This window comes from Streptomyces sp. TSRI0281 (genome assembly GCF_001905125.1).
GTDB lineage: Bacteria > Actinomycetota > Actinomycetes > Streptomycetales > Streptomycetaceae > Streptomyces.
On the sequence record NZ_LWLE01000004.1, the window covers coordinates 1 to 57671 of the forward strand.

The following is a 57671-nucleotide window of genomic DNA, read 5'->3' on the forward strand; positions in this document are numbered from 1 at the left end:
CCAGCAGGAAACCACCAAGGCGACCACTTGCCCAGAGACGTAACAAAGCCCTACTAGTCCTTCGAGATCGTCGTCGGCTGCGAGGCGAAGAACCGGACGATGCTCGTCGGGAATGATCCGCTGATGCGCAGCGGCCGGTGGTGTAGGTGGTCGGATGCTCCAGCAGAGGCACGAGCACCTAGCTCTCAAAGCACACCTGATCCCCGTGTGCCGTGGGGAAGGGAGTGCTTCGTTCAGAATCGCACTCAAGGCGTGCCTTCGCGCCGGCCCAGATGTCCCCCGTGTAGCGGCGCGGGCGAGACGAGCGGCTGCACGACCGCATAACTCCCGTGCCACCTCGGATATCTGGCCCGTCAGTCGTACCGTTCGACACAGATGGGTTCCAGCGTCCGGGAATCTGCTCGCGGAAGGTCTGGCGCGGGCACCCCACAACCGGGCACACCAGCCGCCATACGCACAGCCGGACAAGGACCCGGCGACCATCCACCGGCAGGTCCGCCACCGTCCGACGGTGATACGCATGCACCTTCGCCGTCGGTGTCCCACACAGCGGGCAGGACACCGGAGCGCCCCGGGTCCGCGCCGCGACCAGCACCGCATCAACGTCATCGGACACCTCCTCGATAACCACCGCAGCAAGCCCCGAAAACACCGTCGATACCAGCAAGTTGACATTTCGCATACAACGAAAGCGATCACGACTGCATACCGTCACCAGCCTGGCAGGAGCTGACAGATCACCGCGGCGGAACGCTGCAGCGATCAACGCCTACGAGGTTCTTGGAAGAGCCAAAACCGAGACACTCCCCCTTCGCCCGGCTCCTGCCCGGCATCAGGAGTTGCTCACCCGGTCTCGTTGAGAGCCTCCTCAAGTAGGTGAAACCGAACGCGTTCTTGTTCGAGGCGCACATTCGAGCCGAACTCGCCGTCAATCAGGCTGTCGTAGGCATCGGCTTCGTCAGCGGAGAGCGTGCCGAGGGTCTGGCGGGTGGGGGCGTCTTCCTTCACCCATTGGCCTCGGTGCTGAAGGAGAACGGTCCGATTCATCAGGACGGACCGTGTGTGGGGGAAGACCCGGCGCAGCCGGTCGAGGATGGTGAAGCCGTGGGTGTCGAGGTCGCCCCAGTAGACGAGACGTGTGTCGTGCAGCCAGTTCAGAGCGGAGAGTTGGGTGACGGCGTAGCCTGCGCCGTGGGTCACGATGCTGTGGGGTTGGTCAGGGAAGGCCAGGTAGGTGGTCTCGTTCTCGACGACGTAGACGGTCGTGATGCCGGGCGGGGGCGCGGTGAACTCATCCGCCCGGACGGCCAGTTCGCGGAAGCCGGCCAGCGCTTCGCCGTCGAGGAGCCGGAAGCGTAGGTAGGCGGGCTTTCGTAGAAAGCGGAAGCGGGCGGCGAAGTCGGTGCGTGCGGCTTCGGTGTTGATGCGGTCTTCGGGGAGACACTGCTCGAGCAGGGTGGTCAGGATGGCTCGGTGGCGTTCGATGAATTTGGTGTCCACGCCGGGTACGTCGAGCTGGCGCAGGTAGACGGTGGGACCGTGGTAGTCGAGGATCCATCGGATGGTGCTCTGCAAGCGGGCCCAGTCGCCTTCGCGCTGGAGCACCTGCATGGGATGGCCGGTCATCCACTCGACGAGGTCGGGCAGCACGTCTCGGGCAGAGGTCAGCAGACTCTGGTAGCGGGCGACCGTGGGACTGACGCCGAGCAGACGCCAGAGGTGGTCACGGTCGTCGATGCGGACGCGGGCGGGGACGTTGTTCACGCCGGCCAGGCGCCCGCCGAGGCGCCGGTACTCGATGTGCAGGTGTGGGTGTGCAGTGGGCGCCCAGGATTCGGTCCAGGCGAGGACGTGGTCATAGTGTCGGGTGATGTCCCCGGCTTTCGGACCACGCAGAGGAATCTCGACGGGTTCCCATGTTGATCCGTCCGCGAGCTGGGTGAGGTAGGTGCCCATGTTCCAGCGTTTGCGGAGGCGTTCGATGACGGCCTGCGGGGTGGTCCAGCCAACGTCGTGTTGTGTTGTCATCTCATGCTCCCTGTGCGGCAGTGGGCTGCACGCCGGCCAGGGTGTGGGCTAGCCGTTCTTGGCGGTACTGGGCGATGGTCAGGGTGCGCAGGCGGGAATGGTGTCCGGTGGGGTTGTCGACGAAGCCGACGGCGGACACATAGGGCTCGATGACGTGGATCTTCTGCAGCGGGGTGACGATCAGGAGCTGCAGGCCCAGGCGTTTGAAGAGGTCCAGGGCGAAGCGCGCGGATTCCTCCGAGCCGCGTCCGAAGGCTTCATCGATGACCACGAAGCGGAAGGTGCGGCTCCTTGTGCTGTTGGTGTCGAGCTTGAACTGGTAGGCGAGGGAGGCGGCCAGGATAGTGTAGGCGAGTTTCTCCTTCTGGCCGCCGGACTTGCCGCCGGAGTCGGAGTACGCCTCATACTCGGAATCGTCCTCGCGGCGTCGTTCACTGGCGCTGAAGACAAACCAGTAGCGGACGTCGGTGACGCGCTTGGTCCAGGTCCGGTCGCTGTCGGTGTGGTGTTCGCGGCCCTTGAAGCGTTCGATCAGGCGCTGCACCTGGTGGAACTTCTCCTCGGAGTACAGGTCGGAGTCGTCGCCGGACAGGACGTCGTCGGTGCAGGCACGCAGTTCGGCGGTGAATTCGCGGATCTCGGTGTTGGGTGTCTGCTCGGGCTTGAGCATGATGTAACGGCCCGGGTTGTAGTCGATGTCGACCAGGGACTCGTTGATGGTGTTGATGCGGTCGCCGATCTCGTCCGCCCAGATGTTGAGCTGCGCGTGGAATCCGGCGATCTCACGGATTACGTTGGTCTTCAGATAGGTGCGGAATTGGCTCTCGAATCGCGGCAGGTCGTCCGCGACGAGCTGCTGGTGCAAGGCTCGGTAGCCGGGCGCGGAGGCGACGGAGGCGTCGAGTTCGTTGGTCTCGACCTGGTAGGCAGCTCGGAAAGAACTCATCCGGGCGGCGATCGTCTGGCCGAGGCGCGTCTGCTCCTTGGCCCAGCGGTGTCTGTCGGCCGCCATCTCCTCGCGCAGCCGGGACTCGCTCTGGGCGCACTCCTGTGTCGTCCGGCATGTCAGGTGGGCAGTGGTCAGGCGCTGCTCGAGGGCCGGGAAGTGTGGCCGTGCGTCCCTGGCGTCCGGTTCTTCGAGTACGGAGCGGGCCTCGTCGCGGGCGCGTTCAGCGGTGTCGCGGTCGCCGCCGACTCGGCCCCAGCTCTGCTGTGCCCGCTCGTATGCACGTTCCTGTGTGGTGATGTCACCGGCGATTTCAGTGAGGCGGCGGGTGAGTTCGCCAAGGTCCTGGGAGTCGGCCTGCAGACTTTGCCTCTCGGCCGTGAGCTGGGTGATGTGCCGTACTGCGGACGGCCAGTCGATCTCGTTGTAGTCCGCCATGGCCGCCAGCCGGTCGAGGACCTTGTCATGGCTGAGGGCGTCCTTGTAGGTGCCGTCCAGCTCGCGCTTCTTCTTCTCCGTCTCACGCTGGGCGTCCTGGACCCGATGGGCCTGGTCCAGGAGAGCGTCGATCTTGGCCTGGTTCGTCCAGCCGAGCACATAGGTGCTGCGGTCGTCGATGCGGGTGGTGTCGTTCTTCTCGTGGCGGCCCCGCGCCCCCTTGATCAGCCCCTGGGCGGTGATGGCGAGTTCGGTGTGCCGGAAGTCCTCCATCGTCGGCACGCAGGCGTGGGAGGCGCGGCGTTCGAGCTCGCCGGCCAGCCACGGGGCGAGCGGCGAGTCGTCACGCACCTCGAGCTTGGTGAACAGCGCCGTGGACGTGGCGGTGGACAGGCGCCGCGGGAGCTTGTCCGGAACGCGGAAGTAGACCAGCTTCGCCCCCAGGTGGTGGTCATTGATCCAGTCTGAGACGCGGGCGTACTGGTCGCCGGAAACCAGGAGGGACACTGCGAAGCCGCGCAGCAGACGCTCGGCGGCCCCGGCCCACTCCTGTTCCTCGTCACGGACCTGGATGAGTTCGCCGGCGAACGGCAGGGCACTCTCCTCGATGCCGAGTTCGCGGCTCAGGCGAGCGCGTACCTCCAGCTGCTTGCGAGGGATGTTGCTGCGGCGCGAGCGCAAGCTGAGCAGGTCCGCGTTGATGTCCTCAGCCTGCCGCTTCATCTGTGCGGCCTCGACCGCGAGGGTCTCCAGGGCCGTGCGCGTGTCACGGGCGGTCGCGGCGACGCTGTGCTGGGCGCGGGCGATGTCGTCGAGCCGGTCGGTGAACTGGGCCCGGTCGGTCACAGGGGCCAGCTTTGCCTGCTCCAACAGGGCGGCGTGCTCGCGGGCCCGCCCCTCCTGCGCGGTGCGCTGCTGCTCCGTCTCCTTGATCTGGCGCTCGAGCTCACCCAACCGGCCGCCGCCCAGGCCCTCGCGCTGCAGGTCCCACCGGCGCTGCTGGCCACGCAGCCGTTCCAGCTCGTCCTTCGCGGCATCCTTTTCGCCCTGCAGGCGTGCGAGTGTCCGTTCCGCCTCGGCGCGCTGGGCTTCGTGCAGCACTGACGTGCGCTCGGCGATGAAATACCGCAGGGCGGCCTGCTGCGTGTCGGCTTCGTCGATGCGTGCGGTCAGCCTCTCGTAGGCGTCGCATTCCGCGAGCAGCGGGGTGAGGGCCTCGGTCTGGGCGCGTGCTCGCTGAACGGAGTTGTAGGTGGTGGTGAGCGCGTTGAAGTGGCTGATGATGTTGTCAGTCATGGCCGCCGCATCGAACGGCTCGAGCATGTGACTGCGCACGAAGTCGTCCAGGGTGCCCACCGACTTCATCGACACCGTCTGGTGGAAGAGCTCCAGTGCCTGCTCGGACTCGATGCCCATGCGGCGCCGGAAGTCCTTGCTGTAGGGCGGGAACGTCTTGTGGACGCGAACGTCGCTCGCTTCGAGACGCTTCTTCAAGGAGCGCACCTCGGTGCCGAAGTCGGCGAAGTCGCCTGCGACGGACAGCGCCTGGTCGGCGACGAGGAATAGCCGATCGGGGTTGGTGGCGTTCGCGTCAGCGAGCCAGAACACCTGCCCCAGCGTGACGGTCGCCGATAGCGCCGGGTTGGTGAAGACCCCCAGGATGACGGAGTAGCTGCCCGGCTTGCGCAGCGCCACCGGCTTGGTCGCTCCGGTCGTCTCGTTGCGTTCGGACTTGTAGTGGCCCAGCACATAGGAGCGCAGGCTGCGCTCGCCGCTCTCCGCGCCGGCCGCCTTGTTGTAGGCGATCTTGCGTGCAGGCATGAACAGGGTGGTGATGGCATCGACCAGGGTGGACTTCCCGGAACCGATGTCCCCGGTCAGCAGGGCATTGGCGCCGCCGATGCCGAACGTCCACACGTGCTTGTCGAACGTGCCCCAGTTGTATACCTCCAGGCGCTCCAGCCGGAAGCCGGCCGCAACCAGGTCGGTGGAGGCGACACTCGTGCCGGCGGGGCCGGACTGGGCGGGGATCACTGCTGCTTCTCCTGGTGGGTGTGGGTGACCGCGTACTGGGCCAGGTTCGTTTCGAAGTCGGCGAGCCACTGCCCGTCGACGAAGGCTTTGATGATCCGCTGCACCTCGAAGAGCTGGTCCTGCCTGCGGGCACGGCGCAGGAACTGCAGGTCGACCACCTTGTTGATGTGGCCGTCGATCTGGTCGACCAGGCGGGCTTCATTGGTGCCGGCGGGGAGGAACAGTCGGATCATCTCCACGATCTCGTCCCGGGTGATCATCAGGCGGGTGCCGTCGGCGCCTGCGTCGAACTCTGCGAGCCGCTTGCGCAGCAGCACGACCAGCAGGCTGACGGGGTAGGACAGTGAGCGGCGGGGCATCAGCCGCGGCGGCGCCATGCGGGCATCGCGGACGTCGTCCTCGTCGTCGGGTTTCGACTGGAGGAAGGCGTAGCCTTCCATCTCGTCGATCACCACACGCAGCCCCATGACGTCGACGTAGTCCTTCACGCCGGCACTGTGGTTCAGCAGGGCGTCCCATGCCCGTTCGTGCTGGTCACGGAAGACGGGACCCTTGAGCAGTTGGTTGACCGGTAGGGAGAGAACGGACGGCTGGCTGAGGGTGGCAGGCGTGGTCATCGCCCCTCCTTCGAGCTGGAAGCCCAGGCGATGCCGGGGCTGGTGCGGGCAAAGGTGACCACGGGCACGGTGGCGACCTGCTGGACAGCCTCCTCACTGGTCCAAGCGATCTCCTCCTGACGCTGGTCGTCGAACACCGTGGTGAACCCGTCGTCCGGCAACGCGAGGTAGGCGACCAGCTCGGCAAGCCCCTGCTCCAGAGGATGCTCGCGCAGTGTCTCGGCCAACGACACCTGCGTGCGCGAGCCCAGCGACTGGTGCACCGCCGCCGTGAGCCGCGCCGAATCCACATACACCGCCTCGAACAGTGCCTCAGCCGCGAACTCCTCGTCCCCCGCCTCAATGCCAGTACTTTCGATCGGCACCTTGACCAACGGGGTGTACAGGGGCCGCTCCATCGGCAGAACAATGGTCGGCGCGGCCGCATCGATACCGGCAACCAGATCCACGCCCGGCACATCACGCAGCGCCAGAGCCTGAGCCTCAATCTCGCGCACGAGCTGCAGGACGCGGCGATCCTCCGAGCGCACCTGGTCGTCCAGGAACCGGCGCAGCTGCCCCGAAAGCTGCCTCACCGTGGTCTGAGTTCGCTCGGCTGCCTCCAGCCAGTCCCGGGCCATGCGCCGCATCCTGGGGTCGGGCTCGTCGATGGCCTCCATGGCTTCGACCTCGGTCAGTAGCGTCCTGAGCTCCTCCTGACGGCTCGGGGCAAGCAGGAAGTCATAGAACGCCTGGAAGGTACGCCCCTGGTCCGATTCCGCGATGCTCTCGCGGCTGCTCAGCACCTCGTCCAGCAGCTCACCCTTGGCCCCGTCCCACGCCGCGATCTTGCTCCGCAGGTCCCGGTCCAAGTCCCTGAAGTTCGCCTCGACCTCTCGGAAGTCGGCCAGCAGCCCATGCGCCGTATCGGTTACCTGCTGATAGCGGTCCCGCAGCGCCGCGCTGTCCAGAACATCCACCTCACCGGCCTCGACACGCGCGATCTCCAGATCGATTTCATGCCGACGTCGGTTGAGCTCCACCAGTCGCGCCTCGGGATCGGTTTCGGTCCCGAACGTCATCTGCCGCAGCAGGTCGAAAATCGTGCTCAGCCGCGACTCCGTGCCCACGAACGAACGCTCTTCCAACGACCGGACCCACGCGACGGCCTTCTCCACGGCGGCCGTGGCGTCATAGTGCGGCTCGTCCGAATCCGGCGGGTAGTACTTGCGCAGCCAGCCATTCTCCGGCGCCGACCAGCCGTCCAGATACGCCCTCGCAGTCTTGGAGAACGTCCCCTGGCCCAGCCGATCGTTCAGGGCGAACAACTCATCGTCCAACCGTTCGACAAGCTCCGCACCCGCGATCGAGCGCACTCCCTGCTCGACGAACACCTTGTTGAAGAAGCTCAGCATCAGCGCAACATGGTCGGCCTTCAGCAGCCGCCAAGCAGCGCTCTGCTTTCGCAGAGCGACCAAACGGTCGTAATCCAACTCCATACACCCTCCCGTTCTCACTACCCCCAGCAGATTCGTCCGCGCCCCCGAAGAGATGGAACGCACACGCCCCATCCGGCTGGCATCGATGCACGCACAGCCACGCCGGAGCATTCCGCGCGAACAGAAAGAACCGTAGAGGCCACCACTGACAACCGGACTCGACACAGCGGACGACCAGACGGGCCCCGACGACCGCAGAGAAGAGAAACAGCAGGCAAGAGCCCAGAGAAATCCAGATTCGGAATCGTTTCCGATCCTCGCCTCCCACAGTCATTTACGAACATTATTTCGAGCGCGAGTCAAAGGCTTTGCTATTCCACCCACTTCGACGCCCAGCGTCGCGGCTTGCGGATGAGCCGGCATCGGTCGCTCCTTCGAGCGAATGCAGCCCGAACAGCCCATCCCTTTCCGCTACCGCTGACAGCATCCGCCCCGTCAATGAAAGCCAGGATCAAAGGTGGTCCCCTTGAAACTTCCGGTCAATGAGCGGCAGCTCTCGGTGCTGCAGTGAGTGGGAGCGGGATGTCCTGAGGACGTGTGGGAGACAAGCTCCTACAAGACCACCTGCCAGGCATTACAGAACCGGGGCCTGGTCACGGTCTCCCGGAAAGGCGGGCAGTGGAACGTCGTCCTGACGAGTGCAGGCCAGCACTACCTCTCCCACGACACGTACCCTCCCCCGGGGTCGCGCCCGCGCATGACCAAGGCCACCGCTCCACAACGCTCGTCACCCCGGACACAGGACGCTCCGGCCGTCGAGCGAAAGCCAAGTCCTCCCCAGCAGAATCGCGTGACGTTCACGGAACAGCTGCTGCAGGAGCCCGCGGACGCCGGTGGCCGGATCGTCAAGACCACCACCGGCCGGGACTCTGTGAACTGGCCGTCCCGGATCGCGGCCGCTCGCAGATCGACAAGGCTCCCGAAGGCAAAGGAGCTGCACGGAGGCTGGTGCCGTGACGGATACGAGATCAAGCTCGTCGACACCCCCGCCTGGCGCTTTGCCGTCCTCGCCCCTGTCCCTGTCCCCTCCCGGCTCACTCGGCCGCACAGGGTGGTCCGGGCCATGCAAAACGAACCCCGATCGCTGGGCCTGACCAAGCCCGTCCAAGCACGTGCCCTACGGCTCATCCAGGCACTGATCACCGCCACCGAGTCCGAAGGACACGCCTGCTCGGTGTGACGGCCGGGCTCTGCACCCCCGTCTCACCGCCGCCGCAGTGCGTCTCCCCACTTCACCATCACCGCGCAAGGGCTCACGGTGGGGTTCGTCGTTCTCCAGGAGCAGGACCGGACCGAGCGTGTCGCGACCGAGAAGGAACTCGCCGAAGCCCGGAAGCACTCCTGGATCAGAATCCCCCGCTTCGACTACACCCCGTCCGAACGCCTCCGCTTGGTCCTGAGCGGCGGCCAGCCGCACCGGGCGAGCGAATGGGCCGATACCCCCGGCCGGCCCCTCGAAGAGCAGCTTGCCGAGATCGCCCAAGAAGTCACACTCCGCGGCGAAGCCGCCGAACGCCAACACCAGGAGGAACTCGAGGCAGCACGCCAGAAGCGCCTCCGCTGGCAAGCCGCCATGGAGAAGGCCCGCGTCCAGTACGCCGAGACGTACCGCGTCAGGCACTTCGAGGCGCAGGAAGCGGCATGGCGCCACGCGACCCGACTGGCCGAGTACGTGACCGCTGCCCGCACACGAGTCGAGACCATGCCCTCAGGCCAAACCAGAACCGAAGCCGAGGCATGGATCATCTGGGCAGAAGCCACCGCAGAGCGCCTCGACCCGCTGAACACGCAGCTTCGGATGCCCCTCATCCCCGAACCACCAGCCAACGACCTGAAGCCGTTCCTCGGGCACTGGAACCCCTACGGCCCCTGACACGAACCCTCCTGGTGCCAGCCCCGCCGTGCCTCCCCGCGGCCCCGTCGTCTCACGCTTACGACGTTGCCTGTAGCCGCGATCGCAAATCCGCCGCTCCCGCGAGCATCACACGGCCACGAACTGCGTGAAAAGCCGAACGCGTCAGGCGTTCAAGCACAGTCGAACTCACGGCGAAGCCCAACCAGAGCGCTCCAGTGGGGCCTCGCCTCTTGGCTTCAGGAGAGGCCCCGCCTGGCCCATCGGCAAGTCCCTCGCCCTATCACCGATGCCTTCGCACACGTCCTGTCACGCGCCTGTCACCAACACCGTCGACGCACCTGCACCACCAATTCCAAACCCGCGTGAACAGAATCGAATTGGACCAGGTGGACGTCAGAAGACGGTTCTGCCTACGTGTCGAGCTCGAGGACGCACTTCAACTCGGAGTGCCACACGCCGTTCGCCACAAAACCCCCGGCTCGTTGCAAGTTGGGCCTTCACGGTAGAACGCACCACTGACAATTTCCCCCGACCAGCGCAAACGCCTTGCGGTACTCGCCGATGCTCTCCCGGCGGGAGCGGACATCGCGGCGAGACGGGCCGACATCACGCATGCAGAACGGGAGGGATGGCTCGCAGCCCAGGAAGAGTGCAGGCGACTGGCCGCTGCTCTGGCCACCCACCCATGGCTGCGCTCAACCCACGACCCGTTCAGTGCCCGCAGGGCTGTTTTTTGCCGCCGCGCGCAAGGCTCAGGCCGTGGACCGCACCTCATGTATCACGGTCGCCCCAAATGACGCAGAGCCCCCGCCGGAGTCGACCAGCAAGGGCTCTTCGTCTCACAGACGCCCCTATGGCGAGGGGCAACGCCAACCCGACGAAACTCTGTGCGGTGTAGTCAGACTTCCCCGCCCTCGTCCCACCCACATTCAGTGCAACGGACTCCCGCGTACATGTCGTCTCGGGCGTGATCAACGGCGCTCCAGCCCTCCAACTTCGAACTTGGAGCTCCGCACCGGGGACAGCCAACGATGACGCCGAACCCGTGGAAGTACGTGTATTCGAGTCCGGACTCCTCAACCGTCCGCTGCATCGTCTTCAGGAGTTCTGCTTGGGAGTCCACACCTACGAGTTCCCGGGCAGCTCGATCGATATCACCGTCAACCAAGGAAACCCACATGATCGGCTCAAGAAGCGGCGGAAGCGGGGTGTCGTCGAGGACAACCGGGATGACGCGGACAGAGTCATCCCGCAGCCGCCGTGTGAGGGCGGCCTCCCACTCTGTGTTCACCCAGGGGGAATTCGAAGAGTTGGCGGACCAGAAGACCATGACGGTGTCTACGAGCCCCAGTGCCTCGTTGACCTTGCCGGGGATCCGGTCCCCAGGCCGGATCTTCCATGAATCGAGCCAGACGTCCACGCCGAGCAACCGCAAGCGGGCGGCAAGTGGGGTTACTTGGGGCTTGTCCCGGTGGTTGTGAGAGATGAAGGCGTGCATGAACACAGCCTCCCACCTGGGGCTCCCCCAGGTAGGGGAAATCGTCGAACTGACGAGATCGCTCAAGTGGCGCCACCCAGTGGTCAGGCGTTGGCTGGGTCGGTCTCAGTCTTCATGTGGTTGGAGTCCGTACCTTCACGTCCGAGGCGCCAGTGATCTCGGCGAACTCGCCCGCAGTGCGCGGATAGTCGGAAGCTCCATCGAGTTGGAGCTTGATGCCCCGCGCGACATGCTCCTGGCTACAAATGACTTCCATCTCATTGGCCGCGTCCCATCCGGCGAGGATGTCGGGCCTTCACCCTTGATCGTGAACACCGGTTGTTATGCGGCGGTGACCAGCGTAGTTAATCTCTGTTCGTAGTTGATCGGGCTCTGCTGGCCGAGGGCTGAGTGCCGCCGCCAGGTGTTGTAGCGGGTGACCCAGCGGAAGACGTGAAAAGGGAGACCCTCAAGGGCGCGAAACGCTGGCCCGGAGCCCGCCCCGCCCGCCTCGCGGACCGACGCCCTCAAGGCCGCCGCCGGCGCGCGGGGCGGGAACCTGCGCGAAGCGGTCTTCGCCATAGTGGCAGTGCGGGTCGGGCGGAAGCCCAGGTCGGGTTGGGGCGGCCGGAAAATACCTCCACCTCTACACCGTCGGTCCCGCACACCAACCTTTTCGCCGCCCCGGCGTCGGCCGGACCTTCGGCGGGCGCCCGGGGCCAGCCGTTTCGTTCCGGGAATCTCAGCACCGCCAGCACCCGCCGGAGGTCGCCGCCCGCCCGGGCAGGTCCAAATGGGCGTTACTGGGCCGCCGCGGGCGTTGTCAGTGGTCGCGAGCACACTGACGGCATGAGAGATCACTTGCGCCCCGCCGTTGCGGCCAGCCTCTGCGGAACGTCTGTGCAGCGAGGCGTCGTTCGCGACGCTGAGCGCGGTCAGCCCGCCCGAGTGCGACCTTCGACTCCGTGACACAGCTGGGAACTGATCCCCGGGCTACGGAGTCCGTCATAGTGTGAGCGGCCGGGATGCCAGTGAAGTGGTGGGGAAGTTGTGACGAACAGCAGCGGTAGCAATCCGTCGGCAGCGGGTCCGGGCACGTCTGCGCCGGGGCAGCCGCGCTGGGCCTGGTGGGTCGTAGGCATCGTCGTGCCCGTCGTTGGCATCGCAGCCACGGTGTTCGCCAACAACCGGCATAGCTCTGCTGACGACTCGAAGCCACCCGCCGTCGCGGGGGCACCGTCTGCCACGCATGATCAAGCCAAGCCAGCCGCATCAGCGGATCCGGCCAGCCCGGAGAACACGGTGTCCCGCGCCATGTTCGGTCCACACGACATTCAGTTCCGGACCAGCGCCTACGGGGTTGACATCGACTTCGACACGCACAAGCCGCTTGTTGCGGATGACCTCAAGGGCGCCGACTTGTCGGCCGTCACTGATGGAAGCGGGACGGCTGGCTCCACCAACTTCCATGGCGGCCCCCGGCTCGCGGCGATCATCGCGCCGATCTCGGGAAGTGATGCTGATCCAACCAAGGCGCAGTGCGCGGAGGCGTTGCGGAACAACGGCGACCCCATGCTGCAGGACCCGCCTCAGGATGCGCAGTTCTGTGTTCAGACCACCGAGGGGCGTATCGCGTTCGTGCGTGTCGTGTCGGCCGCACCGAGTGGGCACACCATGAGGCTCACAGCGACGGTTTGGGACCTCACCACCTAGCCGCGCCCTGAGACAGGCGAGCAACTAGCCCTCAAAAGCCGACAGGCGACGAGAACACCTGTGCTACGAGCTCTTGGTAGAACTAGCGTGATCAGGCTTGGCGACGGCTGCTTTGGCAGCTCGCTCGATCTTCGCTCGGTGGGCATCCCAGAAGGCGTCGTCGTGCTGCTGAGTCGCGTATTCGGCTGCTTTCCCTGTCGAGTTGTCGAGCTGTTCGCGCAGGATGTCGGCATGACCGGCGTGCCGGCTGGTCTCGGTGAGCATGCGGACCAGGATGTTGAAAAGCTTCACGTTGGGGCGTGGCCACCAAGGCACGTGGCCGAGGGAGTCGATGGCGAAAGCGGTGATCGTCGCGTCTGAGTGCTCCCACACGCGACGGTAATGGTCGATGATCTCCTCACTCGTCTCCTGCTCGGTCGCCCACATGTCGGCGCCACGTTCTCCGGTGCTGTCCCACCGGGGCAGACGTTCGGGGAACGGTCGGTCGAAGACTTCGCCGAAGTACCTGGATCCCAGATCGACAAGTGCTTGACCAGGCCGAGAAGGTTGGTTCCAGTCGAGGTCAGGGGGCGTCGGATGTCGTACTCAACGAGCCCATCGAGCTTCCAGAGAACCGCCTCGCGCATCTCCTCTCGCAGATCGTTGTGCAGATACTCTTTCGCGAAATTATCGATCATGCGAGACGACTCTGCCATGACGGGCGACGGACCAGTGCCGGAACCTCTTACCCGCCCAACCGGGCCATCAGAACAAGATCTTTTTATGGAGGCCAGCCCCCTGGGCCAGCACGCACCCCGGCGGACACTCATAGGCAGAATCCGCAAGTTGGTTGACAAAACCGTTCTTCTCCACGGCCGCGTGGACACCGCTTCTACGCTGGCCGTCATGCGCGAATTCGAATACCGAAGCAGCAACATTCCGTTGGAGGAGTATGAACTCACCCGCGGGGACCACCGCCGTCAGAAGCAGAGCGAGGAGATCAGCGAGTCGGTTCGGCGTCAGGTCGAGGAGGACAACGCCAAATGCCGGGCAGACCCGGCGAAGGCGAAGCGTCGCCGCCAGGCGTTCGAGAACGTCGCGAAGCTGATGCAGTCCTTCAAGAAGGCAGACCACGAGATCATGCGGTGGCGTGTCCGGCTGTACTGCGGCCACATCATCGAGACCGAGGCGCACTTCACGTACACCGACCCCCTCTCCGCCGGGGCATACGGCAGGCGATGCTCTGAGTCCGGGGAGGACCGGCATACAATCGTGGCCTTCGAACCCATCGGGCTGCGTGGCGAACCACCGGAACCAACAGAATCCACACCTCCGCCGCCCCCGAAGAAGCCGACACGAGCCGACCTCGAACGACGCGTTAAGACCCTCGAGAGGGAGAACGAACGCTTGCGCACGAAGCTCAGTGGCTGAAGGCCCCGACCGAAGCCACCGGGCTGACTCGCCAGCAGCGCACGGAGACCGAGCTGACGGCAACGGCGAAGATCGCCGCCGCACGGGCACCCAGTCCGCCCGCACAATGGCAGCTCATCGCTCCCTTCGGCGAAGACCCGGCCGCGCACCGGTGGGCGATACGCGCCATCGCCGCGTAGACATGGTCCACGTCAGCCTTCGCTCGTTCGAGCGAATTGTTTCGAACCATCCGCCGCTGACAAGCGGAACTGACACCATGCCGCCGTCGTACGTCAACCTCGAGTCGAAGGCGGGCCATTGGAACGGCAGGTCAATGAGCGGCAACTCTCGGTGCTGAAGTGGGTGGAAGACGGGTGCCCTGCCGGCGTTTGGGAGACCAGCTCCTACAAGACCACCTGTCAGGCACTGCAGAACCGCGGCATGGTCCTGGTCTCCCGGAAGGGTGGGCAGTGGAACGTCGCCTTGACAAGCGCCGGCCGGCACTACCTGGCGCACGGCACATACCCTCCCCGTGGATCGCGCCCGCGGAAGACCCAGGTCACCGCTCCGCAACCCCCGTCCCCCCGAGCACAGGAAACTCCGGCCTCCGCGCGAAAGCCAAGCCCTCCTTCACAGCGTCGCGTGACATTCACGGAGCAACTGCTGCACGAGCTCGCGGAGGCAGGCGGCCAGATCGTCAAGCCTGGCAGCGGTCCAGACTCCGAGAAGTGGCCGTCCCGGATCGCCGCCGCGCGCAGATCCGGAAGGATTCCGGAGACGAAGGAGCTGTACGGGGGTTGGTGCCGTGGCGGGTACGAGATCAAGCTCGTCGACATCCCCGCCTGGCGCCTTGCCGTCCTCCAACCCGTCCCCGTGCCCACCCGGCTCACCCGCCCGCACACCGTGGTCCGGGCCATGCAGAAGGAACAACAGCCGCTGGGCCTGACCAAGGCCGTCCAAGGACGTGCTCTCCGGCTCATCCAGGCGCTGATCATCGCTGCCGAGGCCGAAGGACACTCCTGTTCGGCGGGAGCGACCGGCTTCGCGCCCCCGTCTCATCGCCGCCGCAGAGCGTCTCCCCACTTCGCCATCACCGCACAGGGCCAGACCGTGGGGTTCCTCGTCCTCCAGGAACAGGACCGGACCGAGCACGTCGCCACCGAGAAGGAACTCGCCGACGCCAAGAAGCACTCCTGGATCAGGATCCCCCGCTTCGACTACACCCCGTCCGAACGCCTGCGCTTCGTCCTCAGCGGCGGCCAACCGCACCGGGCAAGCGAATGGTCCGACGCCCCCGGCCACTCCCTCGAAGACCAGCTCGCCGAGATCGCACAGGAGGTCGCCCTCCGCGGCGAAGCCGCCGAACGCAGACGTCTCGACGAGATCGAAGCCGCACGCCAGAAGCGCATCCGCTGGGAAGCCGCCATGGAAGACGCCCGCATCCAGTACGCCGAGGCGTACCGCTTCAGACACTTTGAAGCGCAGGAAGCGGCGCGGCGCCACGCCACCAGACTGACGGAGTACTTGAGCGCCGTACGCACGCGAGTCGAGGCCATGACCCCGGGGCAGACCAGAACCGAAGCCGAAGCATGGATCAGCTGGGCAGCATCCACCGTCGAGCGCCTCGACCCATTGCACACACCACCCCGACTGCCCGACATCCCCGAACCACGAGCCGACGACCTCAGGCCCTTCCTTGGGCACTGGAGCCCCTACGGCCCCTGACACGACACCCACCTGCCACCCACCCCGCGTCACGAAACGTGACTACCAAGAAGCGAATGGCAGGGGCAACCAACAACTCGGCGGCCGGCCCCCACTCCATCGCCGGGGCCACCTCCATACGGGTGAGCGCTCTACTCAGCGGCAAACCAGGCATGACGGGCCGTCAGAGACTACGCCGTTCATGCGTCGAAAACGCGTCAAGATATCGCACCTAACGCACGTAGCGCCCATAACGCACACTCGGAGAAACAGCAGGTCAGCGACCCCTCTCGGCGGGCTCAAGGATCGCTACGCACTCTACGTGCTGGGTCATCGGGAACACATCAAATTGGAGGACAGAGGTTTCGGACTTTCGGCATCGGTGACGGCACCGTCCACGGTCAGGATTCGTCCTCGGCTCGATGGGTGTGCTCGGGTCCAGGGTGGGCAACACCGGGGACAAGCGGCTCGTCGTAATCGAGTTCGACCTTGCCGAAGGCGGTACTGGGGATGGGCGCCGAGTCGTTGTCGGCGATGATCAGCTGTATCTGCGAACTGTGGGACTCGGCAAGTGTTTGAAAGCGCCGGTAGGTCCGGTGGCCACGCGCTTGGTCGTCGAGGTTGCTCCCAGATGCCTTTCGTGGGGAGTCGATGATCAGCAATGACGGCACGCGAACGTCAGGGTGCGTGATGCCGAACTCCAGCAGGGTGAGGCTGTACGCGACGTTGATGCAGGTCACGATGCCACCGCTCCCCCACCGTGATCAGCAACGTGACGGCCGTGTCCGGACCGATCCCCACCACATCGAGCAGCTGCGGGGCGTACCGGTTCACGAGTCGGGTCAGACGGGCGTCCCCGCTGCCTGGTCGAGCAAGCCATGGCGGTCCTGAAGAGCTGGCGGCTCCTTCGGAAGCTCCGCTGCAGTACCAACTGCATCACCGCGATCGTCCAGGCCGTACTCATCCTCCATGACGCGTCAGCGTGAGGGGACAAGGCTCAGTGTCAGAGACAGGTCGTAGCCTGCGAGGAACAAGAAGGGTACGACGTTGAATTCCAGCTACTACCGGAACCAGTTGGGCAGGAAGTACAAGGCGCGCGCCGACGCGGAGAAGAAGGTTGGCGAGTTCCGCATGAAGGAGGCTGACAGGCGCGGCAAAGTCGCAAAGGAGCGGACGGCCGCAGCGAAGGCGAGCAGCGCCGCCACCCGGGCAAGCAAGCTGCGCAGCGCACAGCGGCACGAGGACGATGCGAACAAGGCTGGCCGCGATGCAGGCACCTGGAGCGCAAAGGTGGCCAAGCTCAGCCAGGAGGTGGCGGACCTGGAGACTCGGCTCGCTAAGGCAGAGCAGGCCGAGCGGGACGCCGTCGAGAAGACCCGTCAGCGCGAACAACAGCAGGCTGAGCGCCGGACCGCTGCCGGTCAGGCTCGTATCGAGGGCCGTCTGTCGACGGCGGAAAGACAGGTGCGTACGGTGCTGAGGGAAATGCGGGCCCCAAAGCCGGAAAGGCTTCGGGTGTTGCTGTTGGGCGCCGCCTCCGACGGCGACCTTCGTGTCGGGCGGGAGCAGCAGAGGATTCGCGCGGCTGTGCAGAGCGCCACACATCGGGACCTGATCGAGCTCGACGCCCATCCGGCCGCGACCGCCGACGTATTCCTGGACGCGATGCCCCGTTTCCGTCCGCACGTCGTGCACTTCTCCGGCCACAGCGCGCAGGACCTGATCTTCTTCGAGAAGGACGAGGACCACTTCCACGAGGAAGTCAAGGTCAGTGCCGGAGCCTTTGCCCGGGCGATCGCGGCCGTGGACGACAAGCCTTTGCTCGTCTTGCTCAACTCCTGCCACTCTGCCGCCCAGACCGCCACCCTCATCGACACCGTTCCGTTCGCCATCGGCATGTCCGACTCCATCGACGACGTCGACGCCATCACCTACGCCGCCCGGTTCTACGCGGCCATTGCCGAGGGGCAGTCCATCCAAGGAGCGCATCGGCTCAGCCAGGCCGCCGTCGAAATGAACGGGCTGCTCCACCACGACCTGCCGACCCTTACCTGCGCCCCCGGCGTGGACCCTGGCGCTACGAAGCTGGTGACTCCGCCACCGGAGTGAACACACCTCGCGCCCATACGTCCAGCCCGCACGGTCATGTGAGCGAGCCCCGGACAGTGGTCAGTCCCCGGGGCTCGCAGGCTGTCCGGGAACGCCGGCCGCTACAGCTCGAACTCCAGGTTCAGAACATCGTTGATCTCAACTTCTCACAGGGAGCCGGCACGGCGGCCACCATCCTGGAAGTAACCCTCCTTGAGCGCTTCGGCTGTGAGCTCGCGCAGCCAATCCTCGCCTGCGCCCTGAGCCTGGGCGTTCAAGAGGCGGACTGCGGCGGGAGGGCCCCGATGAAGTGCCAGGCGCGGTCCTTGTCCGTCACGTCCATCGGCGCCCCGGCGTACCCGAGGCGGGGTCCTAGAATGATGCTGCCGTTCTGAAGTTGAGTGTGGGGGGACGTATGGACGAATTGGTCGAGTTCAAGACCGACAGTGGCGCTTCCGTCGTGGTTGCCGTCGACGACGAGCGCCGCGGTGCCCGATCCGTATCCCGTGGTGACGGGGTGCTGCGACAGGCGGGGCAGACGTTCAACGGCGCGCTCGAGAGTATCCACACCGCGGCCGAGTCTGCGCTGCGCGTGTTCCGTGACGGGCAGCTCAAGCCTGACACGGTCGAGATCGAGTTTGGCGTAAAGCTCACCGCCGAGGCAGGCGCCGTCATTGCCAAGACCTCCATGGAGGGGCACCTCGTTGTGAAGCTCAGCTGGACGCCGGGCACCGACGAGGGAGCCCCAGCCGGTTGATGGGTTCACGGTCCTGGCAGGCACGGGTCTGCGCGGGAAGAAACATCGGCTCCGGATTCCTGGTATCAGATCGTCATGTGATGACCTGTGCGCACGTCGTGGCCGGGGTGGAACGCGCCCAGGTCACCTTCGCCCAGTACCCCGATCTGGGCACGCTCGAAGCCTCCGTAATCGTAGGAGCTGGCTGGCAGGAGTCGGAGCAGGATCGGGGTGACGTCGCCGTGCTGGAACTCGACCGGCCGGTCGTCGTGCGACCGGCTAGGTTCGGCGCCGTCCATGCGGCGTACGCGCATCCGGCGGCCAGGCTGACCGCGTACGGCTTTCCCCGCAGCTACGACGAGGGGATTCTCGGCGAGTTCCGGAGCACCAGCGACCAATTGATCGCGGGTGAGTGGCTTCAGTTGGAGGCTTGGACGGGCTACAGCCGGCCGCTGGAGGAAGGGTTCAGCGGCGCAGCGGTCGTGCGGGAGGAAACCGGCGAGGTGGTGGGCATGGTCACTGCCCGGCACTTGGAAGGAGGGGGTGGGAGGATGCTCCCCTCCCAGGCCCTCGTTCGGTACTGGCCAGGCGCGGCGAATCTCGTGTCCCTCCCCGGACACAATCGCCAGACATTGGCCCGCCTTCGTGACCTGCTGCAGCAGTGCGTGGCCGACTGTGCCCCGGAAGCCGGGTACCAGAGCGTCATGGGACCGTTGGCACCGCCCCCGCCCGTCGGAGGCTTCCTGTCTCTGTGGGACGTGGCTTGGTTCCTGCTGACCGAGGTCACACCCTCTCCGGGCACCGCGCCATGGTCAGCCTTCGCCGCCTACGTCGCGGACCGAGCTCAAGACCCGGCCGTCCGACGCGCGCTGCACGCCTGGGCGAGGGATGGGCTGCCCGCGACGGCGCCGGCTGCGCTGACCGCGCAGCCGGTGCCGGGCGGCGGACCGACTTGGTCTCCCATCCTCGTAGAAGTCGAACGCAGTGGCGCCGACCGTGATGCGTATGTCGTCTCGATCTACGTGATCCGTGGCGGGCGCGCGCAGCTCGTGGTTAGCAACACCCTCGCAGGGCGGGATATACAGGAGTACGTGAGGGAACGCCTCGACGACGCCTTCCTGCAGATCGACCGCGACGGGGACGAGCTGATCGCCTTCGCGCTGCCCAGGGACTTGCTCGGCGAGCCCGTCGACCAGTGGCCGACGAGCGCGGACGATCCGACCCCCCTGGGCTGTTCATCGCCGGTCGTGGTGATGGATCTCAGCCGACGGCGGCAGCCCAGACTCCAGTTCAAGATCGAGAAGGTTTGGCAGGCCCTTGATCTCCGACCAGGCACTACCTGGCACCGGGTCGAGTGCGGCAGCAGTCAGGACCCCGCCAAGCTGACTGTCCAGCTCGGTGGCCGGGAGAGCGCTGTGGGATACGGGGCACCACCCACCACCGATCAGACGCGCGGGTTGCTGCACGCGGGACTTAATGCGGCCGTGCCCGTCATCGCGTGGCCTCGGTCCGGGTGTTCCTGCGGGCAGAACCGTGATGCCTCGGCTGCGCACTCCTGCGCTGGTACGCGCTTCCTCGACTCCCTGGAGGAGCAGCTGGCGTCCCTGCCGCCCTCGGACCTCCCTCACCACATCCGCCTTCTACGGGGCGAGGCGTTCATGGCTGAGGAATCCGAACCGCACTGGGCCACCGACCTGACCATTGTCTGGGAAGATCCACGGTGGTTCCCCGAGGCGCACATCTACCCTCAGTCCCCTATCAGTTGAGTGATAGCCGAGCGATCTGGAGAACCCCCATGTCCCCGTGGCCCATGTACACCGGTACGGAAGAGCCACATGACGGCATGTCGCAACTGCCTGGCCCCCCACCCTGGCGGGCCTTCGACGGCGGACCCGCACTGCCCCCTCCGTCGCAGCAGGACGACTCCGCGTCCTCCGACCGAGAACACCGGGCGAACACTTACCAGGCGACACGGGAGAGCGTCGAACTGGTCAACGCCGCACTGGTTCTACGCAGGCCGCTGTTGATTACCGGCCCACCCGGCAGCGGCAAGTCGTCTCTACCCTATGCCGTGGCCAGGGAACTGAAGCTGGGCCCCGTGCTGCGCTGGAACATCAGCAGCCGCACCACCCTTCAGGACGGTCTGTACCAGTACGATCCGATGACTCGCCTGTACGCCGCCAGCAAGGAAGCGGGGCGCAAGCGGCCGGAAGAGGCCAGCGAGGGGAGTTCTGCAGCCGACACCATCGAGGACCATCTGCGGCTCGGGCCCCTGGGAACGGCCCTGCTCCCCTACGAGAAGCCCCGCGTGCTCCTCATCGACGAGATCGATAAGAGCGACCTCGATCTGCCGAACGACTTGCTCAACGTACTAGAGGAAGGCCAGTACGAGATCCCGGAACTGGTGCGTGCCGCCCGGCACACACCCAAAGCGCAACTGATGGTCTCGGACAGCGAGGACCGCGCGGACGTCGACCGGGGGCGCGTCCGCTGCCGCGCCTTCCCGTTCATCGTGCTGACCAGCAACGGCGAGCGGGAGTTTCCTCCCGCGTTCCTACGCCGGTGCGTGCCTCTACACCTCCGTCGGCCTGAGCCGGACCACCTGGAAGCGATCGTGCGGGCTCATCTCGGAGAACTCGACGAGGAGACAAAGCGGATGGTCGCAACGTTCCTGGAGCGCAGCAGTACGGGTGAACTGGCCACCGACCAGCTACTCAACGCCATCTACCTCTCCAGGGTTCCAGGTCTGGAGGCGGATTCCCGCGAGGCTCTGGCCGCCAGCCTCATGACCCATCTCGGCCCGGCAGTGCAGTTCCATGACTACTGATCCGGCTCACCCGTCGTCCCCGTCCGAACTGAAGCGTCTCCTCGACGTCCTCGACCGGGCGGGCGAACACGGCTCGACCGCGACCGAGCTCGCCGAGCTGATCTGGCTGGCAAGTCACAGCGGCGTGCCCGCACCCTCCGCGGACGTCGGCTCCGGAGAGCAGGCGCGGGACACATCAGACACTTTGCCTGCTGACACCGCGGCGCCCGCCGATGTCCCGAAGCCTATGCCGCCGGCCCGCCCTAGCCTCCCAGTGTCGGTCCGGTCTGAGACCGAGCAGTCGGACGGAGACTCGTACGCGTCGCTGCTGACCCCGCTGCCACCCATGCTGCCGCACCCGCTTTCCCTCCAGCGGGCCCTGCGCCCGCTGGGGCGTCGGGTGCCTTCCCGCCGAGACATGGAGCTGGACGAGCGGGGCACGGCGCACCGGATCGCCTGCCAGGGCGCATTGCCCGGTACCTGGCTGCCCGTACTCCGAGCGAAGCCCGAGCGCTGGCTCACCCTCCACCTCGTGTACGACGCGGGGCCGACGATGCCCATCTGGCGTCCGCTCCTCCGGGAGCTGCATCACGTCATCGGCCAGACCGGCGCGTTCCGGCGAATCCAGCTCCTGGAACTGACTCATGACGGGCAGCTGCGCCAGTCGCCCGGTGGGCGGCCAGCCACGCTGCCCCCGCGCGACGGCCGTGCCGTGGCGCTCATCCTCAGCGACTGTAGCGGCCCTCAGTGGTACGCCGGTTCCAAGGGAGCTTCGGACTGGTACCGGACGCTGGGCCGCTGGGCGCGCATGATGCCGGTAGCCATCGTCCAGCCCCTCCCGGAGCGGCTCTGGCGGCGCAGCGCGCTGCCAGGCACCGCGGGTCTGCTGACGGCACGCGGGCCGCTCGCTCCCAGTTCGACCCTGCGGTTCGCGCCATTCGACCCAGCCGGCGAGGAGATTGCCGGGCTGTCGTTGCCCGTTCTGGAGCCCTCCGCCCGCTGGTTCGCGCACTGGTCTGAACTTGTGGCGGGACGCCCCGGCACCGAGGTTCCTGGGGTGGTCACCACGCTGCCCACCGACCCATCGGTCGCACCTCAGGAAGCTGGACGGTCCGTGCCCCGTGCCCTCTCCCCGGAGGACACGGTCCTCAATTTCCGCGCCTACGCCTCCCCTCAGGCCCTCCGACTCGCCGCCCACATAGCGGTGGGCGAACCGAGCATTGCCTTGATGCGGCTCGTACAGGCGGCCACGGAGCCGCAGCACTTGGCCGAAGTCGTCCTGAGCGGTCTACTCACAACGCCTCCCGGAAAGCCGCCTCACGTGGGCCACTACACGTTCCGCCCCGGCGTACGTGACGTACTGCTACGCACCTTGCCCCGCTCGGCGGCCGTGCGCATCGGCGCCGTCATCGAGCGTTACGCCGGCTCCCGGCTCGGGGAGTTCCCCGTCGACGTGCTGACGGGAGGCACCGGAGGTACCGAGGGGGTGCAAGGGCGCCGACATAGGGAGCCACTTGCGACAGTGCCCGAGGAAGTCCTACAGAGACTGGGCCACGGCCCCACCGAACCTCCCGACTCGGGCTCGCTCGTTGCCGGACGCTACCGGCTGAAGCAGCAACGGCACGTCCAGGCGACGGCCGCCCTCTGGCGAGGGACGGACGAACGGCTGGGTCGAGAGGTGACCCTCAAGCTCTTCCAGGTACCGAGGAGAAGCAAGGAAGCAAGGAGCAGATTCCTAGCCGACGCAGAACGGCTGGCCGCACTCAACATTCAGGGACTGGTGCGAATCGGCGACTTCGGATTCCACAACGATCGACCGTACCTGGTGACGAATGCCGTCGAAGGGGAGGACTTCGGACGACTACTGATGAACCCCGCCCCGGGGAATCCGCCCATGGAGGTAATCAGAACGGTCGGCGCACAACTAGCCCGGACCATCGCCGAGTTCCACCTGAACGAGCTACTCCACCTCGACCTCAGCCCCTCGGCCCTCGTCATGCGCCCCGACGGGCGGGTACTCGTCATTGATCCCGGGCTCGGGGTGCACGGCCTGGCGGGCATCGGCAGCCAGGCCCACCGACAAAACGCTCTCGAGCCGTCCGGTGCCTTGCCGCCGTACCGCCCGCCCGAGGCACTCTTGGAGGTCATGGGTCTGGCCGACCACCGAAGCGACCTGTACTCACTCGGCTGCCTGCTCTACGCGATGGCCACCGGTGCCCCACCCGCCCCGGACGGCCGCGCCGTGCGCAACGCGTGGATGCACGGAGCCCCGCTCCCCCACCTGGAACTCCCCTCCGCACTCCCTCCCGAATTCGCCGCGCTCCTCAGGGACCTCCTGGCCACCGATCCCAAAGACCGGCCAGCCCAGGCAAACGAAGTGCTCGACAGACTCATGGGCACCTGGGTTGACGAGGAAATCACCGCGGTCTACCGAGCAGTACTCACCACTGACCCGGGCGGCAACCGCATGAGACGTGTGCTGCGGGACGTCATCGACGCGGTGCTCGACGGCTCGCAGACCGGCCGCTACAACCTCAAGGAGCTGTTCAAGACGGAGAAGACGCGACTGGGCGCCCTTGTGGAGATCGCGATCCAGCGTGAGTTCCACTTCGCGGACGGTCACGAGATGGACTTCAGCATCGCGGACGTAGAGGTCGACTGCCTCTTCAGCCTCACACTCGGTCACTGGATGTTCCCTCCCGCAACGTTGGGCCACCTCTGTCTGCTGGTCTGGGCAGACGACAACCAAAACAAGTGGAGCGTCGGCCTGCTGCGAACGAACCCAGAGTGGCTCCACCCAGCCAAGAGCCGAGATCTGAAGCGCACCCTTAAGGCCGAACACCGCAACAAGATCATGTGGCTCTGGCACAGCACGGACCTCCCAGAGAACATCCTGCTGCACATGCCCGAGGCCGACCGCGAGGCGGTACTCGGAAAAAGATCGGGCCAGTCCCGGATTAACGAACTCTTCCGGCGCGTACAGCACCGCCGGATCGGGCGCAACGTAATGCGCAGTGTGGCTCAACAGGAGGACTACATGAAGCGCATCCGCGGAAACGTTGGGGCCCGCTCCGCCCTTCGGCACGAGGGGATCATCGTCATGGGCGACTACCGGTCTCATCAGGACATCGCCGTTCAGCTCGGCCTGCCTGTGCCTGAGGTAGGAGAGTTCGTCAGCGCTCGGGTCGTACCGTCCGTGCCCGGGAATGGCAGGCCCATCGCAGAGATCGGCGGCGAATCATGGTCTTTGGCCCTGCCGGGAGACCCACAGGTCACCGCACCAGAACTCCCTACCACATCCGCCGTCGATGGCCAGCAATAAGCTCACCGCCGAGATGAGTTCGCGGCAGAGGCGGAAAAACCAGGAGCCTGCTGTCGCAGATGCGTCATGAGGATGACGCCCGTAGGATCAGAGCGGTCGAGGCGCCTGCCACCTCACTGGCAGCCCACGCGGCTGCGTCCTCAACGAACTCTCGCGGCAGATCCCTCGCAAAGTAACCCGCGACGAACACCACGATCCCTGCGATCGCGATGCACGCGGCCTTCCTTACTTCCTGTCGCGGCCCTAAGGCTTCACCGTGGGGTGAGCGGGGAGCCATGTCACTCCAGGCCGCCGGTCGCCTCCTGGTGCACGGTGAACACCGAGATGAGCTCGTCCTGCATCGAGGCATTGGGAGCCAGGTTCCATGCCCCGATGTACCCACGCCAGGGTCTGTGGCAAGGAGCCACAGCCAAGTGTCGGGCTCCAGAAGGCATCTTCTGACCCGCTGGCTGGCCGGCAACCGGTCCTGGAGATCGAGCCGATGCATCCGCACAGGTGCCGATAGGCCGATGCGTCGCGACGCACAAGCATGGCGTGTTACGGGTTCTGGTTGACTCCGTGGTGGAGGTACCAGTTGCTGTCGGCAAGGCCGTAACGCAGCGCTGTGTCCCAGGTGTTGAGTCCATGGGTGCTGGCGTGCTGCTCAGCGTCCTCTTGCAGGTGTGCAGTCAGGGCCGAGAGGCCGCTCTCGCGTCGAATCTTTTGGTGGAGCCACTGGTTGGCGGTCAGCACGGATATGCAGAACTCGGCATAGCGCTGTGCCAGGTTGAACGTGACGAAATGGTGCCCGACACGAGCACGCAGCTCAGCGTCCCATACAGGCAGGGCCTGAATGCGGAACTGCACGGGCCAGCTTGTGATGTCGGCGAAGAGGTAGCGTCCGGCCTGGCCGGGGCGGTCGTAGTAGGGATGGAGAGTGCGCTGGCTGGCTGTGGCGCCGATCCGGTCGCCTTTGGCCTGGTTGCACTTGCTGCATGCCGGCACCAGGTTGACCGGGCAAATCGTGAAGAGAGGCAGCGTGTCCTTGGGCAGGTGATGGTCGAGCGAGCCGATCTCACTGTTGCCGCACAGCAGGCAACGCCCGAACGGCGCGCGGGCCTTCAGTTCGTCGTACTTCTCTCTCCCGTGCTTCCGCCCGACCAGCCCCGCACTGTAGAGATTCCTGAGGTGCTCCCCGTCGCGGTCGGGAATCTGCTCCTCAGCATCCCGCGCAGTCACGGCTAGCGCGTAGAGGGCGTTGTGCTCGGCAGCGTCGGTATAGGTCTTCTCGGCAGCAGACAGGTCCTTCTCACGGGCCAGGAGCCGTAACCTCAAGACGGAGTTCTGCATCCGCCCGCAGGCAGCGGTCAGTGTGTCTTTGACCTTCATCGCGGGGGGATCGAGCGGAATCATGAGGCGTTCCCGTCCCGGCTGAGAGTGAGGACGCGCAGCAGGCCGCGGGCTTCGCTGCCCAGGGATTCGAAGTCCGCCAGGATCTCTTGATAGCTGCGCCCCTCGGCGACCTCCTTGGCCAGGGCCGCATAGAAGCCGGTGGCGGTGGACTCCAAGCCGAAAGCCTCGTGGGTGAGTGCGCTGACGTTCTCACCGTAGGTTTCCATCAGCGGCCGCTCGGCTGTCACGACGTCGCCATAGCGGCGCAACTTGTAGACGCACGCCTTCGGTACTTCCTGCAGGACCACCGGTGAGTGCGTGGCCACGACCGCCATCCCGTTGACATCGGAAAGGAAGTCAGACAGCGCACGGATGAACGCTGACAACAGGGGGGGCTGTAGATGCGCTTCGGGCTCGTCCATGAAGACGACCGTGCGCTCGGTCACCTCCTGGACCAGTCGTGTCAAGGTCAGCAAGGCGATCTTGTGGCCAGAGCTCAGCGGTGCAAAGAGCCGCCCCGCAGCGGCCTTGAACCGGCGGTCAGAGCCCTCGGACAACAGATCTTCGAGTTCGCCTGCGTAGTCATCCAAGAATCCGGACTCCGGATAACTGAGCGTGCTCAGAATCTGCTCCCACCGGCTACGCCGGGCGCCGATTCGAGCCGTAGCGAGACTGTCGGCGAATTCCGCGGACAGGTCTTCGCTCGTCTTCAAACGCTGCGGCTCCTCACCGTCACGCAGCCCGATGTAGGCGAACCCCGCAGGAGCGTCCGGGTGATGAAGGAGTTCGTCAAAGGCACTGAAGGACACCAGTACCACGTTCGGTGTGCTCCTGGCTGTGCGTTCAGCGAGCTGGGTGACCTCGATACTCCCCGACGCCACGCCCTTAGCCATGGCGCGCATCATGCTGGTCTTGCCCACTCCATTGCGGCCGATCAGAGCATGCACGTTGCTCGGCGGCAGCGAGGCAGGACTGGCACGGAAGCCCAGTGTGGGTGGTTCATACGCTGAGCCATGAGCCTTGCGAGGCACGTAGTCCCACTGGAAATCAACAACGCGATCGCGGCCGCGGGCAATGAGGTGGAGACGCTCCAGCTCCGCGCGCGGATGGCGGACATCGCGCATCAGAGATTCTTTGAAGACTCCCAGGCCCCACACACGTTCCACAACATCCCTGCTGTAGTCATAAGCCACATCCCGCAACGCAGCCAGAACGTCGACTCTGGCGCGAGCACCCAGCCCGCTTAGCGACTCGTAGTATGTGTCCTGGACTCCCAGGCTGAAGAAACCTTCAGCGAGAGTCTCGAAGCGGCGTGGCAGGCGTTGCTCTGTCCGAAAGAACTCGTCATGGCGACTTGACCCCATCTCAAGATGCCCGATCCGAACGCCGCCAATGGACTTCGGTCGTCGCCCACGGCGCTTGATGCCTAGCTCGTACATCGTCACGTAGCCGTAGTCATTCCAGTTATCCGGAATGAGGTAAGCGCCCCTGTAGTCCTCAGGCAGATCCTGTGTCCCCTCCACCACGACGAACTGCATGATGTCGCCTCACCCCTCCCCGGGAAGCCGGGAGCCATACCAGCACGAGATCACACTGTAGTTCCAGTGCCGCGATCTGCGACGGGAACCATGGAACGCGAGAATCGCAGTTGTGCGCGGGCTAGCGCGACAGTGCCCCGTAAGATCCGGTCCCTCCGGAGCGCACCGCCAGGAGGGCCGTCCCGCTGACCGTCGTCAAGAACACCGTAGCCATCCATGCAGGCCGAGGATGCGAAGGTCACCGGCACGACGCTGGCAGAGCGACTCGGCCGCTCCGTACGGTCCGGGTATCGGTTCCTCGGCGGAGTCCAGGCTGCCAGTCCGCTGAACGCGCGAGCCCCGTCGCCGACAGACGGCAACGGGGCTCGCAGGATTGCGGCGGCGCACGTGTGACTCGTGAGGGAATCGTCAGCGCCCCCTCTTTAGCATCCGAAGGATGCGTTCAGCGAGAAGGCGGGCGTCGCGGCGTCGGGCGGGCCTCTTAGACCAGACGGCTGGCATGAAAATGCCGACGAACACAAGCAGAGGCATGCCGACTGCGGCGACGGCGATCCAGGGGCTGACTGCGACCGAGGCTGAGGTGGCGGCAAGCACACTCAGGGCGATCGGCAGTCGGCAGCTCACGGGTCAAGGTTGCTGGCCATCGCAAAATCCTTCCGATTGGAACCGGGTTTGGCGGGAACCCCGGCTCGGGTGGGTAGTGCCTCGCTCCCGTTTGGCGCCGGGGGTGAGGGACAGGCCAGGGACCAATAGTCAGAGACAGCGCAGCGCCGAGGGTGGAGGACTGGCCTGCCCTCCGGGCCCGCAGCGATGCGTCCGACACTCGCAATTGCGGCCGCTCTGCGTGGGGGTGAAGACGTTGGATAACGCGCGCGGGCCTCTGCCGCTAGGTGTAAGCACTTCGCTGCACATTCTGGGACGCCCGGAAGGTCCACGGAGGGTGCAACCGCCCGCTGTGACAATGGTGTTGCTGACACGAGGTACGCGGTGATCGACCTCGGAATCGTGGCAAAGTCCGAGCGGCTAACGTGGCGGTGTGGCTTCCGGTACGCCGGGGTCCCCACACCCCCTGTGTCCACCCGTGTCCGGGATGTCAGGAGTCAGACCCCAGATCAGGGACAGCACCCACCCACCCTCCCGCCCCCACAACACCCGAACGCGCCGTGCTCAAACTCGACCGCCGACCGCACCTATGCGGCAACGGATATTCGTTGATGGCGGCGAACGTGCGAGAGATAGCGCCGTGACGAGCGCGATGCGGCAACCCAGTGTTCCTCCGCGGAGCGGCCTCCTGATCTGCGTAGCGATCCACCGTCTTGGGCGGATGATGCACGTGAAGCCATCTCCCACCCAACAACGGTCAACAGACAGTCAGTGGCGCGTGGTACCCCTGAAGGCATGGCACCTTACGGATCATTTCCGGAATATTTTGAGGGATAAAATCGTGTATCCTCAGCGGAGTTGAGACTTGTCAGGGTTGGAGGTGGACCGTGAGTGATCAAAAGGAGTTGCTCGCAGATCCCGCCATGCTCGTCCTGGCGCGCGACTCTCGGGGGTGGACCCAGTCCGAGCTTGCGGAGCAGATGTCGCACGTGGAGGGCAACCGCATCTCGCAGGGGTACGTAAGCCGGGCCGAAGCCGGACGCATCCCGGTCCGGGCTGAGCGGGTACTCCTGTTCGCCGCCGCGCTTCGCTTCACCCCCGAGATGCTGTGCCAGGCCGCCGACACGGCCGGGGTAGGCATCGGGCTGATCCACCACCGTAAGCGAGCCTCACTGGGGGCCCCCGCACTGCGCCGGATCCACGCGACGCTGACGCTCACCCGCCTCCAGGCCGAAGCGGTATCTCAGGCGGCAGACCTCCGTCATCCCCACCGGTTTAGACCCATTGAGGTCAACGACTTCGACACCCCCGCAGACGCCGCGGAGACGGTACGCGAAGAGTGGAACGTTCCCGCCGGCCCCATAGACGACCTGGTCGCGGTGCTCGAAGACGCCAGCACCCTGGTCGTAGTCCGCGATCTGGGCACCACCGAACTCGACGCCGTAAGCCAGTGGCCGCACGGCCGGGCGCCGCTGGTTCTCCTCAACTCCACTGCCCCTGGAGATCGTTCACGCTTCAGCCTCGCTCACGAGCTGGGCCATCTGCTCATGCACCACGAGCCGGGCGAGGGACGTACTCAGGAGGCCCAAGCCGACCAGTTCGCCGCCGAGTTCCTCATGCCGCACGAGGAGATCCTGAGCGAGCTGAAGCCCGGCATCGACGTCGCCCGCCTCATGGATCTCAAAGCCCGCTGGGGGGTCTCCATGGCCGCACTCATCCGGCGGGCTGTGGACCTGGGCGTGATCACCGAATGGCAGTACCGCACGCTCATGGTCGAGTTGTCCGCACTCGGCTACCGCACCAACGAACCGATCGCCATCCGGCACGAGACCCCGCGCCATATTGCTCAGGCCGTCACCCGGCTTGCAGGACAGCACCACCTCAGTGCGACCGAGACCGCTCACCTGGCGGGGCTGGGGCGTGAGGAGTTCCACGAGATCTACCTGTGCGCTTCTTCGTCCGGACACAAGGACGTGCCGGACCCTTCTGCGAGGTGATTCATGAGCAACGCCCCCGATCCGAGGCGGCGACCGCCCGCCGTGAAGACGCTCGACCACACCGTGGCAGCGGTGCCGCTCCTGCAGGGACGCGTGCTACTGCACGAACATGCCCGGTACGCCCCTCGGCCTCGTCCTGCCCTTGATGATGACCTGAGCGGTGTGGTCATGACCAGCGCCAACGCCGACGCACGCGCCTTCCAGCTCCGCGCCGATGTCGGCTTCACAGGAACTCTTCTGATCGACAGCGCCGCCTACACCACGTACACGGCAACGGCGGAGGAACCGTTCATGGCGCCTCCCGACGAACTGTTCGCCACCGTGCACGACTCCTTGAACTTCCAGAAGGCTCGAGGCGCAAGCGCAGCACTTACGCCCACCGGCTACATACCGCCGGCGAACTCCCGGACCCTCAAAGCAGTAATGCGGGAAGCCAACCAGATCGAGCGAGCAGACACCCTGGTATCCCTCCCGATCGACGCCACCTGGCTCAACCGGGAGACCATCAGTCAGCTCATCGCGGTCTGCGCCAAGATTTGCCACCCCAAAGCCCTCATCCTCTTCCACCAGTTCGACCCGCTGGAACAGGCGAAGGACATTCCGGGCAACCTGCGGCGGCTGTTCACCGAGGTCGAGCACATGTCGCTGTTGCGCACAGACCTCGCAGCCCTCGACGTAATGGCGCATGGCGCCTTCTGTGCGGGAATCGGCGCCCAGAGCTCGCTCCGCCACGCGATACCGCCCGACGAGAAGCCCCAGATAGGCAAGCGTGGTGGCGGGCCCACGTACCCGCACGTCCTCATGCCGCAGTTAATGTGCTTCAAGGGCGCCGAATTTCTGTCCAAGGTCTACGGCAACGCCGATCCGGCAACCTGCGACTGCGAGGAGTGCGACGGGCGTGGTCTCGAGCGTTTCTACCTTTCCGACGGCGACACCCGGCGTGAGGCCGAGAACCACAACATCCTCACCTGGAGCGAATGGGTCAGCGACATGGCCAGCCACCGCGCCAGCAGCGAGCGCAAGACGTGGTGGCGCAACAAATGCGCGGCAGCCGTCGACCGCTACGCAATGGAAAACCAACGCATCGAAGTGGGCGCAAGTCCCAGGTCCGGGTTCCAAGTACCGCCGCCGCTGAAGGCGTGGGCAGCGCCGCCCGTCACTCCCTAGTTGAAAGCGGGCAGAGAGCTTAGGGCAGTTGACGGTGGACATCCTCCAGGAACTTCCAGTTGGCAACCGTATGACGTTTGCGAACAAAGGGGCTTGGCGGCACGACAACCTCCACGATTGCCCCTTGGGCACGGAGCAATCCGATGCCGTAGAAAGCTGCACGCATCACAGCCTCCTCCTTGCGCCTCAACACACCATCGATCAATACGGAACGAGCAGTGAATGGCGTGAACCGCTCGGCCTGCTCCATCGCCGACTCCCAGCCGCGTCCAGACACGAACACCATGTCGACATGTACCGGCTGGGTCGCCAGGCGGATAATCAATCCGTCGCGCCGAATCACAGCCCCCTTCGGAAGGCACTTCAACGCTCGGCGCTCCCTGTCGCTCAGTGACCCGGCAGGAACAGGCTCGCCGAGTGGCAGCGCCATCAAGAGGTTCAAGGCATCCGGTCGCGTCAGCGGTTTCATCCCTGCAGCTGCCCGTCGCTCCCGCTCTCGCGCCTCGAATCGGTAGGCCGCCACGACCTTCGCCCCCAAGGCTTCAACGACCGCCAGGCTCGCTTCGCGGGGTACGAGATCGCCGGAAGCCAGCGCTCCCGCAACCACGCCCAAGGGCTCTCGTGCCACGATTGCCATCGACCAACCCGCTCTCGTCCTGCATCGACGCTCTTCCCAGCAGGGCTGTGCGCGCCCATCCTTACCGCTTGCCCCGCGCCACCGGAAGCAGCCTCAACAACAAAGCCAACGGACCTCAACCGGCCCTAGACACGGGAACGCGTCCAAACGAACGGCAAGGCTAGTACGGACACTCACGCGATCGTCGACCACCTCCCCGGATAGCTCCGCATCGGTCACCCACCGCCCTCTCGCTGGCCAATTTGCACCCACAACTGGTCGCGGACGAGCGACTGCGATCGTAGCCATCCCGCACCACGATGCCTACAGCTGTTCGAATTCTTGGGCGCGCCCCGACTTACCGGAAGCATCTGCTCCCAAGCCGCGGCCGACCAGCGCCGCGCCAGCGGCCCCGCAGGCCGACGGGGGCAACATCTGTCACGTCCGTGTCACCAACAACGTCGACGCACCAAGACCACCAAGACCAAACCTGCGCGAACGCCACCGAACTGGACCACGTGGACGCCAGAAGACGGTTCCGACTACCTGTGCCATGTGGGACCGACACCCCTGTCAGCACCCGAGGTGCAAGATCCCGGCCCAGGGCGGCCCACACGGGATTTTTGCCCAGTATTTCCAGCCGTTTCTGCAGCTCAGAACATCAATCGGCACAGTACGTGATACTCACCGCGTCGCAAACGAGGGCAATATAGCCGAACATCGCCGGTTAGCCAAACCGGCGCTTCTGCAGACGATTGTTGTCCACCGTTTGCCCAGAGCACCACTGCGGATCAGTTCCATCAGAAGGGACTCACCGCTTCTGTGCATGCAGACCCCCACGGTTCTCCACCTGCGGGACGCGTCGCTTGTCGCCGACCGCCTTCTTCGGTATCCCTTTGGTGCTCCATACCCCCGGAGATCCACCGCCCTTGCCCACCGAACCGATAGCAGACTACACAGACCGCCAGACGCACACGAGGAATGAGGGCAGTGCCCCTTTCCTCCGAGATGACAGCCGGTCGTCTCTCCTGGCCAATGCCTGGTATTCGACGCGCGACCTCGCCGCCTGCCTGCGTATAAACACCTCGACTCTGCGCCGTTGGCGCACCGCTCGGCCACCCCAGGGCCCCGCCGTTCGTCTCCGTTTCGGAACGCGTCATCATGTACAGCGCGCTCGACGTTGAGGAATGGCTGCGTCGCCACCGGACCGTCCCGCGCCGAGACGCATGATGGCCGACAAAGCCATCGTGCCGGTCGGTGTCCGACTCACCACCGACATCGAGTACCGGCCTGATCGCCCCAACCCGTACCACGCGCGAGTCCGCTGGTTCGACCCGGCTACGAAGCGGCGCCTGTCCCTGTCGGAGGGGAAGGCGGACGAAGATGAAGCGCAGGAGTGGCTCCAGTCCATCATCGAAGCGGCTGAGGCAGGACTGTCCCCGTCGCTCGCCACCATGAAGCTCGCCGAATACGGCAACGCGAACATGGACCTCGCCCTGCGCGGCCTGGAGTTGAAAACACTCGACCCCTACCTGTCAGGCTGGCGGATGCGCGTCGTGCCCGCCCTGGGCCACGTCGCGGTCCGGATGATCACCAACGGCGCTGTCGACCGCACCGTGCAGAACTGGATCGCCGACGAGCTCAGCCGCTCAACGGTCAAGAACACCATCGCCGTCCTGGTCCGCGTCATGGAGCAGGCAGTCCGCGACGGCATCATCAAGGTGAACCCCGCCCGGGTGACCGGCTGGCAGAAGCTCTACAAGCAGGCCGAGGACGAACTCCTCGACCCACGCGCGCTCGCCCTGCCCGACTGGGAAACACTCGTCGCACTGGCCGACGCACTCGTCGCCGCATCCCACGACCAGTACCGCGGCTGGGGAGACGTGGTCACCTTCGCCGCGTGCACCGCCGCACAGATCGGGGAGATCTCAGGCTGCCGCGTCGGAGACATCGACACCACCCAGTGGATCTGGACCGTCCGGCGTCAGACCACACCCGCGCCCGGCGGGCTGACCGACAAAGGCACCAAGGGCAAGCGGGCCCGCAAGGTTCCCATCGTCGAGGAGATCCGCCCCCTCGTCGCCCAGCGCATCCTGTCCGCCGGCCCCAATCCGGACGCCCGCCTGTTCACGGGCCCGCGAGGCGGACGTATCTCCACCGCCGTCCTGCGCGACGCCACACACTGGGACGACGTGGTCACCAAGCTCGGCTACGAACATCTGCGCCGCCACGACCTCCGGCACACCGCGCTGACCTGGTTCGCCGACGCCGGGGTCCAAGTGCATGTCCTCCGCAGGATCGCCGGCCACGGTTCACTGACCACCACCCAGCGCTACCTGCACCCGGATGTCCACAAGATCACGGCCGCCGGGGCGGCGCTCTCTGCCCACTTCAACGTGCTGCGCGCACCACGCTCACTGCCGAGCCCCATCGTCATGACCCGCTGACCCGGTCAAGGAGGCCGGACCTCAACTGGTCCCCAACTGGTCCCCAAAAATGATCAGGGCCGGTTTCGGATTGCTCCGAAACCGGCCCTGATCTGCGACTGTCTCCAGTCGGGACGACAGGATTTGAACCTGCGACCCCTTGACCCCCAGTCAAGTGCGCTACCAAGCTGCGCCACGTCCCGCTGCCCGCCTGACCTGGGCTTTTCCCCTGGCCGAACGCGCATGAGAACAATACCGCACTTGAGCGGGTGGTCACGAACCCCTTTCCTCTTGACCTCAACCTTGGTCGAGGTTGAACACTGGGGGGCATGACGCACACGACTGCCGCACCGGTACACGGATACCGCGACCTGAACCGTCTGATCAGCCTGATGACGGGCGACGAGAAGCACGGCCCCGCCGCCCATTCCACGCTCGATGCCCTGTGGGTGCTGTACGACCGGGTACTGCGGGTCACGCCCGACACCGTCGACGCCCCGGGGCGGGACCGCTTCCTGCTCTCCAAGGGGCACGGGCCGATGGCGTACTACGCCGTTCTCGCGGCGCGCGGATTCTTCGGCGAGGAGCTGCTGCCCGGCTTCGGGTCCTACGACTCGCCACTGGGGCACCACCCGGACCGGCTGCTGGTGCCGGGCGCGGAGATCGGCAGCGGGTCGCTGGGCCACGGGCTCCCGCTGGCCGTGGGGAGCGTGCTGGGGCTGCGGGCCCAGGGGCTCACCGATCCGCGGGTGTGGGTGCTGATCGGGGACGCGGAGCTGGACGAGGGCAGCAACCACGAGGCGATCGCCTACGCCGGTCCCGCCGGGCTGGAGCAGCTGCACACCCTGGTGATCGACAACGCCTCCGCGACCCACGCGCTGCCCGGTGGCATCACCGCCCGGTTCGAGGCCGCCGGATGGTCCGCGGTGACCGTGGACGGGCGGGATCACGAGGCGCTGTACGGGGCGTTCACCACGCCGCACCCGGGGCGGCCCCTCGCCGTGGTCGCCCGCGTGGAACCCAAGCCCTGACATCCCACGAGCGACGAGTGCACGAGCCGTCGGTCCCGGTTGCGCCCGGACCGGCGCGAAGACCAGCGACAACGGAGGAACATCCCCCATGGACACGATGCGTGACCGCTTCATCGCCACCACCTCACAGCTCCTGGACGAGGACCCGCGGCTGGCCCTCGTACTGGCCGAGATCAGCCGCGACGGCTTCGACGCCGCCCAGCGGGCCCATCCGGACCGGGTGATCAACGTGGGTATCCGGGAGCAGCTGCTGATCGGAGCGGGCGCCGGGATGGCGCTGACCGGGATGCGGCCCCTCATCCACACCTTCGCGAGCTTCCTGGTGGAGAGGCCGTTCGAGCAGGTCAAGCTGGATCTCGGGCATCAGGGCGTGGGTGCGGTCCTGGTCAGCGCCGGAGCCTCCTACGACTGGCCGGCCGGAGGTTTCACCCATATGTCTCCGGGTGACGTGGCGCTCCTGGACACGCTCGACGACTGGACCGTGCTGGTGCCGGGCCACCCCGACGAGGCCGAGGCGCTGCTCCGGGAGGCGGTCGTGGGGGACGGCCGGGTGTACGTGCGGCTCTCGCTCCAGGCGAACCGGGAGGGGCGGCCCGTGGGCGGGCCCGGCTTCACCGTGGCGCGGGAGGGACGCGGCGGCACGGTGATCGCGGTCGGGCCGATGCTGGACAACGTCCTCGCGGCGGTCGCTGACCTGGACGTGAGCGTGCTGTACGCGACGACGGTGCGCCCCTTCGACGCGGCCGGGCTGCGGCGGGCGGTCGGCGCGGGCACCGGCGCCGATGTGGTGATCGTGGAGCCGTATCTGGCGGGCACCTCGACGGCGGCGGCCAACGACGCGCTCGCGGAGCTGCCCCACCGGGTGCTCGGCCTGGGGGTGGGCCGGGCGGAGCTGCGCCGGTACGGGCAGTTGGACGAGCACCTGACGGCGCACGGGCTGGACCCTCGGGGGCTGCGCGAGCGGATCACGGGATTCCTGCGGGCCTGAGCCCCGGCCCGCCGGACCCGGCGGGCCGGCCCCTCGGCCGCCCGGCACGATCCGCCGCCCGGCACGATCCGCGGCCCGGCTTCCACGCCGGGCGGCGCCCACCCGGCACCGCGCGGTCACAGCGAGCCCCGCAGACCCCGCCCGGCACCGCGAGCCCCGCAGACCCCGCCCGTCACCGCGCGGTCACAGCGAGCCCCGCAGACCCATTGACCCCGCGGAAGAGGTGAACCTACGCTGAACGGCGTACTTCAGAAAGCGCTTTCTACACCCCCGCAGCCGGCATCTACCGCACAGGGAGCGCCCATGAGTCATCGTCCGTTACGCCATGCCCCGTCGGGCAGACAGCCTTGGCGCGATCGCGTCCCACGCGGCCTCCCCTCGCCGCTCATCGCTCTCATCTCGCTCCTGGCGCTGCTTGTCGCTCTGCTGGTGGCCACACCACCCGGAGCGCAGGCAGCGCCTTTTCGTGTCCTCGTCTACTCCGAGGTCACCAACTTCACCCATGACTCGATCCCCGCCGGAATCGCGGCGGTCAAGAAGCTCGGCGCCGAGAACGGCTTCGAGGTGGAGGCGACGGACGATTCCGCCGTCTTCAACGACACCGATCTGTCCCGCTTCCAGGCGGTCGTCTTCAACAACACCAACTCCACACCGGAGAAGGGCGATCTGCTGACTGCCGCGGAACGGGCCGCCCTGCAGAAGTACATCCGCGCGGGCGGCGGCTGGGTGGGGCTGCATGCCGCGTCCGCCGGCGAGCGGGACTGGGACTGGTACGAGGGGCTGGTCGGCGCGATATTCGACCAGCACCCGGCCGTGCAGACCGGCAGGGTGAAGGTGCTGGACCACGCGCACCCCTCCACCAAGGATCTGCCCGAACTCTGGGAGCGTACGGAGGAGTGGTACAACTGGCGCTCCAATCCGACCTCCAAGGTGCACACCCTCGCGCAGATCAAGGTGCGTGACGGCATCACCGGCCTGGACGAGGGCGTGGACCATCCGTGGTCCTGGTGCCAGAACTACGACGGCGGCCGTTCCTGGTTCACCGCGGGCGGGCACGCCGCGTCCGCGTTCCAGGAGGAGGGCTTCGTCAAGCATCTGCTGGGCGGCATCCAGTGGGCGGCGGGCGCCGAGCAGGGTGACTGCACCGCCACCCGGACCGGTTCGTTCCAGCGCACCGCGCTGGCCACCGACGATCTCGCCGACCCGTTCGAACTGGCCGTCGCGCCCGACCGGCGGGTGTTCTTCGCCCAGCGCACCGGGAGGCTGAAGGTCATCGACCAGCAGACCATGAAGGTGTCCACGGCGCTGGACCTCGCGTACACCCCGGAGATGACCAGCCAGTCCGACGGGCTGCTCGGTCTGGCCCTCGATCCGGGCTTCGCGCGGAACAACTGGCTCTATCTGCTGCACTCCGACAAGAGCGAGAAACGGCTGAACCTGTCCCGGTTCACGGTCAACGGCAACACCGTCGACACCGCGTCGGAGAAGAGGCTGCTGACGGTCCCGACCCTGCGGGGCGAGGGCCGGGCCAATTCCCATATGGCCGGTTCGCTCGCCTTCGACAAGAACGGCAACCTGTACGCGGCGACGGGCGACAACACCGATCCCTTCGCCTCGGACGGATTCACCCCGATCGACGAGGGCGAGGGCCGGCGCGCCTGGGACGCGCAGGGCACCTCCGGCAACACGAACGACCTGCGCGGCAAGGTCCTGCGGATCACCCCGCAGGACGACGGCACGTACACCGTGCCCGAGGACAATCTCTTCGCGCCCGGTACGCAGAAGACGCGGCCCGAGATCTACGCGATGGGGATGCGCAATCCGTTCCGGATCACCACGGACCCGGTGAGCGGTGCGCTGATGGTCGCGGACTACGGGCCGGACGCCCGGTCGGCGGTGGCGGACCGGGGACCCGAGGGAACCGTCGAGTACACCCGTATCACCGAGGCGGGCAACTTCGGCTGGCCGTACTGCGTGGGCGACAACACCCCCTTCAACGACTACGACTTCACGTCGAAGAAGTCCGGCGCGAAGTTCGACTGCGCGGCGCTCGTCAACGACTCCCCGAACAACACGGGGCTGCGGGAACTCCCGCCCGCCCAGCCGGCCACGGTCTGGTACGCCTACTCCGCGTCCCCCGAGTTCCCGGAGCTGGGCACCGGAGGCGGCGGCCCGATGAGCGGTCCGGTCTACGACTACGACCCGGCGAACACGTACCGCACCAAGTTCCCCGAGTACTTCGAGGGCAAGTGGCTGAACTACGAACTGACACGGCGCTGGTTCAAGACGTTCTCGTTCCAGCAGAAGGACCAGACGTTCACCGATCCGCGGTTCGCACCCGCCAGGGCCGGTGACCTCCAGTCGGTCAACGGCATCTTCGAGGACATGGCGTGGAACCAGCCCTTCGACGCGGACTTCGGTCCCGACGGGGCGCTGTACGTCATCGACTTCGGGCTCGGCAGCGGCACCGGGCGCGGCGGCAGCAACGAGGGGGCGGGCATCTACCGGATCGACTACGTCGGTGACGGCCGGCTGCCCGACGCCAAGGTCTCCACCGACCGGGACAACGGCCCGGCACCGCTCACCGTCGCCTTCTCCAGCGCGGGTTCGGGCCTTCCGGACGATCAACCGGTCTCCTACGCCTGGGACTTCGACGGAAACGGCAGCACCGACTCGACGGAGGCGAACCCCTCGTACACCTACCGGACCAAGGGGCTGTTCACGGCGCGCCTGACGGTCACCGGCCCCGGCGGGCTGACGGGGCTGGCGGTGCGGGACATCACCGTCGGCAACACGCGGCCCGAGGTGACGATCCAACGCCCCCCGAACGGCGCCATGTTCAGCTTCGGCGACACCGTCCGGTTCACCGTGAAGGTGAAGGACGAGGAGGACGGGCGCAGCGGCCCGATCGACTGCTCGCGCGTGGTGGTGCAGTCCCAGCTCGGCCATGACACCCATCTGCATCCGCTCGACAACTACACCGGCTGCACGGGCGAGATCGTCACGGATGCCGGGGACAGCCACGGTCCGGGCCAGAACCTCTACTACGGGATCACCGCCCAGTACGAGGACAAGGGCGCCCCGGGTGCCCCCGCGCTCACCGGCTCCACCTCACTGACGCTGCGCACCACGTTCCGGGAGGCCGAGCACTTCACCGCGACCGGCGGCACCCACGACGGTGTCGTGGTCGGCGGCCGGGCGGACGCCTCCGGCGGAAAGCGGCTGACCGAGATCGAGGACGGGGACTGGATCGCCTTCGATCCGGTGAACCTCAAGGGCATCGGCTCGGTGACGGTCGGTGCGGCCTCCGGCGGCATCGGCGGCAGCGTCGAATTCCGGGCGGGCTCCCCGGCCGGCCCGCTGCTCGGCACGGTGAACGTCCCGAACACCGGCGGCTGGGACAGCGTCGTCTCGCCCACGACGGCGCTGAAGAACCCGGGTGGCAGCACCAAGCTCTACGCGGTGTTCACCCATCCGGAGTGGAGCAGCGAGAAGGCCGACCTGTTCGCGGTCGACTGGCTGCACTTCAACGGTCCGGGCGTCGAGAAGAGGCCCGGCACGATGGTCACGGTGAAGGCGGTCCCGGCGACGGGCACCGCACCCCTGACCGTGGCACTGAGCAGTGCGATCGTGCCGGTGGCGGGGCGCGAAGTCGCCTCGTACCACTGGGACTTCGGCGACAACGGCGCACCTGCGGGCACCGAGGGGGCGAGCGCGACGCACACCTATGGCCGCAAGGGCGCCTACACCGCGCGTCTGACCGTCACCGACGACAGGGGTGACACGAGCACCGGTTCCGTGCGCATCGACGTGAGGTGAGAGGAGAAGCGATGAACAGCACACGCAGAGCGTTCCTCGGTACCGCCCTGGGAGTCGCCGCGGCCACCGTTCCCGGCACGGTCCCGGCAGTCGCCGTCGGAGCGGGGCACCACCGGCGCATCCCCCGGTCCGGGATCGGCATGCACCTCTACACCATGCGTACGGCGCTGGCGACGGACTTCCGGGGCACGCTGGAGCGGCTGGCGGAGATCGGTTACGCCACGGTCGGGGTGAGCGGCCGGCACGGCAACAGCGCGTCCGCCATCCGCCGCATGCTCGACGGGACCCGCCTCAGGGCCGTGCTCGAACACGTCGGCTACGACATCGTGCGGGGGGCCGGGCTGCCGCAGGCGCTGGAGGACATCCACACACTCGGCGGGAAGTGGATCGTCGTGCCCAGCCTGCCGGGCACCCTGCACTCTCCGGCGGGATACCGGGAGGTGGCGAAGGAGTTCAACAGGGCGGGGCTGGCCGCCCGTGAGTCCGGGCTGAAGCTGCTGTACCACAACCACGGCAGCGACCACGAGGTGGTGGACGGGGTGAGCCTGTACGACATCCTGCTCACCGAGACCGATCCCGAACTGGTCGGCTTCGAGCTGGATCTGTACTGGGCGGCCAACGGTGGCGCCTCCGCCCCGGGCGAACTCTTCGTACGTCATCCGCGGCGCTTTCCCGCGCTGCATGTGAAGGACATGGCGCCGAACGGGGACTTCGCCGATGTCGGATCGGGAGTGCTGGACTTCCCCGCCATGTTCGACACGGCGCGGCAGGGCGGGGTGAGGCAGTGGCTGGTGGAGCACGACTCACCGGCCGATCCGTTCGCGTCGGCGCTGGCCAGTTACCGGTATCTGGCGCGGCTGCGGTACTGAGCGGACGGAGTACGGTCCGGCCCCGGGTGTCTCGCGACGCCGGGGCCGGACCACGTGTCCGTCGCGACGCCCGGGGCCGGACCACGTGTCCGTCGCGACGCCCGGGGCCGGACCCGTGCCCGGCGTCTCAGTCGTGGGCCGAGACCGCGCCCAGGAGGTCGCGGATGTGCCCGGCGGCCTCGCGGAACTCCGGGCGGCCCAGCGTCCGGCCGTAGTCCCGTTCCGCGGGCAGCCCGACCTCGATGATCTCCTGGATCGTGCCCGGTCGCGGGCTCATCACCACCACGCGGTCCGCCAGGTAGACGGCCTCCGAGATCGAGTGGGTGACCAGCAGCACCGTGGTGCCGGTGTCCCGCCAGATGCGGTGGAGCTCGGTGTTCATCCGCTCCCGGGTGAGGGCGTCCAGCGCCCCGAACGGCTCGTCCATCAGCAGGACCGGCGGTTCGTGCAGCAACGCGCGGCACAGGGCGACCCGTTGCTGCATCCCGCCGGACAGCTCGTGTGGATAGGCGTCCTCGAAGCCCGTCAGACCCGTCATCCGGATCAGCTCGTCGGCCCGCCCGCGTGCCTGCGCCGCGGGCATTCTGCGGATCTCCGCCTGGAGCAGGATGTTGCGCAGTGCCGATCTCCATTCCAGCAGGGCGGCGCGCTGGAACACATAACCGATGTCGTGCCGTGGCCCCTCGACCCGCTCCGCACCGAGCCGTACCTCTCCCGAGGACGCCTTGAGCAGTCCCGCGACCAGCTTGAGCAGGGTCGACTTGCCGCATCCCGAGGGCCCGACGATGGCGACGAACTCGCCGGGGCGCACATCGAGCGAGACCTCGCTCAGGGCCGTGACGTCACGTTTCCTGCTGCGGAACCGGACCGCCACACCGGTCAGGGAGACCGCCGCGGCGGCGGAGGGCGACGGTGTCCCGGTCACGGCCGACGGTGGCCCGATCACGGCCGACGGTGTCGCGTTCCTGTTCGGCATCGTCATCCCTTCAGCGCCGTCTTCTCGTCCCAGTACTCCGACACCGCCCCGGGCTCGGTGACCATGCCCGCCTCGGCGAACACGCCGATGGTCTGCTGCCAGTCCGCCTCGGTGTTGACCCCGGGGGCCTTGCCCTTCGTCGCCTCCGTGTGGAGCAGGGTGAGGGTGGTGCGGAACTGGTCCGCCAGGACCGTCTTCGGCGGCAGTTGCTCCGAGGCCCCGTCCATCGCCGCGACCGCCGGGCCGGGTGCCTTCTCCGCCGCCGCCCACGACTCGCTGACGGCCCGCACCATGCGCCCGGCCAGATCGGGCTTGGATGCGAGGATCCGCTGTCCGGCGAGCAGACCGTTGGAGTAGAAGTTCAGTCCGTTCTCGGAGAAGCGCAGATACGAGACGGGCTTCTTGGCCTTGTCCTGCATGGTGGGTCCCTGGTCGCTGGCGTAGCCCAGCAGCCCGTCGGTCCTGCCCGAGATCACGGCGGCGATCTTGCCCGCAGGGTCGGTGTTCTGGACCGTGACGTCCGACTCGCCGATGCTGTTCTTCTTCAGGAAGATCGGGAACGTCTTGGAGAGTGCGTCACCGGCCGTCCCGGCGATCGTCCTCCCCTTCAGGTCGGCGGGCGACTCGATGCCCTTGGCGTCGAAGGACTGCACCGACGCGGGAGTGGTCTGGAGGAAGACGCCGAGGCTCTTCACCTTCACTCCCTGGTCCACGCCCGCCAGCAGGGCGGGGGTGTCCGCCCAGCCGAAGTCGGTCTGGCCCGCGGCGGTCGCCTGCACGGTCTTCTGCGAGCCCTGGCCCGCCCGGATGTCCAGGTCGATGCCGTGCTTCTCGAAGATCTTCTGCTGCTCGCCGTAGTAGAACGGCGCGTGTTCGCCGTACGGATACCAGTTGAGCGTCAGCGTGACCCTGTCCAGTTTCCGGCCGGAGTCACTGGTGGTGGTCGACGTGTCGTTGCCACCGCAGGCCGTGGCCACCAGGGCGAGGGGGACGACACCGATCAGGAGTCTGCGCGCATGCATGGGCTGGCCCTTCTCGCGACGGGGTCAGTACGAGGTGGTGGCTGAGCTGTCCCGGCGGCCGGCGTGCCAGGGCAGGAGGAGCTTCTCCGCGATCTCGACGACGACGAAGAGGGCGACGCCGATCAGGGACATCACGAGCAGTCCCGCGAAGAGCATCGGGGTGTCGAGGTTGCCGTTGGCCTGGAGGATCACATAGCCGAGTCCCTCGTTCGCGCCGACGAACTCGCCGACGACGGCACCGGTCACGGCCAGCGTGACGGCGACCTTGAGGCCCGAGAAGAGATGCGGGAGGGAGGCCGGGAAGCGGATCTTGAGGAAGGTCTGCCAGGGCTTGGCGCCCATCGTCGCCGACAGCTGGAGCATCTCCGGGTCGACGGCCTTCAGGCCGGTGACCATCGAGATCACCACCGGGAAGAAGGCGATGAGGACGGCGATGAGGATCTTCGGCGTGATCCCGAAACCCAGCCAGACCACGAACAGCGGAGCGATGGCGATCTTGGGTACGACCTGGGCGAACAGCAGGACCGGATAGAGGGTGCGCTCGACGGTCGAGGAGTACACCATGACGACGGCCGCCAGCACGCCGACGGCGACCGCGATCACGAAGCCGAGCAGGGTCTCGTACGTGGTGACCCAGCTGTGCTGCCACAGGTAATCCGTCCTGCCGGTCAGCACGTCGAGGGTCGCGCCGGGTGACGGTACGAGATACGGCTCGACCAGTTCGGCCGCCGAGATCACCCACCAGACGGCGAAGCAGGCCAGCAGCAGGGCGACGGGGCGCCAGCTCTGCTCGGCCGCCCGGCCGAGCCGCTCCCCCGCCGACGGGCCCGGCCTTCCGGCAACTCCCGCCACATCGGGGGGACTTTTGGCCAACGCGCTCTGGGTCACTGTGAACTCCCTGCACTTCGGGGGCAGTTGTGGAGAGCTGTGCGATCCTGCGATGCCGGAGAAGGCGCTTTCAGAAAGCGCTTTCTGGTAGGGTTGCCGCCACGCTAATGACTGTCCGTACGCACGGTCAATAGGTCGTCCCGAAGTTTCGGGGCCCTGCCACCACCGCACCCCCGGGGGTCGAGTTGAGTGAACGGGAAGCACTGGCCCGCCCGGAGCAGCGACGCCGCGGAACGGCCCATGTGACGCTCGACGCCGTGGCCCGCGAGGCCCGGGTCTCGCTCGCCACCGCCTCACGTGTCCTCAACGGCACCGCCCGGGTCCGCGAGGAACTGAGCCAGCGGATGCGCACGGCGGCCGGCCTGCTCGGCTACATCCCGAACGCGCACGCCCAGGCCCTGGCCGGCGCCGACGGCAACCGCACGGTGGGGGTGATCTGCCATGACGTCAGCGACCCCTACTTCGCGGCCATCGCCAGCGGGGTGATGCGGGCGGCCGCGGAGCGGAACCTGCTGGTGATGCTGGCCTCCACGTTCCGGGAGCCGGCCCGGGAGATCCGTTACGTCTCCCTGCTGCGGGCGCAGCGCGCGCGGGCCATCCTGCTGATCGGCTCCGGGTTCCAGGACCGGGCCTGGGAGCGCGCGATGGACGCCGAACTGGAGCCGTACGTACGCGCGGGCGGGCGGGTGGCCGTGGTCAGCCGGCACCGGAGTCTGCGGGTGGACACCGTGCGTCCGGAGAACCGGGCGGGTGCGGCGGCCCTCGCCCGGACGCTGGTGGGGCTGGGGCACCGGGCCTTCGCGGTGCTCACCGGGCCGCCCGGGCTGACGACGGTCGCCGACCGGCTCGGCGGGTTCCGGGAAGGGCTCGCCGAGGCGGGCATCCCGCTCGGCCAGGTGGTGGAGGGGGCCTTCACCCGGGAGGGCGGGCATGCCGCGGCGCGTCAACTGCCGGCGGCCGGGCGGCCGTTGCCGACCTGTGTGTTCGCGGTGACCGATGTGATGGCCGTGGGTGCCCTGGCCGCCCTGCGGGAGGCGGGACTGCGGGCGCCCGAGGACGTGTCGCTCGCGGGGTTCGACGACATTCCCCTCGTACGGGAGCTGTCGCCGCCGCTCACCACGGTGGCGCTCCCGCTCACCGCGATGGGCGAGAGCGTGATCGCGCTCGCACTCCGGGAACCGACGGCGGAGGGCCGGTCCCGGGTGCTGCGGATCGAGGGGGACGTGGTGCTGCGGGGCAGTACGGGGGCGCCGCCGAGCGGATGACGGGGCGACCGGCCGAGGCGGCCCGGCGCCCGAGTGGCGGACGCGGCGTGTACGGGGCGGGCGCACACGGCCCCGTACAGGCAGGTGGGCGTACGCGCACGGGGCCGGGCCGGGCGCACACGCGGACGTGCGCGCCGGGCCGGCCCCGGGGCGGTGGTCAGCCCTCGCGGACCTGGCCCCGTTCGAAGTACGCCGCCAGTTCCGGGTCCAGCGCGGGCACCCTGGCCGGGGTGCCGCCGTCGCGCAGCGAGGCCGTGGCACGCACCCCCGCGGCGACCGCCATCCGGGCCGCCACCGGTGAGGTGTCCGTGCGACCGCCCTCCCGGACGAACCGCAGGAACTCGTCCACCAGCAGCGGATCGGCGCCGCCGTGCCCGGCGTTGTCCTCGGCGGCCGGGATCTCGTGGATCTCGTCCGCGTCCGGGCGGTAGCCGGAGCGCCGGGTGTTCCAGACCTTCACACAGCCGCCGGGGCCGTCGCCGAAGTTCTCCAGGCGGCCCGCGTCGCCGATGACGGTGTAGTTGCGCCAGTAGTCGGGGGTGAAATGGCACTGCTGGTAGGAGGCCAGCACACCGTTGTCGAGGCGCATGTTGAGCAGGGACACGTCCTCGACGTCGATGACGGGGTTGAGCGCCCGCTGGGTGTGCGGGGGCCAGTGGCCGTCCTTGGTGTACCAGTCGTCGGCCTTGGGCTCCCCCGGCTCGCGGCGGTGCGGGTTGTCGCCGTAGACCATCAGGTCGCCGAGGGCCTGGACGTCCTTCGCGTAGCCGCCCGCGAGCCAGTGCAGGACGTCGATGTCGTGGGCGGCCTTCTGGAGCAGCAGCCCGGTCGTGTACCGGCGTTCGGCGTGCCAGTCCTTGAAGTACCAGTCGCCGCCGTAGCCGACGAAGTGCCGGATCCAGACCGTCTTGATCTCGCCGATGGCGCCGTCCCGGATCAGGTCGCGCATCAGTCGGACGACGGGCATGTGGCGCATGTTGTGGCCGATGTAGAGCCGGGTGCCGGTCTCGTACGCCGTGCGCAGGATCGTGTCGCAGCGCTCGACGCTGATGTCGAGGGGCTTCTCCACGAAGACCGGCTGGCCCGCCCGGAGCGCTTCGCAGGCCAGGTCGGCGTGGGTGTGGTCGGGGGTGAGGACCAGGACCGCGTCGATGTCCGGGTCCTCGATGACCGCGCGGTGGTCGCTGGACATGGTCGCGCCGGGGAAGGCCGCGGCCGCCTCCGCACGGGCGCGCGGGTCCGGTTCCGCCAGCGCGGTGACGCGGGAGCCGGAGCCTGGCCGGTGGGCGGTGCGGGCGAGCGAGCCGCGCAGGCCGTAGCCGAGCACGCCGATGCGGAGGTCGGTCATGGGGACTTCCTTCGTTGTTCCGTGGTGCGTGGTGGTCGGTGTCAGGGGTGGACGAGGACCTGGGAGAGGGCCACCCGTCCGGTGCCCCGGGCCGTGATCCTCACGGTGCGGGTGCCGCTGTCCAGGTCCAGGACGGTCGGGCGCAGGGACTTCCCGCTGACATGGATGGTCCGGTCGTCCGTGATGACGTCGAAGTCCGCCGTCGTGGAGGAGGCGTTGTTCCAGATCTCGATCTGCCGGACGTGCCGCTTCGTGCCGAGGTCGACCTGCCACCAGGCGCCCGCCTCGGCGAGCGTGCGGGTGTCGGTGTTGGTGTCGGCGTCCAGGGCGAGGGCGGCGGTGGCCGCACCCTCGGTCGAGGACTGGGTCGCCGTGCCGCTGCGGGCCAGGTCGGTGCGCAGTTGCTCGACGCGCCCGCCGTGGGCACCGGCCCGGGAGGCGACGGCGAGTGCGGCGGCCGGCAGCCGGTCGAGCCCGGTGAGGTTGTCCGTCATGACGGAGCCGGTGCCGCCGAGGGCGGGGGCCACGGTGTCGGTCCAGTTGCCGCGGGCGGTGTTCCGGATTCCGTAGTCCGCCCAGTTGGAGACCCATTTGTAGCCGATGCGGGTGATGACGTTCTTCTCGACGAGGATGTGCGAGGACTGCTCGTCGAGGTAGATGCCGTTGCCGTCGCGCTCGGTGTTACCGAAGGCGGAGCGGTTGATGTAGTTCCCGGACAGGACGGTGCCGGGCTGGGCGCCCTGGGTGTAGATCGCGCCGCCGTCGTGCTGCTCCTGGGCGACTTCCATCACGTCGGTGATGCGGTTGTCCGTCACCTTGTTGTCGCGCAGGACGGACTTCCGGGCCTCGGGCTGGTTCCAGCCCCAGCCGACGGAGATCCCGGAGTACGGCAGGTGGTGCAGGGTGTTGTGGTCGACGGTCAGCTCGGCCTCGTATCCGGCCCAGATGCCCACCGCGTCGGTGTACTCGACGCCGGAGCGGTGGATCGTGTTGTACGAGACGGTGTTCCGCTCCCCCGCGAGGGCCGTGCCGGGCAGCGGCTCGGTGTCGCCGACGTACACCGCGCCGGAGGACAGGTCGGTGAAGGCGGACCGGGTCAGGGTGCTGTCCTTGGTGCCCGCTTCGAGGATCGCGCCCGCGCCGCCGAGGTGGTCGAAGCGCGCGCCGTCGATGCTGACGCGCTGTCCGCCGCGCACCGTGAGTGCGGCGGCGGGCTTGGTGTAGTAGCGGCCCGCGTGGTCGACGGGGCCCGTCGCGCCGGTCAGGGTGAGACCGGCCTGCATGCCCGCGTAGCCCTCGTCGGTGCCGGGCTGACGGTAGGCCGCGTAGGCGAATCCGATGCCGCTGACGGCGATGTCGTGGGCGCCGTCCAGGATGAGGAGCCGCTCGGTGTGCGGGGTGACCGCCTGGGCGCGGCGCATGTTCTCGCCCTTGCGCGGCAGGTAGGTGACGGTGCGGGCCTGCGAGTTCCAGGTGAACTCGCCCGGTGTGTCGAGGAGTTCGGGGGCATTCTCGAAGAAGGCGACTCCGCTGTAGCGGGCGGAGTCGACGGTGGTGGAGTCCCAGGCGGGGCCGGTGCGGTCGGTGCCGCTCGCGGAGTTGGTCCAGCAGGGCTGGGCGAAGGTCATGAGGTCGCCGCTGACGTCCGCGATGCGGCAGTGGTAGTTGCGCCAGCGGACCCTGACCACGGCTTCGGCGTCGGTGGGGCGCTGCCACTGGGCGATGCCGGTGGCGTTCGCGCCGGTCATCCCGGTCGTGGTGGCATCGCAGACGGCGGCCGCGCAGGCCTCGCCCCGTGCCCTGACCGCCCGTTCGCCGTCGATGAAGAGCTGGCGCGGGGTGACTCCGGCCGGTACGGACGCGGTCCAGGTGCGGTCGGCGTTGCGCTGCCATCCGGTGAGCTCCCGGCCGCCGGACAGTACGGGGCGGGCGCCGGGGGCCGCGGCCCAGGTGACGGTGCGGCCGTTCTTCCCGGAGTCGTCGGCGCCGAGCTTCAGGGGCTCCGCGAGCCGGTACGTACCGCCCTTGAGGAGCACCCGGACGTCCCGGCCGCTCTCGGTGCGGGCGAGGTCCCGGGCGCCTTCGAGGGTGCAGGGGCGGGAGACCGTACAGGAGGTGCCACGCCCGTCGGGGGCCGCGTACAGGGTGCGGGCCCCGGGGGCGGCCTGGGCGGTGGGGGCGGCGAGGAGTGCCGCGAGGAAAGCGGTGGTGGCGGCTGCGGCGGTTCCTCGCAGGACGTGCGCGGTGCGGTTCACGCGGTGGCCTTCCAGTCGGGGTGGCCGGGCATGGGCGGGTTCACGGCTCCGAAGAGCCAGTCGCGCAGGAACGGGTCGAGCGACTTCCTGCCGGTGACCTTGACGGTGTGCCGGATGAAGTCCTCGCTGGAGACGTTGCGGTCCTTGAAGCGCTCGGGCCACAGCCGCATCACCCGGTCGAAGTCCCGGTCGCCGATCCGCCGGCGCAGGGCGTAGAGCACCAGGGCGCCGCCGTCGTAGATGTTGGTCCCGCCGAGCGCCTTGGGCAGTCCGGGCGGGCCGTCCTTGGCGCGGATCGCGTCGAGCTTGCCGTAGGTGGCCTTCATCTTGTCGGCGAGGACGGACCAGCCGCGCTCCTCGCCGTACACGGCGGCGTAGTAGACGGCGGGGCCCTCGTTGAGCCATGCCTGCTGCCAGTCGGCGGGGGTGACCGAGTCGCCCCACCACTGGTGGACCAGCTCGTGGACCATGGTGGTCTCATAGCCGGGGTGGCCGTCGGCGTTCGGTTTGAACCAGTTGGTGGAGAAGAGGGAGAGGGTCTGGTTCTCCAGGGCGTCGGTGTAGCCGTCGTAGATGTGGACGCCGTAGACGGAGAACGGGTAGCGGCCGAACTTCGCCTCGCACCAGGCCAGATGGTCGGCCGTACGGGCGACGATCGGGGCGTACGTGTCCTCCAGGCCCTGGGGCACGATGTGCCGGAGCGGCAGTCCGCGGTGGCCGGTGCCGTACAGGTAGGTGCCCTTGACGACGGCGATGCCGATCAGTTCGGTCGCCATCCGCTCGCGGAGCGCGAAGTGCCAGACGGTGGAGCCGTCGGCGCGCGGGGTCCGGTGCAGCAGTTCGCCGTTGGCGGTGGCGACGAAGCCCCTGGGGGCGCTGATGTGGAAGGTCCAGGTCGCCTTGTCCGACGGGGTGTCGTTGCAAGGCAGGAACGTGTCGGCGCGGGAGGACTGGGCGGCGGAGGCGAATCCGCCGTCGGCGCCGAACTTCCAGCCGGTGAGGCCGAGCCGGGGTGCCTTGCCGTTGCCCCGGTAGCGGACCTCGACGGTGAACGCCTGGCCGTCGCGCAGGGCGCGGGCGGGGGTGACGGTCAGTTCCTGGCCGCTCCGGCCGGCGGTGATCTCCCAGGTGGCCGCCCGGCCCTGGACGGTGATGGCCTCGATGGTGTGGCCGTCTGTGTCCAGGTTGAACGCGGACAGGTCCTGGGTGGCACGGGCGTTCATCTTCACGGCGGCGGTGAAGTCGTACGTCACCGGGGTGAAGTCGAAGGCGAGGTCGTAGTGGAGGACCTGGTAGCCGCCGTTGCCGAGGGTCGGGAAGAGCGGGTCGCCGACGCCGTCCGCGCCGGGCTTCGGGTCGAAGCGGTGCGGGCGTGCCGCGGCGGGCGTACCGAGGACGGGTACGGCCACGGCCGCGGCGACCGCCGTGCCCGCGAGTCTGAGGGCGGAGCGTCGCGTCGTCACTTCTTCCCCTTCTGGAACGCCTCTTCGAACTCGCCGCGGGCCTGCTCGCCGCCCTTGGCCAGGTAGTCCTTGACGAACTGGTCGTAGGCGGACATGGGCTTGCGGCCCGCGACGATGTCCTTGAGCGCGTCCTGCTTGAACGAGTAGAGGCTGCCGTAGCCCTTGGAGTCCCAGGTGGGCGAGGAGAACTGGAGCGTCGGGTCCTGCTCCATCATCGGGATCATCCTGGTGAACGCCTCGTGGACGTGGCGGACGCCCTGCTCGGAGTCGGCGCTGTAGATCGCGGGGACGGCCGAGGCCATGAACTTCCACGGCACGGTGACGTCCTGGGTGCCCTGCTTGGTGAGCGTCGGGTTGCCCTTGGCGTCGCGGGTGAAGTCGGTGCCTTCGACTCCGTAGTTGATGAGGGTGTACTCCTGGCTGCCGAAGGGCGAGGCGGCGAAGTCCGCCAGTGCGAGGACCTGCCGGACCCGCTCGCCGGACGCCTTCTTCAGATGGGTGTTCTCCAGCTTGACGTTGTCCATCCAGGCGACGGCTCCGGTGCCGAACGGGACGAAAGGCCGCGGGTCGTACGTCTTGTCGATCGCCTTCATGGCGGCGATGTAGCCGACGCCGGGCGCCAGGTAGGTGGGCATGCCGTCGTAGACGTACGCCCCCTTGCCGTTCTTGAACATGTCCGTGTACTGGGCCTTCTGCGCCCCGGACATCTGGAGGGTGCCCGGGTAGTAGCAGCCCGCCTTGTACAGCGAGCGGGCCGTCTCGATGGCGAGGCGGTACTCGGGGGTCTCCAGGTCGGTGGTGAACTTCCCGGTCTTCGCGTCCATCCGCCAGGCGTAGGGCGCGCCCGCCGACATCGCGAGGACGTTGTTGGCACCCGCGATGATCGCGTACTGGTCCTTCTTGGGGCGGGTCAGTTCCTTGCACGCCTCGACGAACCGGTCCAGGCCGGTGATCTGGTCGAGGCTCGTGATGCCGATCTCCTCGAAGAGATCGTGGCGGTAGAAGCCGGCGCCGCCGGTGCCGGTGCGGGCGATCGGGACACCGTAGAGCTTGCCGCCGAAGATGGCGGCCTGCCAGGCGCCCTTCGGGATCGCGGCAAGGTTCGGGTAGTCCTTGATCTTGTCTCCGGCCAGGTACGGGGTCAGGTCGGCGCACTTGGCCTGGAGGAAGGCGGACTTGTTGTCGACGCCACCGACCTCGGGGTACATGAAGAGGTCGGGCAGGCTGTCGCTGGCCACCATCGTGGAGAACTTGGTGCCGTAGTCGTCGGCGGGGACGGCGGTGATGTTCACCTCGCCGCCGAGGAGCTTCTCGATGCTCTGCCAGGCGGCGTTCTTGCCCCGCGCGGGCGGCGGCGGCGAGAAGGTCTCCATGGTCGCGCTGATCGGTGCCGCCCCCTTGAGCGGGGTGTTCTTCGTCGCGCGCAGCGGCTTGGCCGGGTAGCCGAAGAAGCCCTGCGGCACTCCGGCGGCGGTACCGGCCAGGTCGGGCTTGAGGCCGATATTGCGGATCGCCGTGGTGGGCAGCAGCGAGGCGCTCTTGGCCTCCGCCTTGGCGACGGTGCCGCCGTCGCCGCAGGCGGCGAGCAGCGGGGCGGCGGCCAGCCCGAGACCGAGGCCCGCTCCCATGCGGAACAGGGATCTGCGGTTGATGGGGGTGGAGCTCGACACGGAATCTCCTTGGATGAAGGGAGGAAAAGGCCGGGAAGGTCGCGTTCAGCCCTTGATGGCGCCGGTGAGCACGCCCTTGGTGAAGTAGCGCTGGAGGAAGGGGTAGACGAGCAGGATCGGCACGACGGCGATCACGAGGACGGCCATCTGTACAGCCTGCTGCGGGGCGAGGGCCTCACCGGCCGAGGCGCTGTTGAGGCTCTGGCCCTGGAGGACATAGGTCCGCAGCACCATGGGCAGCGGCCACTTGTCGGAGTCGTTGAGATACAGGAGCGCGTTGAAGAAGGCGTTCCAGTACGTCACGGCGTAGAAGAGGCTGATCACGGCGAGGACGGCCTTGGACAGCGGCAGGACGATCCGCACGAGGATGCGGAAGTCTCCGGCGCCGTCGACCTTCGCGGCGTCGTACAGCTCCTCCGGCAGGTTCATGAAGAAGGAGCGCAGGACGACCAGGTTGAAGGCGCTGACCAGGGTGGGCATGACGAGCGCCGCGTAGGTGTCGTACAGCCCCAGGCCCTTGATCAGGAGGAAGTTGGGGATGATGCCCGCGTTGAAGAGCATCGTGAACAGCGCGATCATCAGGATGAAGCGGGAGCCGGTGACGTCGCGGCGGGAGAGCCCGTAGGCCATGCCGACCGTGACGAGCAGACTGGCCAGGGTGCCGACGAGCGTGATGCCGATGCTGACGAACAGCGCCCGGGTGACGACGCCGCCGGTGAAGATGGTGCGGTAGGCGTCGAGGGTGGGGTGGTCGGGCCACAGGACGAGCCCGGTGGAGCGGATGATGTCGCTCTGCGAGGCGAAGCTCGTGCCGATGACGCCGAGCAGCGGATAGGCGACGGCGGCGACCACGACGACGATGGCGAGGCCCTTGGCGAACTGGCCGAGCCGGGTGGGCCGTTCCATCCATGGCGGCCGGCCGTCGGACTTCGTGCTCCGCGCGGTACGGGTGGGTCGGAGGGTCTTCTTCGCCGGTGCCGTGGGGACGGGCTTGGCGGGCGGCTTCTCAGCGGTCAGCACCGCGGTACACCCCTTCGTGGCCGAGGCGGTGGGCGAACTTGTTGGCGCCCAGGACGAGTGCGGTACCGATGACCGCCTTGACGAGTCCGACGGCGGCGGCGACGCCCCAGTCGTTGTCCTTGATGCCGTGGTAGTAGACGTAGGTGTCCAGGACTTCACCGGCGTCCGGGCCGACCGCGTCGCGCTGGAGCAGGATCTGCTCGAAGCCGACGGAGAGGATCTGCCCGAGGTTGAGGATGAGCAGCAGGATCAGGACCGGTGCGATGCCGGGCAGGGTGACGTGCCAGAACCGTCGCCGGGGTCCCGCGCCGTCGATGGCGGCGGCCTCGTACTGCTGCTTGTCGATGTTCAGCAGGGCGGCCAGGATGATGATCGTGCCCCAGCCGGCGTCCTTCCAGGCCACCTGGAGGGTGAGCAGCCAGGGGAAGACGTCGGGGTCGCTCATCATGTCGTAGCGCGGGAGTCCCAGTTGTCCCAGGACGTCGGGCAGGAGCCCGGCGCCGCCCAGGATCTGCTGGAAGATCGAGACGATGATGACCCAGCCGATGAAGTGCGGCAGATAGACGACGCTCTGCACGAACCGCCGCAGCCGCTCGCTGACGATGCTGTTGAGCAGCAGCGCCAGGGCGATCGGGATGGGGAAGAAGAACACCAGCTGGACGAGGGCGATCTCCAGGGTGTTGAAGGTCGCGGACCAGAAGGCCGCGTCACCGAACGCCGCCGTGAAGTTGGCGAAGCCGACCCAGACGCTGTGCATGTAGCCGAGGTAGGGCTGGTAGTCCTGGAACGCCACCACGTACCCAAGCAACGGGATGTAGTGGAAGACGATGAAGTACAGCAGACCGGGCAGCGTCAGCAGAAGCATCACCCGGTCCCGCTTGAGGCGCTGCCGGAGCGTCAGACGGTGCGGTACGGGGGCCGGCCGCCCGGCGGGCGAGGCGTTCGACGGTGCGGGTTCTTCGGCCTCCTTCCGCCGTTTTGACCGCTTCTGCCGCGGCAGCGGGGGTGCTGTTTCAGCCATGGTGCGTCCTGTTCGGCTGGGTGGCGCGTGGTGAGCCTTCTGCCGCCGCAAGTTAGTAAGCGGTTAACCCATAGGTCAAGAGATCTGAGAGAAAGCCCGCGATACGGGATCATCACGAGATCAATTCTCGGGGCACAGACCCCCCAAATCTCCTACCAAATAGGGCAATCGACAGGGACCGTCGCTTGACGCTCGACCATCCAGGTCCTTAGCGTGCCGGTCATTCCATAGAACGCGATTACTGTCCGGAGGCAGGGTGCGAACCACCGAAGAGGCACCGGCTCGGTCCGATGCCGATGCCGCGACACCGCCCCCCGAGCGGCCGCGCACGGTCCTGGTCATGAGCCCCGGACTGCTGGACGACGTCTTCCCACCACCCGTACGGGCCCGGTTGGAGGAGACCGCCGACCTGCACAACCCCGCGGTGATCAGTGAGTTCGACTCGGCACAGGCCGCGGAGGCGCTGGCCGGGGCGGAGGTGCTGCTGACCGGCTGGGGCTGCCCGCCGGTGGACGCCGCCCTGCTGGACCGGGCGCCCCGGCTGCGGGCCGTGATCCACGCGGCGGGCACGGTGAAGACGTTTCTGTCGCCCGACGCGTTCGACCGCGGCATCGCCGTCTCCTCGGCCGCGGCGGCCAACGCCGTACCGGTCGCGGAGTACACGCTCGCCGCGATCATCATGGGCGCCAAGCGGGTCTTCCCGCTGGCCGAGCTGTTCCGCACCCGGCGCACCCACCGCACCGGCGCCGACCTCGACCGGCAGCACTGGCTCGGCACGCACGGGCTGACCATCGGCGTCGTCGGCGCCTCCAGGATCGGCCGCCGCGTCATCGAACTGCTCCGGGTGCTGGACGCCGACGTGCTCCTGTACGACCCCTACGTCGGCCCGGCCGAGGCGGAACTGCTCGGCGTCACCCCGGCCGACCTGGACACCCTGGTGGCGACGAGCGACGTGGTCACCGTGCACGCCCCGGACACCCCGGAGACCCGTGGACTGATCGACGCCCGCCGGATCGGCCTGATGCGCCCCGGCACCCTGCTGGTCAACACCGCGCGCGGCCCGCTGGTGGACACCGAGGCGCTGACCGGACACCTGGTCAGCGGACGGCTCGACGCGGTCCTGGACGTCACCTTCCCCGAACCGCTGCCGCCCGGCCACCCGCTGTGGGACCTGCCGAACGTCTTCATCACCCCGCACCTGGCGGGCGCCCAGGGCAATGAGGTCGGGCGGCTGGGCGCACTCGCCGTCGACGAACTGGCGCGGTACGCGGCCGGATCACCCTTCGCCCACCCGGTGCACCGGGCCGACCTGGGGAGGATCGCATGAACCCCACCCCCGCACAGGCTCTAGGCTCGGCGTCACACAACAGCCAGCAGGGGGTGAGCCGGATGCGCCGGCAGATCACGGCCGCGGACGGACAGCGGCGGGCGACGGTCACCGATGTGGCACGGCGCGCGGAGGTCTCCACGGCAACCGTCTCCCGGGTCCTGAACCGCAACTACCCGGTGGCCGAGGCCACTCGGGTGCGGGTCGAGGCCGCCATGCGCGAACTCGGCTATGTGGTCAACGCCCACGCCCGCGCGCTGGCCGGGGTCTCCAACCGCACCGTCGGCATCATCGTCAACGAGGTCATCGACCCGTTCTACGCCTACATCGCCCGGGGCGTGGAGCGCGAGGCCGCGCTCGGCGGCCGGCTCTGCCTGGTCTGCTGCACCCAGGGCGACCCGCAGCGCGAGCTGGCCTTCATCGACCTGATGCACGAGCGCCGCGCGGACGCGGTGGTGGTGGTCGGCGGCAGCATCGCCGACCGCGGCTACACCTCCGAACTGGCTCGCCGGGCACGGGAGCTGGACGCGGGCGGCTCCAAACTGGTGCTGTGCGGCAGACCGCCGCTGGATGAGCCCGCGCCGACCGTGGCGGTCGAGTACGACAACGAGGGCGGCGCCTTCGCCCTCACCGACCACCTCCTGACGCAGGGCCATGAGCGGATCCTCTACCTGGGCGGCCCGCCCAAGCTCTCCACCACCCGCGACCGGCTGGCCGGGCATCTGCGGGCCCTGGAGCTGCGCGGCGTGACGCGGGACCCGGACCTGGTGCAGCCCGGCGCGTTCAGCCGCAACTTCGGCTTCCGCAGGATGAGCGAACTCCTGCGGGAGGGACTGGACTTCACGGCCGTCTTCGCCGCCAACGACATGGTGGCGGCGGGAGCCGCGCAGGCCCTGGAGGAGGCCGGCCTGCGGGTGCCCAAGGACGTCTCCCTGGTGGGGTACGACGACATCCCGGTCGCCCAGGAGCTGCGGCCCCGGCTGACCACGGTCCACGTACCGCTGGAGGAGATGGGCCGGCAGGCGGTGCGCCTCGCGGTCTCCGGCGGGGACGACGACGACTGGCGCGAGCCGACGACGGGTGCGCTGCGGCTCGGCACCCACATCGTGGTACGCGATTCCGTGGCACCGAGGCCGGGGCGAAGCGGTCGGGGGTGACCGGTTACCGGACGCCGGACGGCGCCCGGCCATAGTAAATCGTAGTAACTTCCCGACTCCCCTTGCGGCTTCATAGCAACCGCTTACATGCTGACGGCGGGTTCACCACCCCCGCACGCTTTGGCCCCTCACTCATTTCTGCAGGGAGAGTTCCGCATGCGCTTCTCCGCTTCAGCCGCCACGGATGCCACCGCTGCCGCCGCAGCCGCCCCCGTCGGCCGTCGTTCCGTCCTCGCCGCGGCGGCCGGCGCCGGGGCCCTGGCCGCGCTCGGCGCCGCGGCCGCCCCGGCGTCCGCCCAGGGTTCCGCGTCCGCCCAGGGTTCCGCGTCCGCCCACGGCTCCGCGTCCGCCCACCGGCCGGTCAGGGTGACCGTGACCGCCCGCCCCGCCGCCGAGGCCGAACGGCTGCGTCTCGCGCAGGCCCTGCGCGGCAGCGAGTTCACGCCCACCGGCCGCTATGTGCCGCCCGGCGCCCCGCTGAGCCTCACCGTCCAGCCGCACGACGGTCCCGTGCCCACGCTCTGGATCGGTGCCTGGGACTACTACGGCGAGATCAAGGAACCCCGCAGCTACCCGCTCACGGCGGGCGCGAACACCGTGACCGACCCGCACGGCGGCCCGGTCTACCTCACCCTCGCCGGAGACGGCGAACGGGCGGGCGTGGTGTTCCGGTCCGGCTCGTCCGCCATGCCCGTCTTCACCCTGGGAAGCACCCGGGAGGCCGAGTACCAGAGGCAGTTGGACACCCTGACGGCCTCTCCGTACGTCGAGCTCCACGCACCGCACACGGTCATGACGCTCACCCGCGAGGGCGCGCTGCTGTACCGCGGCGAGGACCACGCCGCCCTGCTGCGGCTGGTCGAGCAGATCATCGACTCGGCCGCCCGGATCAGCGGTCTCGACGGTTCGAAGCCGGTCCACCGGCGCAAGGCGGGGCCGTACCACTTCACCGAGGTCAGCAAGGTCCCCGCCGGCGTCGGCGCCTACGCGACGCACGGGTACAACGGCTTCCCGCGCGCCTACCTCGACCGGGCGACCACCGTGGAGGGGCTGCGCACCCGCGGCTGGGGGCTGTACCACGAGCTCGGCCACCTCCATCAGCAGATGGCGTACAAGCCGGGCGGCCTCACCGAGGTCACGGTGAACATCTACTCACTGGCCGCCCAGCGGGCCCTGAAGCAGCCCTCCAACCTCCTCACCGTC

The 57671-nt window shown here is 67.7% G+C and carries 41 protein-coding genes, 1 tRNA gene and 4 pseudogenes (1 of these 46 running past the window's edge); 22 read left to right on the forward strand and 24 right to left on the reverse strand.

The features are described from left to right. Positions 1-178: 178 nt before the first annotated feature. The 5 genes from A6A29_RS10030 to A6A29_RS10050 form a co-directional block, all read right to left on the reverse strand. A complete protein-coding gene (locus A6A29_RS10030) occupies positions 179-682 on the reverse strand; it encodes a transposase family protein (protein WP_079182680.1) in 504 nt (167 codons plus the stop codon). A gap of 161 nt (positions 683-843) precedes the next feature. Continuing rightward, entirely contained in the window at positions 844-2028 is a 1185-nt protein-coding gene (locus A6A29_RS10035; protein ID WP_073719679.1) for a Wadjet anti-phage system protein JetD domain-containing protein, read from the reverse strand. A gap of 1 nt (position 2029) precedes the next feature. Next, positions 2030-5446, reverse strand: a complete 3417-nt coding sequence (locus tag A6A29_RS10040; protein WP_198953038.1) for an ATP-binding protein — start codon at positions 5444-5446, stop codon at positions 2030-2032. Further along, positions 5443-6063, reverse strand: a complete 621-nt coding sequence (locus A6A29_RS10045; protein ID WP_073719680.1) for a DUF4194 domain-containing protein — start codon at positions 6061-6063, stop codon at positions 5443-5445. Before A6A29_RS10045 ends, A6A29_RS10040 begins: the two co-directional genes overlap by 4 nt. Next, a complete protein-coding gene (locus A6A29_RS10050; RefSeq protein WP_198953039.1) occupies positions 6060-7541 on the reverse strand; it encodes a DUF3375 domain-containing protein in 1482 nt (493 codons plus the stop codon). The genes A6A29_RS10045 and A6A29_RS10050 overlap by 4 nt, the downstream gene beginning before the upstream one ends. Before the next feature lie 790 nt (positions 7542-8331). Between A6A29_RS10050 and A6A29_RS10055 the strand changes: the two genes are divergently transcribed. Both A6A29_RS10055 and A6A29_RS10060 read left to right on the forward strand, forming a co-directional pair. Beyond that, complete coding sequence (locus A6A29_RS10055; protein ID WP_073719681.1) at positions 8332-8721, forward strand: hypothetical protein; 390 nt, start codon at positions 8332-8334, stop codon at positions 8719-8721. Between the two features lie 78 nt (positions 8722-8799). Continuing rightward, complete coding sequence (locus A6A29_RS10060) at positions 8800-9414, forward strand: hypothetical protein (protein ID WP_073719682.1); 615 nt, start codon at positions 8800-8802, stop codon at positions 9412-9414. A gap of 880 nt (positions 9415-10294) precedes the next feature. Here A6A29_RS10060 and A6A29_RS10065 read toward each other — a convergent pair. Further along, positions 10295-10894: a toll/interleukin-1 receptor domain-containing protein gene (locus tag A6A29_RS10065; protein WP_143196971.1), complete on the reverse strand. Its 600-nt coding sequence runs from the start codon at positions 10892-10894 to the stop codon at positions 10295-10297. A 321-nt stretch (positions 10895-11215) separates the two neighbouring features. After that, positions 11216-11326 (reverse strand): annotated as a pseudogene (locus tag A6A29_RS46360) (integrase core domain-containing protein); the annotation flags it as partial. 597 nt (positions 11327-11923) lie between these two features. Here A6A29_RS46360 and A6A29_RS44720 point away from each other — a divergent pair. Continuing rightward, a complete protein-coding gene (locus A6A29_RS44720) occupies positions 11924-12586 on the forward strand; it encodes a hypothetical protein (protein WP_143196972.1) in 663 nt (220 codons plus the stop codon). A gap of 63 nt (positions 12587-12649) precedes the next feature. Here A6A29_RS44720 and A6A29_RS10080 read toward each other — a convergent pair. After that, positions 12650-13263 (reverse strand): annotated as a pseudogene (locus tag A6A29_RS10080) (DinB family protein). Between the two features lie 148 nt (positions 13264-13411). On the opposite strand from A6A29_RS10080, the gene A6A29_RS10085 reads away from it, so the two are divergent. Beyond that, positions 13412-13996 carry a hypothetical protein gene (locus A6A29_RS10085; protein ID WP_143196973.1) on the forward strand — a complete coding sequence of 195 codons (585 nt, stop codon included), beginning with the start codon at positions 13412-13414 and terminating at the stop codon, positions 13994-13996. 621 nt (positions 13997-14617) lie between these two features. Continuing rightward, entirely contained in the window at positions 14618-15700 is a 1083-nt protein-coding gene (locus A6A29_RS46365) for a hypothetical protein (RefSeq protein WP_241838407.1), read from the forward strand. A 380-nt stretch (positions 15701-16080) separates the two neighbouring features. Here A6A29_RS46365 and A6A29_RS44725 read toward each other — a convergent pair whose 3' ends face one another. After that, a complete protein-coding gene (locus A6A29_RS44725) occupies positions 16081-16419 on the reverse strand; it encodes a hypothetical protein (protein ID WP_143196974.1) in 339 nt (112 codons plus the stop codon). A gap of 117 nt (positions 16420-16536) precedes the next feature. Here A6A29_RS44725 and A6A29_RS43855 point away from each other — a divergent pair. Beyond that, positions 16537-16665 (forward strand): annotated as a pseudogene (locus A6A29_RS43855) (IS5/IS1182 family transposase); the annotation flags it as partial. Between the two features lie 61 nt (positions 16666-16726). Continuing rightward, positions 16727-17788, forward strand: a complete 1062-nt coding sequence (locus A6A29_RS10100; protein ID WP_073719686.1) for a hypothetical protein — start codon at positions 16727-16729, stop codon at positions 17786-17788. Positions 17789-17934: 146 nt separating this feature from the next. Here the strand turns inward: A6A29_RS10100 and A6A29_RS47775 are convergent. Then, positions 17935-18134 (reverse strand): annotated as a pseudogene (locus A6A29_RS47775) (telomere-protecting terminal protein Tpg); the annotation flags it as partial. Between the two features lie 48 nt (positions 18135-18182). Between A6A29_RS47775 and A6A29_RS10110 the strand changes: the two are divergent. From A6A29_RS10110 to A6A29_RS42980, 4 genes are read left to right on the forward strand one after another with little or no spacing between them, the layout of a single operon-like run. After that, entirely contained in the window at positions 18183-18524 is a 342-nt protein-coding gene (locus A6A29_RS10110) for a CU044_2847 family protein (protein WP_073719688.1), read from the forward strand. After that, entirely contained in the window at positions 18524-20269 is a 1746-nt protein-coding gene (locus A6A29_RS10115) for a VMAP-C domain-containing protein (protein WP_079182681.1), read from the forward strand. The genes A6A29_RS10110 and A6A29_RS10115 overlap by 1 nt, the downstream gene beginning before the upstream one ends. 29 nt (positions 20270-20298) lie before the next feature. After that, positions 20299-21330, forward strand: a complete 1032-nt coding sequence (locus A6A29_RS10120) for an AAA family ATPase (RefSeq protein WP_073719690.1) — start codon at positions 20299-20301, stop codon at positions 21328-21330. Continuing rightward, positions 21320-24631: a NaeI family type II restriction endonuclease gene (locus A6A29_RS42980; RefSeq protein WP_079182682.1), complete on the forward strand. Its 3312-nt coding sequence runs from the start codon at positions 21320-21322 to the stop codon at positions 24629-24631. Before A6A29_RS10120 ends, A6A29_RS42980 begins: the two co-directional genes overlap by 11 nt. Before the next feature lie 278 nt (positions 24632-24909). On the opposite strand, the gene A6A29_RS47495 is transcribed toward A6A29_RS42980, so the two are convergent. From A6A29_RS47495 to A6A29_RS10140, 3 genes are all read right to left on the reverse strand, one after another. Continuing rightward, positions 24910-25044: a hypothetical protein gene (locus A6A29_RS47495; protein WP_274535794.1), complete on the reverse strand. Its 135-nt coding sequence runs from the start codon at positions 25042-25044 to the stop codon at positions 24910-24912. 124 nt (positions 25045-25168) lie between these two features. Continuing rightward, positions 25169-26023, reverse strand: a complete 855-nt coding sequence (locus A6A29_RS10135) for a hypothetical protein (RefSeq protein ID WP_073719691.1) — start codon at positions 26021-26023, stop codon at positions 25169-25171. Continuing rightward, on the reverse strand, positions 26020-27540 hold the full coding sequence (locus A6A29_RS10140) for an ATP-dependent nuclease (protein ID WP_073719692.1): 1521 nt from the start codon (positions 27538-27540) through the stop codon (positions 26020-26022). Before A6A29_RS10140 ends, A6A29_RS10135 begins: the two co-directional genes overlap by 4 nt. Positions 27541-29030: 1490 nt before the next feature. Here A6A29_RS10140 and A6A29_RS10145 point away from each other — a divergent pair. Both A6A29_RS10145 and A6A29_RS10150 read left to right on the forward strand, forming a co-directional pair. Then, positions 29031-30140, forward strand: coding sequence for an XRE family transcriptional regulator (locus A6A29_RS10145; protein WP_241838408.1), 1110 nt, complete (start codon positions 29031-29033; stop codon positions 30138-30140). A 3-nt stretch (positions 30141-30143) separates the two neighbouring features. After that, positions 30144-31307, forward strand: coding sequence for a hypothetical protein (locus A6A29_RS10150; RefSeq protein ID WP_073719694.1), 1164 nt, complete (start codon positions 30144-30146; stop codon positions 31305-31307). Between the two features lie 19 nt (positions 31308-31326). Here A6A29_RS10150 and A6A29_RS10155 read toward each other — a convergent pair whose 3' ends face one another. Beyond that, complete coding sequence (locus tag A6A29_RS10155; protein ID WP_073719695.1) at positions 31327-31944, reverse strand: hypothetical protein; 618 nt, start codon at positions 31942-31944, stop codon at positions 31327-31329. 1208 nt (positions 31945-33152) lie between these two features. Between A6A29_RS10155 and A6A29_RS10165 the strand changes: the two genes are divergently transcribed. Next, positions 33153-34370, forward strand: a complete 1218-nt coding sequence (locus A6A29_RS10165) for a site-specific integrase (RefSeq protein WP_073719696.1) — start codon at positions 33153-33155, stop codon at positions 34368-34370. Positions 34371-34478: 108 nt separating this feature from the next. On the opposite strand, the gene A6A29_RS10170 is transcribed toward A6A29_RS10165, so the two are convergent. Further along, a tRNA-Pro gene (locus A6A29_RS10170) sits at positions 34479-34552 on the reverse strand. A gap of 126 nt (positions 34553-34678) precedes the next feature. On the opposite strand from A6A29_RS10170, the gene A6A29_RS10175 reads away from it, so the two are divergent. From A6A29_RS10175 to A6A29_RS10190, 4 genes are all read left to right on the forward strand, one after another. Next, positions 34679-35380: a transketolase gene (locus A6A29_RS10175; protein WP_073719697.1), complete on the forward strand. Its 702-nt coding sequence runs from the start codon at positions 34679-34681 to the stop codon at positions 35378-35380. An 88-nt stretch (positions 35381-35468) separates the two neighbouring features. Then, positions 35469-36368 carry a transketolase family protein gene (locus A6A29_RS10180; RefSeq protein WP_073719698.1) on the forward strand — a complete coding sequence of 300 codons (900 nt, stop codon included), beginning with the start codon at positions 35469-35471 and terminating at the stop codon, positions 36366-36368. A gap of 303 nt (positions 36369-36671) precedes the next feature. Beyond that, positions 36672-40187 (forward strand): ThuA domain-containing protein, encoded by a 3516-nt coding sequence (locus A6A29_RS10185; RefSeq protein ID WP_073719699.1) that lies wholly within the window; start codon positions 36672-36674, stop codon positions 40185-40187. 11 nt (positions 40188-40198) lie between these two features. Further along, positions 40199-41056, forward strand: a complete 858-nt coding sequence (locus A6A29_RS10190) for a sugar phosphate isomerase/epimerase family protein (protein WP_073719700.1) — start codon at positions 40199-40201, stop codon at positions 41054-41056. Between the two features lie 127 nt (positions 41057-41183). Here the strand turns inward: A6A29_RS10190 and A6A29_RS10195 are convergent, their stop codons facing one another. The 3 genes from A6A29_RS10195 to A6A29_RS10205 are packed head-to-tail and all read right to left on the reverse strand — an operon-like array spanning position 41184 to position 43942. After that, entirely contained in the window at positions 41184-42038 is an 855-nt protein-coding gene (locus tag A6A29_RS10195; protein WP_073719701.1) for an ABC transporter ATP-binding protein, read from the reverse strand. Beyond that, on the reverse strand, positions 42035-43054 hold the full coding sequence (locus A6A29_RS10200) for an ABC transporter substrate-binding protein (RefSeq protein WP_073719702.1): 1020 nt from the start codon (positions 43052-43054) through the stop codon (positions 42035-42037). Before A6A29_RS10200 ends, A6A29_RS10195 begins: the two co-directional genes overlap by 4 nt. A gap of 24 nt (positions 43055-43078) precedes the next feature. Then, positions 43079-43942, reverse strand: coding sequence for an ABC transporter permease (locus A6A29_RS10205; RefSeq protein ID WP_073719703.1), 864 nt, complete (start codon positions 43940-43942; stop codon positions 43079-43081). A 242-nt stretch (positions 43943-44184) separates the two neighbouring features. Between A6A29_RS10205 and A6A29_RS10210 the strand changes: the two genes are divergently transcribed. After that, the gene (locus tag A6A29_RS10210) at positions 44185-45207 is read left to right on the forward strand and encodes a LacI family DNA-binding transcriptional regulator (RefSeq protein WP_073719704.1); all 1023 of its coding nucleotides are present in this window, start codon (positions 44185-44187) and stop codon (positions 45205-45207) included. Between the two features lie 157 nt (positions 45208-45364). Here A6A29_RS10210 and A6A29_RS10215 read toward each other — a convergent pair whose 3' ends face one another. From A6A29_RS10215 to A6A29_RS10240, 6 genes are all read right to left on the reverse strand, one after another. After that, on the reverse strand, positions 45365-46555 hold the full coding sequence (locus tag A6A29_RS10215) for a Gfo/Idh/MocA family protein (protein ID WP_073719705.1): 1191 nt from the start codon (positions 46553-46555) through the stop codon (positions 45365-45367). Between the two features lie 41 nt (positions 46556-46596). Beyond that, positions 46597-48810 carry a right-handed parallel beta-helix repeat-containing protein gene (locus A6A29_RS10220; protein WP_073719706.1) on the reverse strand — a complete coding sequence of 738 codons (2214 nt, stop codon included), beginning with the start codon at positions 48808-48810 and terminating at the stop codon, positions 46597-46599. After that, complete coding sequence (locus A6A29_RS10225) at positions 48807-50273, reverse strand: M1 family metallopeptidase (RefSeq protein ID WP_073719707.1); 1467 nt, start codon at positions 50271-50273, stop codon at positions 48807-48809. The genes A6A29_RS10220 and A6A29_RS10225 overlap by 4 nt, the downstream gene beginning before the upstream one ends. Continuing rightward, the gene (locus A6A29_RS10230) at positions 50270-51943 is read right to left on the reverse strand and encodes an extracellular solute-binding protein (RefSeq protein WP_073719708.1); all 1674 of its coding nucleotides are present in this window, start codon (positions 51941-51943) and stop codon (positions 50270-50272) included. Before A6A29_RS10230 ends, A6A29_RS10225 begins: the two co-directional genes overlap by 4 nt. Before the next feature lie 45 nt (positions 51944-51988). Beyond that, entirely contained in the window at positions 51989-52849 is an 861-nt protein-coding gene (locus A6A29_RS10235) for a carbohydrate ABC transporter permease (RefSeq protein WP_073719926.1), read from the reverse strand. Between the two features lie 100 nt (positions 52850-52949). Next, a complete protein-coding gene (locus A6A29_RS10240; protein WP_073719709.1) occupies positions 52950-53984 on the reverse strand; it encodes an ABC transporter permease in 1035 nt (344 codons plus the stop codon). A gap of 340 nt (positions 53985-54324) precedes the next feature. Between A6A29_RS10240 and A6A29_RS10245 the strand changes: the two genes are divergently transcribed. From A6A29_RS10245 to A6A29_RS10255, 3 genes are all read left to right on the forward strand, one after another. Continuing rightward, complete coding sequence (locus tag A6A29_RS10245; RefSeq protein ID WP_073719927.1) at positions 54325-55311, forward strand: hydroxyacid dehydrogenase; 987 nt, start codon at positions 54325-54327, stop codon at positions 55309-55311. A 62-nt stretch (positions 55312-55373) separates the two neighbouring features. Beyond that, positions 55374-56468 (forward strand): LacI family DNA-binding transcriptional regulator, encoded by a 1095-nt coding sequence (locus A6A29_RS10250; protein WP_073719710.1) that lies wholly within the window; start codon positions 55374-55376, stop codon positions 56466-56468. A 156-nt stretch (positions 56469-56624) separates the two neighbouring features. Then, positions 56625-57671: the 5' portion of a M60 family metallopeptidase gene (locus A6A29_RS10255; RefSeq protein ID WP_073719711.1), read on the forward strand. Its footprint extends 372 nt past the window's final position; only the first 1047 of its 1419 coding nucleotides appear in the window; its start codon is at positions 56625-56627; its stop codon lies beyond the right edge, outside the window.

Coding starts and splice junctions, on each gene's coding strand:
- A6A29_RS10030 (WP_079182680.1), bottom strand. CDS start 682: ATGCGAAATGTCAACTTGCTGGTATCGACGGTGTTTTCGGGGCTTGCT.
- A6A29_RS10035 (WP_073719679.1), bottom strand. CDS start 2,028: ATGACAACACAACACGACGTTGGCTGGACCACCCCGCAGGCCGTCATC.
- A6A29_RS10045 (WP_073719680.1), bottom strand. CDS start 6,063: ATGACCACGCCTGCCACCCTCAGCCAGCCGTCCGTTCTCTCCCTACCG.
- A6A29_RS10050 (WP_198953039.1), bottom strand. CDS start 7,541: ATGGAGTTGGATTACGACCGTTTGGTCGCTCTGCGAAAGCAGAGCGCT.
- A6A29_RS10065 (WP_143196971.1), bottom strand. CDS start 10,894: ATGCACGCCTTCATCTCTCACAACCACCGGGACAAGCCCCAAGTAACC.
- A6A29_RS10110 (WP_073719688.1), top strand. CDS start 18,183: ATGGACGAATTGGTCGAGTTCAAGACCGACAGTGGCGCTTCCGTCGTG.
- A6A29_RS10115 (WP_079182681.1), top strand. CDS start 18,524: ATGGGTTCACGGTCCTGGCAGGCACGGGTCTGCGCGGGAAGAAACATC.
- A6A29_RS10120 (WP_073719690.1), top strand. CDS start 20,299: ATGTCCCCGTGGCCCATGTACACCGGTACGGAAGAGCCACATGACGGC.
- A6A29_RS42980 (WP_079182682.1), top strand. CDS start 21,320: ATGACTACTGATCCGGCTCACCCGTCGTCCCCGTCCGAACTGAAGCGT.
- A6A29_RS10135 (WP_073719691.1), bottom strand. CDS start 26,023: ATGATTCCGCTCGATCCCCCCGCGATGAAGGTCAAAGACACACTGACC.
- A6A29_RS10140 (WP_073719692.1), bottom strand. CDS start 27,540: ATGCAGTTCGTCGTGGTGGAGGGGACACAGGATCTGCCTGAGGACTAC.
- A6A29_RS10150 (WP_073719694.1), top strand. CDS start 30,144: ATGAGCAACGCCCCCGATCCGAGGCGGCGACCGCCCGCCGTGAAGACG.
- A6A29_RS10155 (WP_073719695.1), bottom strand. CDS start 31,944: ATGGCAATCGTGGCACGAGAGCCCTTGGGCGTGGTTGCGGGAGCGCTG.
- A6A29_RS10165 (WP_073719696.1), top strand. CDS start 33,153: ATGGCCGACAAAGCCATCGTGCCGGTCGGTGTCCGACTCACCACCGAC.
- A6A29_RS10175 (WP_073719697.1), top strand. CDS start 34,679: ATGACGCACACGACTGCCGCACCGGTACACGGATACCGCGACCTGAAC.
- A6A29_RS10180 (WP_073719698.1), top strand. CDS start 35,469: ATGGACACGATGCGTGACCGCTTCATCGCCACCACCTCACAGCTCCTG.
- A6A29_RS10185 (WP_073719699.1), top strand. CDS start 36,672: ATGAGTCATCGTCCGTTACGCCATGCCCCGTCGGGCAGACAGCCTTGG.
- A6A29_RS10190 (WP_073719700.1), top strand. CDS start 40,199: ATGAACAGCACACGCAGAGCGTTCCTCGGTACCGCCCTGGGAGTCGCC.
- A6A29_RS10195 (WP_073719701.1), bottom strand. CDS start 42,038: ATGACGATGCCGAACAGGAACGCGACACCGTCGGCCGTGATCGGGCCA.
- A6A29_RS10200 (WP_073719702.1), bottom strand. CDS start 43,054: ATGCATGCGCGCAGACTCCTGATCGGTGTCGTCCCCCTCGCCCTGGTG.
- A6A29_RS10215 (WP_073719705.1), bottom strand. CDS start 46,555: ATGACCGACCTCCGCATCGGCGTGCTCGGCTACGGCCTGCGCGGCTCG.
- A6A29_RS10235 (WP_073719926.1), bottom strand. CDS start 52,849: ATGGAACGGCCCACCCGGCTCGGCCAGTTCGCCAAGGGCCTCGCCATC.
- A6A29_RS10240 (WP_073719709.1), bottom strand. CDS start 53,984: ATGGCTGAAACAGCACCCCCGCTGCCGCGGCAGAAGCGGTCAAAACGG.
- A6A29_RS10245 (WP_073719927.1), top strand. CDS start 54,325: ATGAGCCCCGGACTGCTGGACGACGTCTTCCCACCACCCGTACGGGCC.
- A6A29_RS10250 (WP_073719710.1), top strand. CDS start 55,374: ATGCGCCGGCAGATCACGGCCGCGGACGGACAGCGGCGGGCGACGGTC.